52 protein-coding genes (2 of these 52 only partly in view) are annotated in these 56468 nt (G+C 73.1%); 21 read left to right on the top strand and 31 right to left on the bottom strand.

The window, feature by feature from the left end:
* Nucleotides 1-1065: the 3' portion of a S8 family serine peptidase gene (locus ACBJ32_RS30945; protein ID WP_375129704.1), read on the top strand. Its footprint begins 1635 nt before the window's first position; only the last 1065 of its 2700 coding nucleotides appear in the window; its start codon lies off the left edge, out of view; its stop codon occupies nt 1063-1065.
* 48 nt (nt 1066-1113) lie between these two features.
* On the opposite strand, the gene ACBJ32_RS30940 is transcribed toward ACBJ32_RS30945, so the two are convergent.
* Nucleotides 1114-1455 carry an STAS domain-containing protein gene (locus ACBJ32_RS30940; RefSeq protein WP_357879997.1) on the bottom strand — a complete coding sequence of 114 codons (342 nt, stop codon included), beginning with the start codon at nt 1453-1455 and terminating at the stop codon, nt 1114-1116.
* 179 nt (nt 1456-1634) lie between these two features.
* On the opposite strand from ACBJ32_RS30940, the gene ACBJ32_RS30935 reads away from it, so the two are divergent.
* Nucleotides 1635-2375, top strand: coding sequence for a phosphatase PAP2 family protein (locus ACBJ32_RS30935; protein ID WP_375129703.1), 741 nt, complete (start codon nt 1635-1637; stop codon nt 2373-2375).
* Nucleotides 2376-2386: 11 nt separating this feature from the next.
* Nucleotides 2387-3085, top strand: a complete 699-nt coding sequence (locus ACBJ32_RS30930) for a phosphatase PAP2 family protein (RefSeq protein ID WP_375129702.1) — start codon at nt 2387-2389, stop codon at nt 3083-3085.
* On the opposite strand, the gene ACBJ32_RS30925 is transcribed toward ACBJ32_RS30930, so the two are convergent.
* The 5 genes from ACBJ32_RS30925 to ACBJ32_RS30905 form a co-directional block, all read right to left on the bottom strand.
* Nucleotides 3042-4250 carry a cytochrome P450 gene (locus ACBJ32_RS30925; protein ID WP_375129701.1) on the bottom strand — a complete coding sequence of 403 codons (1209 nt, stop codon included), beginning with the start codon at nt 4248-4250 and terminating at the stop codon, nt 3042-3044. The two genes, ACBJ32_RS30930 and ACBJ32_RS30925, sit on opposite strands and share 44 nt — an antisense overlap.
* Nucleotides 4251-4383: 133 nt before the next feature.
* Nucleotides 4384-6564, bottom strand: coding sequence for a xanthine dehydrogenase family protein molybdopterin-binding subunit (locus ACBJ32_RS30920; protein ID WP_375129700.1), 2181 nt, complete (start codon nt 6562-6564; stop codon nt 4384-4386).
* 85 nt (nt 6565-6649) lie between these two features.
* The gene (locus ACBJ32_RS30915) at nt 6650-7654 is read right to left on the bottom strand and encodes an FAD binding domain-containing protein (protein WP_375129699.1); all 1005 of its coding nucleotides are present in this window, start codon (nt 7652-7654) and stop codon (nt 6650-6652) included.
* Between the two features lie 3 nt (nt 7655-7657).
* Nucleotides 7658-8137 carry a (2Fe-2S)-binding protein gene (locus tag ACBJ32_RS30910; protein ID WP_375129698.1) on the bottom strand — a complete coding sequence of 160 codons (480 nt, stop codon included), beginning with the start codon at nt 8135-8137 and terminating at the stop codon, nt 7658-7660.
* A gap of 85 nt (nt 8138-8222) precedes the next feature.
* Entirely contained in the window at nt 8223-8708 is a 486-nt protein-coding gene (locus tag ACBJ32_RS30905) for a hypothetical protein (RefSeq protein ID WP_375129697.1), read from the bottom strand.
* Between the two features lie 200 nt (nt 8709-8908).
* Here ACBJ32_RS30905 and ACBJ32_RS30900 point away from each other — a divergent pair, with 200 nt between their 5' ends.
* From ACBJ32_RS30900 to ACBJ32_RS30890, 3 genes are all read left to right on the top strand, one after another.
* Nucleotides 8909-10579 carry a fibronectin type III domain-containing protein gene (locus ACBJ32_RS30900; RefSeq protein ID WP_375129696.1) on the top strand — a complete coding sequence of 557 codons (1671 nt, stop codon included), beginning with the start codon at nt 8909-8911 and terminating at the stop codon, nt 10577-10579.
* Between the two features lie 164 nt (nt 10580-10743).
* The gene (locus ACBJ32_RS30895) at nt 10744-11397 is read left to right on the top strand and encodes a hypothetical protein (protein ID WP_375129695.1); all 654 of its coding nucleotides are present in this window, start codon (nt 10744-10746) and stop codon (nt 11395-11397) included.
* Nucleotides 11394-12164, top strand: a complete 771-nt coding sequence (locus ACBJ32_RS30890) for a nickel/cobalt transporter (RefSeq protein ID WP_375129694.1) — start codon at nt 11394-11396, stop codon at nt 12162-12164. Before ACBJ32_RS30895 ends, ACBJ32_RS30890 begins: the two co-directional genes overlap by 4 nt.
* Here ACBJ32_RS30890 and ACBJ32_RS30885 read toward each other — a convergent pair.
* Together ACBJ32_RS30885 and ACBJ32_RS30880 are read right to left on the bottom strand one after the other, a co-directional pair.
* Nucleotides 12145-13119 (bottom strand): NAD(P)-dependent alcohol dehydrogenase, encoded by a 975-nt coding sequence (locus ACBJ32_RS30885; protein WP_375129693.1) that lies wholly within the window; start codon nt 13117-13119, stop codon nt 12145-12147. The genes ACBJ32_RS30890 and ACBJ32_RS30885 overlap by 20 nt on opposite strands.
* Nucleotides 13120-13139: 20 nt before the next feature.
* On the bottom strand, nt 13140-14717 hold the full coding sequence (locus ACBJ32_RS30880; RefSeq protein ID WP_375129692.1) for an IclR family transcriptional regulator C-terminal domain-containing protein: 1578 nt from the start codon (nt 14715-14717) through the stop codon (nt 13140-13142).
* Nucleotides 14718-14863: 146 nt separating this feature from the next.
* On the opposite strand from ACBJ32_RS30880, the gene ACBJ32_RS30875 reads away from it, so the two are divergent.
* From ACBJ32_RS30875 to ACBJ32_RS30840, 8 genes are all read left to right on the top strand, one after another.
* Nucleotides 14864-15616, top strand: a complete 753-nt coding sequence (locus ACBJ32_RS30875) for a CoA transferase subunit A (RefSeq protein WP_375129691.1) — start codon at nt 14864-14866, stop codon at nt 15614-15616.
* Complete coding sequence (locus ACBJ32_RS30870; RefSeq protein ID WP_375129690.1) at nt 15613-16245, top strand: CoA transferase subunit B; 633 nt, start codon at nt 15613-15615, stop codon at nt 16243-16245. Before ACBJ32_RS30875 ends, ACBJ32_RS30870 begins: the two co-directional genes overlap by 4 nt.
* Nucleotides 16242-17390: a thiolase family protein gene (locus ACBJ32_RS30865; protein ID WP_375129689.1), complete on the top strand. Its 1149-nt coding sequence runs from the start codon at nt 16242-16244 to the stop codon at nt 17388-17390. Before ACBJ32_RS30870 ends, ACBJ32_RS30865 begins: the two co-directional genes overlap by 4 nt.
* A 4-nt stretch (nt 17391-17394) precedes the next feature.
* Complete coding sequence (pcaH, locus tag ACBJ32_RS30860) at nt 17395-18135, top strand: protocatechuate 3,4-dioxygenase subunit beta (RefSeq protein WP_375129688.1); 741 nt, start codon at nt 17395-17397, stop codon at nt 18133-18135.
* Nucleotides 18132-18656, top strand: coding sequence for a protocatechuate 3,4-dioxygenase subunit alpha (gene pcaG, locus ACBJ32_RS30855; protein WP_375129687.1), 525 nt, complete (start codon nt 18132-18134; stop codon nt 18654-18656). Before pcaH ends, pcaG begins: the two co-directional genes overlap by 4 nt.
* Nucleotides 18643-20040, top strand: coding sequence for a 3-carboxy-cis,cis-muconate cycloisomerase (pcaB, locus tag ACBJ32_RS30850; protein WP_375129686.1), 1398 nt, complete (start codon nt 18643-18645; stop codon nt 20038-20040). The genes pcaG and pcaB overlap by 14 nt, the downstream gene beginning before the upstream one ends.
* A complete protein-coding gene (gene pcaC / locus ACBJ32_RS30845) occupies nt 20040-21134 on the top strand; it encodes a 4-carboxymuconolactone decarboxylase (protein WP_375129685.1) in 1095 nt (364 codons plus the stop codon). Before pcaB ends, pcaC begins: the two co-directional genes overlap by 1 nt.
* A 174-nt stretch (nt 21135-21308) precedes the next feature.
* Nucleotides 21309-21968, top strand: coding sequence for a TetR family transcriptional regulator (locus ACBJ32_RS30840; RefSeq protein WP_375129684.1), 660 nt, complete (start codon nt 21309-21311; stop codon nt 21966-21968).
* Here ACBJ32_RS30840 and ACBJ32_RS30835 read toward each other — a convergent pair.
* The gene (locus ACBJ32_RS30835; RefSeq protein WP_375129683.1) at nt 21965-23080 is read right to left on the bottom strand and encodes an acyltransferase family protein; all 1116 of its coding nucleotides are present in this window, start codon (nt 23078-23080) and stop codon (nt 21965-21967) included. The two genes, ACBJ32_RS30840 and ACBJ32_RS30835, sit on opposite strands and share 4 nt — an antisense overlap.
* Nucleotides 23081-23215: 135 nt before the next feature.
* Nucleotides 23216-23788: a TetR family transcriptional regulator gene (locus ACBJ32_RS30830; RefSeq protein ID WP_375129682.1), complete on the bottom strand. Its 573-nt coding sequence runs from the start codon at nt 23786-23788 to the stop codon at nt 23216-23218.
* Nucleotides 23789-23839: 51 nt separating this feature from the next.
* Here ACBJ32_RS30830 and ACBJ32_RS30825 point away from each other — a divergent pair, with 51 nt between their 5' ends.
* The 4 genes from ACBJ32_RS30825 (at nt 23840) to ACBJ32_RS30810 (ending at nt 28283) form a co-directional block, all read left to right on the top strand.
* A complete protein-coding gene (locus ACBJ32_RS30825) occupies nt 23840-24745 on the top strand; it encodes an SDR family NAD(P)-dependent oxidoreductase (RefSeq protein WP_375129681.1) in 906 nt (301 codons plus the stop codon).
* Nucleotides 24746-24895: 150 nt separating this feature from the next.
* Nucleotides 24896-25441, top strand: coding sequence for a hypothetical protein (locus ACBJ32_RS30820; RefSeq protein WP_375129680.1), 546 nt, complete (start codon nt 24896-24898; stop codon nt 25439-25441).
* 268 nt (nt 25442-25709) lie between these two features.
* Complete coding sequence (locus tag ACBJ32_RS30815; protein ID WP_375129679.1) at nt 25710-26540, top strand: hypothetical protein; 831 nt, start codon at nt 25710-25712, stop codon at nt 26538-26540.
* Nucleotides 26541-26699: 159 nt separating this feature from the next.
* Nucleotides 26700-28283, top strand: coding sequence for an ABC-F family ATP-binding cassette domain-containing protein (locus ACBJ32_RS30810; RefSeq protein ID WP_375129678.1), 1584 nt, complete (start codon nt 26700-26702; stop codon nt 28281-28283).
* 18 nt (nt 28284-28301) lie between these two features.
* Here the strand turns inward: ACBJ32_RS30810 and ACBJ32_RS30805 are convergent, their stop codons facing one another.
* The 10 genes from ACBJ32_RS30805 to ACBJ32_RS30760 all read right to left on the bottom strand — a co-directional run bounded on the left by ACBJ32_RS30805 (nt 28302) and on the right by ACBJ32_RS30760 (nt 39340).
* Nucleotides 28302-29177, bottom strand: coding sequence for a carbohydrate ABC transporter permease (locus tag ACBJ32_RS30805; protein ID WP_375129677.1), 876 nt, complete (start codon nt 29175-29177; stop codon nt 28302-28304).
* Nucleotides 29174-30112, bottom strand: a complete 939-nt coding sequence (locus tag ACBJ32_RS30800; RefSeq protein ID WP_375129676.1) for a carbohydrate ABC transporter permease — start codon at nt 30110-30112, stop codon at nt 29174-29176. The genes ACBJ32_RS30805 and ACBJ32_RS30800 overlap by 4 nt, the downstream gene beginning before the upstream one ends.
* Nucleotides 30113-30128: 16 nt before the next feature.
* Nucleotides 30129-31436 (bottom strand): ABC transporter substrate-binding protein, encoded by a 1308-nt coding sequence (locus tag ACBJ32_RS30795; RefSeq protein ID WP_375129675.1) that lies wholly within the window; start codon nt 31434-31436, stop codon nt 30129-30131.
* Between the two features lie 31 nt (nt 31437-31467).
* Nucleotides 31468-33564, bottom strand: a complete 2097-nt coding sequence (locus tag ACBJ32_RS30790) for a glycoside hydrolase family 36 protein (RefSeq protein WP_375129674.1) — start codon at nt 33562-33564, stop codon at nt 31468-31470.
* Nucleotides 33565-33753: 189 nt separating this feature from the next.
* Nucleotides 33754-34815, bottom strand: coding sequence for a LacI family DNA-binding transcriptional regulator (locus ACBJ32_RS30785; protein WP_375129673.1), 1062 nt, complete (start codon nt 34813-34815; stop codon nt 33754-33756).
* Between the two features lie 93 nt (nt 34816-34908).
* Nucleotides 34909-35772, bottom strand: a complete 864-nt coding sequence (locus ACBJ32_RS30780) for an AMP-binding protein (RefSeq protein ID WP_375129671.1) — start codon at nt 35770-35772, stop codon at nt 34909-34911.
* An 11-nt stretch (nt 35773-35783) separates the two neighbouring features.
* A complete protein-coding gene (locus ACBJ32_RS30775; protein WP_375129670.1) occupies nt 35784-37091 on the bottom strand; it encodes an MFS transporter in 1308 nt (435 codons plus the stop codon).
* A gap of 34 nt (nt 37092-37125) precedes the next feature.
* Nucleotides 37126-37584: a MaoC family dehydratase gene (locus ACBJ32_RS30770; protein WP_375129669.1), complete on the bottom strand. Its 459-nt coding sequence runs from the start codon at nt 37582-37584 to the stop codon at nt 37126-37128.
* A complete protein-coding gene (locus ACBJ32_RS30765; RefSeq protein ID WP_375129668.1) occupies nt 37581-38459 on the bottom strand; it encodes an amidohydrolase family protein in 879 nt (292 codons plus the stop codon). The genes ACBJ32_RS30770 and ACBJ32_RS30765 overlap by 4 nt, the downstream gene beginning before the upstream one ends.
* On the bottom strand, nt 38456-39340 hold the full coding sequence (locus ACBJ32_RS30760; RefSeq protein ID WP_375129667.1) for an SDR family oxidoreductase: 885 nt from the start codon (nt 39338-39340) through the stop codon (nt 38456-38458). Before ACBJ32_RS30760 ends, ACBJ32_RS30765 begins: the two co-directional genes overlap by 4 nt.
* 108 nt (nt 39341-39448) lie before the next feature.
* Here ACBJ32_RS30760 and ACBJ32_RS30755 point away from each other — a divergent pair, with 108 nt between their 5' ends.
* Together ACBJ32_RS30755 and ACBJ32_RS30750 are read left to right on the top strand one after the other, a co-directional pair.
* Nucleotides 39449-40291, top strand: coding sequence for a PaaX family transcriptional regulator C-terminal domain-containing protein (locus ACBJ32_RS30755; RefSeq protein WP_375129666.1), 843 nt, complete (start codon nt 39449-39451; stop codon nt 40289-40291).
* 91 nt (nt 40292-40382) lie between these two features.
* Nucleotides 40383-40958, top strand: coding sequence for a proteasome activator (locus ACBJ32_RS30750; protein WP_375129665.1), 576 nt, complete (start codon nt 40383-40385; stop codon nt 40956-40958).
* Between the two features lie 29 nt (nt 40959-40987).
* Here ACBJ32_RS30750 and ACBJ32_RS30745 read toward each other — a convergent pair whose 3' ends face one another.
* The 6 genes from ACBJ32_RS30745 to ACBJ32_RS30720 form a co-directional block, all read right to left on the bottom strand.
* Complete coding sequence (locus ACBJ32_RS30745) at nt 40988-42160, bottom strand: serine hydrolase domain-containing protein (protein ID WP_375129663.1); 1173 nt, start codon at nt 42158-42160, stop codon at nt 40988-40990.
* A gap of 209 nt (nt 42161-42369) precedes the next feature.
* A complete protein-coding gene (locus tag ACBJ32_RS30740; protein WP_357880119.1) occupies nt 42370-42951 on the bottom strand; it encodes an ATP/GTP-binding protein in 582 nt (193 codons plus the stop codon).
* Nucleotides 42932-43282 carry a DUF742 domain-containing protein gene (locus tag ACBJ32_RS30735; RefSeq protein ID WP_357880122.1) on the bottom strand — a complete coding sequence of 117 codons (351 nt, stop codon included), beginning with the start codon at nt 43280-43282 and terminating at the stop codon, nt 42932-42934. The genes ACBJ32_RS30740 and ACBJ32_RS30735 overlap by 20 nt, the downstream gene beginning before the upstream one ends.
* Nucleotides 43279-43704, bottom strand: coding sequence for a roadblock/LC7 domain-containing protein (locus ACBJ32_RS30730; protein ID WP_080041457.1), 426 nt, complete (start codon nt 43702-43704; stop codon nt 43279-43281). Before ACBJ32_RS30730 ends, ACBJ32_RS30735 begins: the two co-directional genes overlap by 4 nt.
* On the bottom strand, nt 43697-46201 hold the full coding sequence (locus tag ACBJ32_RS30725) for a nitrate- and nitrite sensing domain-containing protein (RefSeq protein WP_375129662.1): 2505 nt from the start codon (nt 46199-46201) through the stop codon (nt 43697-43699). The genes ACBJ32_RS30730 and ACBJ32_RS30725 overlap by 8 nt, the downstream gene beginning before the upstream one ends.
* Nucleotides 46202-46429: 228 nt before the next feature.
* On the bottom strand, nt 46430-47605 hold the full coding sequence (locus ACBJ32_RS30720; RefSeq protein WP_375129661.1) for an acyl-CoA dehydrogenase family protein: 1176 nt from the start codon (nt 47603-47605) through the stop codon (nt 46430-46432).
* Nucleotides 47606-47718: 113 nt separating this feature from the next.
* On the opposite strand from ACBJ32_RS30720, the gene ACBJ32_RS30715 reads away from it, so the two are divergent.
* Nucleotides 47719-48921 (top strand): aminotransferase class I/II-fold pyridoxal phosphate-dependent enzyme, encoded by a 1203-nt coding sequence (locus ACBJ32_RS30715; RefSeq protein ID WP_375129660.1) that lies wholly within the window; start codon nt 47719-47721, stop codon nt 48919-48921.
* 4 nt (nt 48922-48925) lie between these two features.
* Here the strand turns inward: ACBJ32_RS30715 and ACBJ32_RS30710 are convergent, their stop codons facing one another.
* The 5 genes in view from ACBJ32_RS30710 to ACBJ32_RS30690 are tightly spaced (at most 2 nt apart) and all read right to left on the bottom strand, a layout consistent with a single transcriptional unit that may run on beyond the window.
* Nucleotides 48926-50500 (bottom strand): hypothetical protein, encoded by a 1575-nt coding sequence (locus ACBJ32_RS30710; RefSeq protein ID WP_375129659.1) that lies wholly within the window; start codon nt 50498-50500, stop codon nt 48926-48928.
* Entirely contained in the window at nt 50500-51504 is a 1005-nt protein-coding gene (locus ACBJ32_RS30705) for a hypothetical protein (protein WP_375129658.1), read from the bottom strand. The genes ACBJ32_RS30710 and ACBJ32_RS30705 overlap by 1 nt, the downstream gene beginning before the upstream one ends.
* On the bottom strand, nt 51501-52490 hold the full coding sequence (locus ACBJ32_RS30700; RefSeq protein WP_375129657.1) for a hypothetical protein: 990 nt from the start codon (nt 52488-52490) through the stop codon (nt 51501-51503). The genes ACBJ32_RS30705 and ACBJ32_RS30700 overlap by 4 nt, the downstream gene beginning before the upstream one ends.
* Nucleotides 52474-54309, bottom strand: coding sequence for a hypothetical protein (locus ACBJ32_RS30695; protein WP_375129656.1), 1836 nt, complete (start codon nt 54307-54309; stop codon nt 52474-52476). Before ACBJ32_RS30695 ends, ACBJ32_RS30700 begins: the two co-directional genes overlap by 17 nt.
* A 2-nt stretch (nt 54310-54311) precedes the next feature.
* On the bottom strand, nt 54312-56468 hold the 3' portion of the coding sequence (locus ACBJ32_RS30690; RefSeq protein ID WP_375129655.1) for a tubulin-like doman-containing protein. Its footprint extends 957 nt past the window's final position; the window shows 2157 of its 3114 coding nt (coding positions 958-3114); its start codon lies off the right edge, out of view; the stop codon is at nt 54312-54314.

Raw genomic sequence — 56468 nt, 5'->3', positions numbered from 1 at the left:
GAGGCGGGCGGCTGGCGGGTGGAGCGGCACCCGCGCTTCCTGGCGGACGTCACCGGCGACAGGCGGGCCGACGTCGTCGGGTTCGGTGACGGCGGCGTGTGGGTGTCGCGGAACAACGGCAACGGCATGTTCCAGGCGCCGCAGCTCGCGATCGCCAACTTCGGGTACGAGGCGGGCGGCTGGCGGGTGGAGCGGCACCCGCGCTTCCTGGCCGATCTGACCGGTGACGGCCGCGCGGACATCGTCGGGTTCGGTGACGGCGGTGTGTGGGTGTCGCTCAACAGCGGCAACGGCATGTTCCAGGCCCTGCAGCTCGTGGTGCGGAACTTCGGGTACGAGGCGGGTGGCTGGCGGGTGGAGCGGCACCCGCGCTTCCTGGCGGACCTCACCGGTGACGGCCGCGCCGACATCGTCGGCTTCGGTGACGGCGGCGTGTGGGTGTCGCGGAACAACGGCAACGGCACCTTCCAGGCGCCGCAACTCGTGGTGCAGAACTTCGGCCATGAGGCCGGCGGCTGGCGCGTCGAACGCCACCCCCGCTTCCTGGCGGACGTCACCGGCGACAGGCGGGCCGACATCGTCGGCTTCGGTGACGGCGGCGTGTGGGTGTCGCGGAACAACGGCAACGGCACCTTCCAGGCACCGCAGCTCGTGGTGCGGAACTTCGGCTACGAGGCGGGTGGCTGGCGGGTGGAGCGTCACCCGCGCTTCCTGGCGGACCTCACCGGTGACGGCCGCGCCGACATCGTCGGCTTCGGTGACGGCGGTGTGTGGGTGTCGCTCAACAGCGGCAACGGCACCTTCCAGGCCCCGCAGCTCGCGCTCGGCGGCTTCGGCCACGACGCCGGCGGCTGGCGCGTCGAGCGCCACCCCCGCTTCGTCGCCGACCTCACGGGCGACGCCCAGGCCGACATCATCGGCTTCGGTCACGCGGGCGCGTGGGTCTCGCTCAACAGCGGCAAGGGCGCGTTCGGGAACCCCGGCCTGAAGATCGCCGACCTCGGCTACGGCGCGGGCGGCTGGCGCGTGCACAAGCACCCGCGCCTCGTCGTCGGACCCCGCTGACCGGACGGCGCTTCGCGACGGGGCCGCGGGGCCCCGTCGCGACCTGCCTCACGACCCTGCCGGCGTGCGGCAGAACCGCTTGTCCAGGCCGGTCACATGCAGGAGCCGCGTGAGCCGCGGCTGCACCCCGCTCAGCCGGATCGAGCCGCCGGCGGCCTCGACGGTGTTGGCGGCCCAGATCAGGGTGTTGAGCCCCGAGGAGTCGCAGAAGGCGACCTCTTGCAGGTCGACGACCACGGAAGGCGGCCTGAGGCAGGACATCGCCTCGGTCAGCCCGTTGCGGAACTCCTCCTTCGAGGCCAGATCCAGGTCACCGACAGGACGCAGGACAGCCGCGTCGTCACTCTGGGTGACGACCCAGGAGAAGCCGGTGCGGTCAGCGCTTCTCATTCCACCCCTCCGCTTTGCAACGGTTCGCACATTTATCATTGCACAGTGCAATGGAACTCGGAAGTGACACTCAAGCGCCCTGGCCGAGGCCGTCACCAAGCTGAGGACCGAGCCGGCCGCGAGCGCCCTCACACCCGGTCGCAGGAATCAACGCGCCCTGATGGGGTAGCCGGGCGCGGATGCGCAACAAGGGAGAGCAGCGTGGCCGGCCCGGGGCCAGCGGCCTGGGGCCGCGGCTGACCCTGGCCGGCCTCGCGGCGTGGCTCATCCTGATCCCGTTCAGCCTCCTGCTCGTCGTGGCGAAGATGCCGCTCAACGACCTGGACGCGGAAGTCGCCGCCGAGCTGCACGCGTACGCTCTCGACAACCCCGGCGTGACCAGGGTGCTCATCGTGTGGACGGACGCGTTCGGCCCGTGGCCGTGGCGGATCGCCGTCATCGCCTGCGCCGGCTGGCTGCTCTACAAGGGGGCGGCCAGAGCGGCTGTCTGGGCCGTCACCACCGTGACCGTGGGAGGCCTGCTCGGGCTGGCGATCAAGGTGATCGTCGCCAGGGCCAGGCCCCACCTGCCGGACCCGGTCGCGCTGGCCCCCGGCGACAGCTTCCCGTCCGGCCACACGGTCAACGCGACGCTCGGCGCCGGCGTGATCGTCCTGCTCCTGCTGCCCGTGCTGCCCCGCTGGGGGCGGCGCGTGGCCTGGGCCGTGGCCGCGTTCCTGGCGCTGTCGGTCGGTTACACCAGGATCGCGCTCGGCGTGCACTGGGTGAGCGACGTGGTCGCGGGGCTGGTGCTGGGGGCGGCGGTGATCGCCGCGACGGCGGCGGCGTTCGAGACGTGGCGGCGGGACCAGGGCCGCAGGCCCGCCTCGCCGGTGGCCGAGGGAGTGGAGCCCGAGTCGGTGCGGGCGCTTCGCGAGTGAAGGAGTGCTGCGTGAGCAGAACCGAGAAGCTGAGATATTACGCGCTGACGCTCTTATCGCCGATGTTGCTGATGGCGGTGGCGACGTACGGCGCGGGCCAGGCGGTCCTGGCCTGGCCCAGCGGCGAGGCGGCGCTGAGCCGCGAGCTGGCCGCGGGCCGCGACCCGGCCTGGAACGCCGCGACCGACCTCGGCAGCAGCCTGTCCGACACCCCCTACATCGTGGCGCTGACCGCGGTGGCCGCGGTCGTCTTCAGGCTCTGGTTGCGGCGCTGGCGCGAGTCGGTCTTCCTCGTGGCGGCCGTGTGGAGCCAGTCGCTGATCTTCCTGGCCACCACCGAGGTCGTCGGACGGCACCGCCCGCCCGTGCAACACCTGGACCCGGCGCCGCCCACCTCCAGCTTCCCCTCCGGGCACGTCAGCGCCGCCGTCGCGTTCTACTGCGGAGTCGCGGTCGTCCTGGCCGCACGCGTCCGCGGCACGGTGGCGCGGGCGGTGATCTGGACACCCGCCGTCATCGCGCCCCTGGCCGTGGGCTTCTCCCGGCTCTATCGCGGCATGCACTTCCTCACCGACGTCGTCTGGGGCCTGCTCCTCGGCGCCGGCTGCGTCGTGATGGCCGCCTGGGCGATCCTGCGCCGCCCCCCGGCCCGCCGCTCGTCCTCTCCTAAGCCAGCAGTACGGGCAGGGCCTGGACATCGCTCCCCGTGAACGACGGCCGCGGCCGCAGCTCGCCCGGCTCCACCGCCGGCCGCATCCCCGGGAACCGGCCGAACAGCGCGGGCAACGCCACCGCGGCCTCGAGCCGGGCCAGCGGGGCGCCGAGGCAGAAGTGCATGCCGTACCCGAAGGCGAGGTGCTGGCGGTCGTGCCGGTCGATGTCGAACCTGGCGGGGTCGGGGTTGACCAGCGGGTCGCGGCCGTGGGCGCCGAACGCGATCAGGATGAGATCGCCCTTGGCGATCGTGACGCCGTCGCCGAGGTCGATGTCCGCGGTGGCGAAACGCAGCGGCAGGTGCATGACCGGCGAGTCGCGGCGCAACGACTCCTCGATCACGTCCGCCCAGCGCGCCGGGGTGCCGAGGACCGTGGCGAGCTGGGCGGGATGGGCCAGCATGGCGATGACCGCGTGGTCGATGAGCGACACCGCGGTCTCGCTGCCCGCCCCGATCATCAGGAGCAGGGTGCTGACCACCTCGTCCGGGCCGAGCCGGTCGCCGTCGGCCTCCTGCGCGGTCAGCAGCAGCGTCGTCATGTCGTCGCCCGGCTCGGCGCGCTTGGTCTCGATGAGCCGGTGCATCGCCGCGTACATGCCCTGCTGGACCGCCGTGGCCTGCTCAGCGGTGAGCGTGTTGTCCAGGACGGAGTCGATGGCCGCCAGCATGGCCGGGCGCTGGTCGCCGGGGACGCCGAACAGGTCGCAGATGACCCCGCTGGGGATGGGGTAGGCGTAGCGGGCGCGCAGGTCCACCGGCTCGCCCGGCGGGGCGGCGGCGAGCTCGTCCAGCAGCGTCGTGGCGATCCGCTCGACGGACGGGCGCATCGCCTCGACGCGGCGGGCCGTGAACGCCTTGCCGACCAGGCTCTTCAGCCGCTTGTGGTCGTCGCCGTCGGCGGTCAGCATGCTGACGACGTCCACCCAGGCGGTCAGCCAGGCGATCGCGAACGGGCGGTAGCCCGGCCACGACCTGCGGGCGTCCTTGGAGACGCCGGGGTGGGTCAGCAGGTGCCTGACCACGTCGCCGCGGGTGACCGACCAGGCGACGAGCCCGGCGGGCAGCCGTACGGGGACGGCGGGACCGGCCGCGCGCAGCCGGTCGACCTGGTCGTAGAGGTGGATCCCCGAGGTGTCGAGGATCGTCGGCGCGTCGGTCACGGGGACCTCCTGCGGGCGCGGTGGGGGAGTTCCGGCGGTAGGGGTCTACCCCGCGCGGGCACGCGCTACTGCAGGTCCTCGATGACGATCGGCGGGTGACTGCAGCAGGTTCTCGATGGCGATCGGCAGGCGGCTACAGCAGGTTCTCGATGAGGATCGGGAGGCGGCGCGGCCGGCGGCCCGTCGCGTGGAAGACGGCGTTGGCGATGGCCGGGGCGACGCCCACCAGGGCCACCTCGCCGAGGCTCTTCACGCCCATCGGGTTGAGCGTGAAGTCGGGCTCGTCGATGAAGTCCACCTCGATCGCGCCCACGTCGGCGTTGACCGGGATCACGTAGTCGGCCAGGTCGGCGTTGACGAAGCCGCCGTAGCGGGGATCGACCTCGCTGTGCTCGCTCAGCGCCGCGCCGATGCCCCACACCACCGCGCCGCGCACCTGGGCGTCCGCGGTGACCGGGCTGGCCACGCGGCCGCAGTCGGCCACGCTGACCACCCGCGAGACACGTACGCGCGGCGCGGCCGGCTCCACCCGCACCTCGACGAAGTGCGCGATGAAGCTGAACGCCACATGATCGGGATAATCGGGGCCCGCGGGGGCGACCAGTCCCGCGCGCATGCGGTCGATCGCCTCGGGCGGCTGGCCTGGCCCCTGGGTGACGGCCTCGGCCACCACCTCCTGCGCGCCGGTCGCCCGGACGGCGGCGGCCACGTCCACGGGGCCCTCCGGCGGCACGCCCAGGCGTTCGCGCAGCTCGCGCAGGGCGGCGTGGACCGCCAGCAGCGAGCTGTTGGTCCCCCACGCACCCGCCGTCAGGTGGTGGGGCACGGCCCGGGTGTCGCCGCAGACGGCGCGCACCGACTCCGTGCCGATCCCGAGATCACCGGCGACGGCACGGACGAGTGCGGTCGTGATCCCCTGGCCCATCTCGTGCCCGCCCACCTCGGCCAGCACCCCGCCGTCCGCGCCGGCCCGCAGGCGGGCGAGCACGGGCACCGTCATCGCCGGGTACGCCCCGGCCGCCACCCCCCAGCCCACCAGCGTGCCGTCCGGCCCGCGCATCGACCCGGGATCCGGCGAGCGGCCCGCCCAGCCGAACAGCTCCGCGCCCCGCCGCAGGCACGCCGCCAGGTGCCGGGAGGAGAACGGCTTGCCCGTGACCGGGTCCGCCCCGGCGTCGTTGGCCAGGCGCAGCTCGACCGGGTCCCGCCCGGCGGCGTGGGCGAGCTCGTCCACCGCCGACTCCAGCGCGAACGCGGCCGGATGCTCGAACGGCGCGCGCATGTAGCCCGGGGTCTGGGCGTCGGTCCTGACGTGGCGCTGGCGGCCGCGGAAGTTCCTGATGTCGTACAGGCGAGAGGTGATCTCCGTGTACGTGGCGGGCAGCAGGTCGTGACGGGAGGCCTGCTGGTCCACCTCGTGGATGGCGGCCAGCAGCCGGCCCGAGCGGTCGGCGCCCAGGCGGACGCGGTGCCGGCTCACCGGGCGGAAACTGGCCGCGTGGAACGTGTGGGCGCGCGGCAGTACCAGCTTGACCGGGCGGCCGAGCCGGCGGGCGGCCACCGCCAGCGGCGCGATGTGCGGCTGCAGCGAGTTCTTCTGGCCGAACCCGCCCCCCACGTACGGGGCGATGACCTCGACGTTCTCCGGGTCGATGCCGAGCTGGCGGGCCAGGCCGCCGCGCAGCGCGCCGACGCTCTGGGATCCCTCGTGGATGACGAGCGTGTCCCCGCGCCACTCGGCGACGCCGCCGATCAGCTCCATCGGCACCTGGTGCTGCGGGCCCGCCTCGTAGACCTCGTCCACGCGCAGGGGGCTGCGCTCGTACGCGCCGTCGGCGTCGCCCACGACCACGTCCGAGAGGAACGGCAGCGGCAGGGCCTCCTGCTGGAGCACGGTCTCGGTGCCGTCCGCGTCCAGCTCCACCGCGAACGGCTCCTCCTCGTACGCGGCCCGCACCAGCCCGGCGGCCTCGGTGGCGGCGACCAGCGTGTCGGCCACGACCAGCGCGATCGGCTGTCCCCGGTAGGCGACGCGGTCGTCCAGCAGCGGCTGCAGGCTCTGGAAGGCGTAGCCGTCGGCCATGATGTAGCCGGCCGGGGAGATGTCCAGGTCGTCCAGGTGCGACAGGATGAGCAGGACGCCGGGGACGGCGGCGGCCTCGGCGGTGTCGAGGCCGGTGATGCGGCCCTTGCCGACGGTCGAGACGACCGGCATGGCGTAGGCGACGCCGGGCGGCGTGTGATCGGCGCCGTAGCGGGCCGCTCCGGTGACCTTCTCCCGCGCTCCGACGCGCGGCGTCCCCGCGTTCGTCATCGCGCGGCCCGCTCTCGGGCGTGTGGCGCGGCCGGCTCCGGCCACCGCGCGGTGCGCTCTCCGGCGTGTGGTGTCCTTCGGTTCGTCATCGCATGGCCCGCTCTCCCGCGATCCGCAGCGCCTCGGCGACGGTGCGGATGCCCAGCTCGATCCGGAACGCGTTGTGCCTGCCCGGACGCGCGCCGTCGAACGCCGACTCCCCGGCCCGCCGCGCGCTGCGCCTGTCCAGCACCGCCCCCACCAGCTCCCGCTCGGCGGAGTGGCAGCGCCAGGGCCGGGTGGCGACGCCGCCCACCGCGACGCGGCACTCCTCCACCGTCCCGCCCTCGCCCAGCGTGACGGCCACCGCCGCCGAGGCCAGCGCGAACGCGTACGACTGCCGATCCCTGACCTTGTGATACGTCGATCCGCGGCCGGCGGCGGTGACCGGCACGCGGATGCGGGTGATGATCTCGTCCCAGGCCAGCGTGTGCTCCTGGTCCGGCCTGTCACCGGGCTCGACGTGCAGGCCGGCCAGGGGCAGCGTACGCGGGCCGCGCGGCCCCGCCACGTCCAGGGCGGCGTCGAACGCGATCAGCGCGACCGCCCAGTCGCCCGGGTAGGTGGCGATGCACGCGTCGCTGCCGCCGAGCAGGGCGTGCCCGCGATCCAGGCCGCCGATCGCCGCGCACCCGCTGCCCGGCTGCCGCTTGTTGCACGGGAACGCGAGACCGCCGCGGAAGTAGCCGCAGCGGGTGCGCTGCAGCAGGTTCCCGCCCACGGTGGCCATGTTGCGCAACTGCTGGGACGCCGCCTTGGCCAGGGACTCGGCCAGCGCCGGGTAGTCGCGCCGCAGCACCGGGTCCGCCGCCACGTCGGCCATCAGCGCGCCCGCGCCGAACGACAGCTCGCTCGATCCCGCCGTGTCGATGCCGGCCAGCTCGGGCAGCGCGCGGATGTCCACGACGGCGGGCGGGGTCTCGACGTCCAGCTTCATCAGGTCGTAGAGCGAGGTGCCGCCGGCCAGCAGCTTGGTGCCGGGGCCGGACTCCGACAGGGCGTGGACGGCCTCGTCGAGCGTGGCCGGGGCCGCGTAGGCGAACGGACGCACCCCTCAGCCCTCCCGCCGCCCGGCCGCTGCGCGGATCGCCGCCAGGATGCCCGTGTACGCCCCGCACCGGCACAGGTTCCCGCTCATGTGCTCGCGGATCTCGTCGTCGTCACCGGCGTTGCCCTCGGCGATGCAGCCCAGCCCGGACATCACCTGCCCGGGCGTGCAGTAGCCGCACTGCAGCGCGTCGTGATCCACGAACGCCTGCTGCAGCGGATGCAGACGCCCATCGGGGCCCGCCACGCCCTCGATGGTCCGTACCGACCGGTGGTTCGCCTGCACGGCGGGGAACAGGCAGGACACGACCCGGCGCCCGTCCACGTGGACCGTGCACGCGCCGCACTGCCCGTGGTCGCAGCCCTTCTTCGACCCGGTCAGGCCCAGCCGCTCGCGCAGGACGTCGAGCAGCGACTCCCGCGGGTCGAGGTCGAGGCGCACGTCCTGACCGTTGACCGTGAGTGCGGTCGCTACTTCCGAGGTCATACGCGCCACGCTAATGCCGGACGTCGCTTTTATCCCCACATGTCGGGGTAAGGACCGGTCAAGAATGGCCCCGTCCCGCCGGTGGTCAGGGCAGCACCGAGCCCGTGAGACGGCCGGTGCGGCGGTAGACGGCGCACATGATGTCGCGGTCCCCGTCCGCCCACGTCTCCGCCGTGGGCATGATCGGGTAGAAGGGCAGGTCCGCGCGCTCCCGCCCCCACAGCCCGGCGTGGCGCTCACCGCAGCTCCTCCAGGCGAACGCCGACAGCGCCGCCCGGTCGTACGGGCCGTCGGGGGCGTGGGTGAAGCCGTACGACTGGTTGTCGGCCCCGCCGTCGCACGGGGTGTAGAGCACGACCCGCTCGCCCGCCCCTGGCGAGTACGTCGGATCGCTGAAGCACTCACCGCCCTCGATCAGCAGGATCCCGGTCGTCTCCGCCGTGATGAACGCATCCGTCTTGGTCACCGGCTGCGCGGGCGGGACCACGAACAGCGTGCCGAGCGCGGCCACGGCGGGCAGCAGCGCCCAGCGGCGGGTCGCCGCCATCCCGTTCACCTCCCGCTCACGCACACGATCATCCGCGGCCGATCGTAGGCGGCGTCCGGAGAACGGCGGGCCAACGCCCGATGACGGCCACATTTCCGCTCCCGAATTCATCTCGCGGACAGTCTCGGGACAGGTGAGCGTCAGCGATGCCTGGGTGAATGCGCTGGCGCCCGTCCCGCGCTCGCGGATGGGCGGACACCGCTTCTCGATGGAGTGAACAAGAAGTGACTCAGCCCACGAAGCCGCGGGCCTTCGGCTCCCGGCAGACGAAGCTCGCCGCGGTCGGCACCGGCGTGCTGCTGGTCGGCGCGTTAGCGTTCGGCCCGGCGGCCGTCGGCGCGGCGGCGCCGCCCGTCTATCCGGCTGCCGAGGTGCACAAGCCCACCCCGATCCCCGACCGCGTCATCCTCATCCCCACCACCACGCCGGCCACCAGCCAGCGCGTGTCGTGGCGCGCCGAGGCCACCGCCGACACCGCGCAGGCCCAGATCCTGGAGGCGCCGCGCGCACTCGGCCAGGTGCAGCCCGCCGCCGGCGCCGTGGCCACCGTGCGGGCGCTGGCCAGCACTCCGGTCAACACCACGCTCGGGTACGCCTCCACGTACCACACCGCCGAGTTCACCGGCCTGAAGCCGGACACCCGCTACACCTACCGCGTCGGCGACGGCACCAACTGGAGCGCGTGGACCGATTTCACCACCACCGCCGAGGGCTTCGAGCCGTTCTCGTTCATCTACTACGGTGACGCGCAGAACTACCTCGACTCGGCCGTGCCGCGCGTGTTCCGCCAGGCGTTCGCCGACCGGCCGCAGGCCAAGGCGATCGTCAACGCCGGCGACCTGATCGACTCCGCCAACAGCGAGGAGCAGTGGGGCCAGTGGTTCAGGGCCGGCGGCTTCATCGACGGCCAGGTCAACAACATCTCGATCCCGGGCAACCACGAGTACAGCGGCGGCCTGTCGACCTTCTGGCGGCCCCAGTTCCCGTATCCGGACAACGGCCCCGGTAACGCCGAGCTCAAGCAGACGGCCTACACGCTCGACTACCAGGGCGTGCGGTTCATCGGCCTGGACACCAACCACCAGAGCAACGCCACCCTCATGGCCGCCCAGACGGCGTGGCTGGAGAACCTGCTCAAGAACAACCCGAACAAGTGGACCGTGGTGACCTTCCACCACCCCGTCTACTCGACCACGGGCACCCGCAACAACCCGAACGTCCGCGCCCAGTGGGCGCCGCTCTTCGAGAAGTACGGCGTGGACCTGGTGCTTCAGGGCCACGACCACTCGTACGGGCGCGGCAACCCGGTCTCGGCCCGCAAGTCGGCGACGGTGCACAACGGCGTCGCGTACGTCGTGTCGGTCTCGGGCGGCAAGATGTACGCGCTCAACGGCGGCGAGAACTGGACGGGCAACGGCGCCGAGGTGCGCAGCACCAGCCAGAACACGCAGCTCTACCAGCTCGTCGACGTGACCCGGGACACCGTCACGTTCGAGGCCCGCTACGCCAACGGCGAGCACCACGACGGGTTCGTGATCCGCAAGAACGACAAGGGCGAGCGCACCGTCAACGACCTGCGCACCCCCGAGAACACGGTCGGCGAGCAGGTCACCGTCGACAAGACCTCGGTCCGGCGGCTGGAGACCCTGAAGGTCTCGGCCTACGGGTACGACCCGGGGGAGAAGGTCGCCGTCTGGTGGCGCGAGAAGGACGACGACGCGGCGCGCCGGGGCCGCGACGGCACGCTGATCGGCTACGAGAAGGCCGATGAGCTGGGACGGGTCGAGGAGACCGTCCGGGTGCCCGCGCTGGTGAAGAGGGACGGGGTCTACGAGGTCTACCTGGACAGCCAGAACCAGAAGATCACCAGCCCCGCCATCACCGTGACCAAGTGATCCACCCTGGGCGGGGCCGCGGCCTGCGTGTGAGACGGGACGGTGTCCCGGTCATGTGCCGCCGTGTGGTCGGGCCATGCCCGGTCATGTGCAGCCGTGTCGTCGGGCCATGCCCGGTCATGCGGCCCCACCCAGGCCTTTCCCGTTCCCACAGGAGCTTTTCCTTGACGCTTCCGCTCATCGCACGCCGCCTGTGCGTGCTGCTCATCACCGCCGCCGCGGTCCTGGTGCCCGCGCACGCGGCCGCGGCGCACCCGTTCGGGCCGCCGTCCACGGCCCGCGTCGGCGCCGACGGCAACCGGGTGAGCCTCGCCTGGTTGCCCGCCGAGGACGATTGGGTGGCGCTCGGCCGCTCCGTCGGTGCGTTCGAGGACCCGGCCGCGGGCGCCGGCACCTCACTGACGGGGGAGCAGAAGCTGGCCCGCTCCGCCGCCGTCCGCGACTACCTGCTGGCCCACGTCGGCGTCACCCAGGCAGGCCGGCCCTGCGCGGCCGAGCTCGCCCCGCTGGAACGGCTGCTCGCCGAGGGCGCCCGGTTCAGCTTCGAGTGCCCGGAACGGGTCGTGGACGTGGACGTCCGGGTCGGCGCGCTGACCGACCTGCACGAGGCGTACCGCACGATGCTCACCGCCGAGACGCCGGCCGAGCCCGCCAAGGCGCTGCTCACGGCGGAGGCCGACACCCGCAGGCTGCGCTTCGACCCGTCGGCGACCGGCGGGGTGCCGCTCGTGGTGCCCGCCGTCGCGCTGGTGGCCGTGCTCGGCGTGCTGGTCGCCCTCCTCGTCCGCAGGCGGCGGCGCTCGGACGTGCGCGCATGAACGGCATCACCGGACCGGAGAACTACCTGATCGGGCTGTTCGACGGGGCGGGCGCGTTCTGGCTGGCCCTCGTCGTCGCGCTCGGCGTGGGCGCGCTGCACGCCGTCGCACCCGGCCACGGCAAGAGCGTGACGGCCGCGTATCTGATCGGCACGCATGGGCGATACCGCGACGCGCTGCGGCTGGGCGTGGTCGTGGCGCTGATGCACACGGTCTCGGTGCTCGCACTCGCGCTGGCCTGGGTCGGGCTGAGCAGCGCGGCCGCCGTCGGCACCGAGGCCGTCACCGCATGGCTGCAGGTGGTGGCGGGAGTGGTCGTGATCGGCGTCGGCGCCCACCTGACGTACCGCCATCTCCGCCACGGCACAGCGCACGGGCACGGGCACGGTCATGGGCACGGGCACGGTCATGGCCACGGGCATGGGGAGTTGGACGACCCGTGGTCGGCGCGCGGGCTCACCGCGCTCGCGCTGTCCGGCGGCCTGGTCCCCTCGCCGTCGGCGTTCATCGTGCTGGTCAGCGGCCTGCTCACGGGACGGTCGCTCGACGCGGTGGTGCTGGTGCTGGCGTTCGGCGTCGGGATGGCCGTCACGCTGACCGCCGTCGGGATCGTGACCGTGCGAGGGGCGGCGATGCTGAGCAGCCGTACGCCCCGCGTGCGCCTGCTGAGGACGGTGGCGGCGTGGACGCCGGCGCTGGCGGGCGTCGCCGTGGCGATCGGCGGCTGCCTCTACCTGGCCACCGCCGTCACGTCCCTGGCGTCGTGACCGTGATCACCACGTTCCCCGTCTTCTGGCCCGTCTCGACGTAACGATAGGCGTCGACGATCTCGTCCAGCGAGTAATGCCGGTCGACGACGGGCCGGAATTCGCCGGACTCGATCAACTCCTTGAGATGCCGCGCTATTCCGGCGTCATTCTTGGGGTACGGGAACCTGACCCGCCTGCCGCCGAACAGGGGAGTGACGATCGTCAGGGCCAGGTTCTGCCATAACGGCCCCACGTCGGAGGCGATGAAAATGCCGCGCGGCTTCAACAGCCGCTTGCACCGTCCGAACGTGCTCTTGCCCACCGCGTCGATGACGACGTCATATCTCTGGTCGTCGGCGGTGAAATCCGTGGCCGTGTAGTCGACGACCTTGTCCGCCCCCAACCGGCTGACCAGGTCGAGATGTTTCGTGCCGCAGACCGCGGTGACCTTCGCGCCGATGTTCCTCAGCAGTTGCACCGCCGCCGAGCCGATGGCCCCGGTGGCGCCGTACACGAGCACGTCCTGCCCGGCGCCGACCTTCGCCGAGCTGATCAGCGACAGCGCGTAGTGCGCGCCTTCCATGCCGGGAGCGGCCTCCTCGTACGACAGGCCCTGGGGGAGCGGCGCCAGCATGCCACCCTGCGGGATCACCATGTATTCCGCGTGCGCCCCGTACTGGGCGTCGTTGTAACCGAACACTTTGTCGCCTGGTTCGAACGCGGTGACGCCGCCGCCCACCTGCTCGACGTCCCCCGCGAATTCCGTGCCGAGAACGGGGACGCGCGGCCTGACGAGACCCGTGAAGAATCGCCAGAGAAAAGGCTTGGCGGCCCGCATCGCGCAGTCCGTGCGGTTGACGGTCGTCGCCCGTATCCGGACGAGCACGTCACCGTCCTTGACGACCGGTTTTTCGACGTCTGAAACGCTCACCACTTCCGGCGGGCCATATCTGGCGCGCACTGCGGCTTTCATGCTCGGATTCTAACCATGGATCACCCGTCGATCGCGGCGTGAACGTGAGCGAGATCGGCTTCCATGCGCGCCGCCGTCTCCCTGAGCGCGGGCAGGACATCGCGCAGGAGCGTGGCGTTGGAGGCGCGGCCGGCGTGCGTGGCCACGTTCACCGCCGCCACCGTACGCCCCGACCGGTCGCGGACCGGCACCGCTATGGACCGCACGCCCTCCTCCAGCTCCTGGTCGACCAGGGCGTACCCGTCCGCGGCGGCCTGGCGCACCAGGGCCCGCAGCTCGGCCGCCGAGGTGACGGTCCTGGGCGACAGGCGCCTCGGCACGATCGTGGCCAGCCGTTCGTCGGGCAGCTCGGCCAGCAGCACCCGGCCCATGGAGGTCGCGTACGCGGGGAACCTGGTGCCCACGGTGATGTTGATGCTCATCAGGCTGACCGTCTGCACCCTGGCCACGTACACCACGTCGTCGCCCGACAGCACCGCCACGGACGCCGACTCCCGTACGCGTGCCACCAGGTCGGCCAGGTGCGGCTGGACGACCTCCCCGAACGTCAGCCCGGACAGGCGGGCGTACCCGAGCTCCAGCACCCGGGGCAGCAGCACGAACCGGGCCCCGTCCGTGCTCGCGTAGCCGAGCCGCTCCAGCGTCTGTACGGCCCGCCGCACCGTCGCCCTGGGCAGGCCCGTGACCTTGGCGCAGTCGGCGAGGGTCAGGCCGCCCCGCGCCGTGCCGAGCGCGACCAGGACGGCCAGCCCGCGCGCCAGCGACTGCAGGAACCCCATCCCCAGCTCCTGCTTGGCGCCGCGCGACCGATCGACCCCGGCGACGCCCGCCACCGCCGGCCCCGCCCCGCCAACGGCGCTCGCCTCTTTGTAAGCGCTCGCCTCTCCGGCCGCGCCCGCCTCTCCAGCGGCGCTCGCATCGCCAGTGGCGTTCGCTTCCTCCGTGGTGGACGGTTCGCCGGTGGCCAGCGTCGCTTCCATCTCGCCCACCGTCTTGCGCAACGCGCCCGCGCAGTGATCACGCAGCTCGGCCACGGTATGCCTGCTGGTGTGGCTGACCACGCTGACCGCGCAGACGGCCCGCCCCTCCCCGTCCCGCACGGGCATCGCCACCGCGATCAATCCAGGCTCGATGAGCTGATCGTCCTCCGCCCACGGTGCCGACGGGTCGAGCAGGGCCAGTCCGGCCGCGCACCGGTCCACGGGCAGCAGGTCGCCGACCCGGAAGGTGACCGACATGGTGCGCCGCCGGGTGCACTGCACGATGAACCGCACCCCGTCCCCATCGCGCACGGCCAAGGACACGGACTCGTCCAGCTCGTCCGCCAGCCGCCCCGCCAGCGGCGCGAGCGTGTCGCGCAGCCCGCCGCCCGCCAGGTACGCCTCGCCCAGCTCCATCAGGCGCGGCGCCGGCAGCACGTCGCGGCCCTCGGCCCGTACGTAGCCGAGGTGCGCGAGCGTCCCGAGCACCCGGTCCACGGTGGACCTGGCCAGGCCGGTCGCGCGCACCAGGTCCGTCGCCCGGACGGGCCACCGGGGGTCGGTGGCCAGCGCGCGCAGCACGGCGAGCCCGCGCTCCAGGGTTCCGGCCGCTTCCATCGGCTCCTCCTCCAGGCGGTGAGGCGACGGGCGGGCGCCCATGGCCTTCAAGGGGGACCTTTGACAGCCCCGCCCCCGATCCACATACTGAAAACACATAATAGTGAACTAAAGTTCGCAGAGCGAACACGTACGAACGGAGCGTCGTGCGCAAGGACAAGGTGGTCGCCACGCCCGAAGAGGCGCTGGCCGGCGTGCGCGACGGCGCGTCGTTCGCCGTCGGCGGCTTCGGCCTCAGCGGCATCCCCAACGTGCTGATCAAGGCCCTCTACGACACCGGCGCGAGCGGCCTCGGCGTCGTGTCCAACAACTGCGGCGTCGACGGCGGCGGCCTGGGCATCCTGCTGGCCGCCGGGCGCATCGCCCACGTCACCGCCTCCTACATCGGCGACAACAAGGAGTTCGCCCGCCAGTACCTGGCCGGCGAGCTGGAGGTCGAGCTGACGCCGCAGGGCAGCCTGGCCGAGCGGCTGCGCGCGGGCGGCAGCGGCATCCCCGCCTTCTACACCCCCGCCGGTGTCGGCACGCCCATCGCCGACGGCGGCCTGCCGCTGCGCCACCACCCCGACGGCTCGATCGCGGTCGCCTCGCCGCCGAAGGAGGTGCGGGAGTTCGACGGCCGCCCGTACGTGCTCGAACGCGGCATCCGTACGGACTTCGCGCTGGTCCGCGCGGCCAAGGGCGACCGCCACGGCAACCTGGTCTTCAACAAGGCCTCCAGGAACTTCAACCCGCTGGCCGCCATGGCCGGGCGCGTCACGGTCGCGGAGGTCGAGGAGCTGGCCGAGCTGGACCCCGACGAGGTCCACCTGCCCGGCGTCTTCGTCCAGCGCGTGCTCGTCCTGACCCCCGAGCAGGCCGCCGACAAGGGGATAGAGAAGAGGACGATCACCGAATGAGCTGGACCCGTGACGAGATGGTCGCGCGGGCGGCGGCCGAGCTGCGCGACGGCGACTACGTCAACCTGGGCATCGGCCTGCCCACCCGCATCCCCTCCTTCCTGCCGCAGGGCGTGGACGTGGTCCTGCACTCGGAGAACGGCGTCCTCGGCGTCGGCCCGTACCCGAAGGCCGAGGACGTCGACCCCGACCTGATCAACGCCGGCAAGGAGACGGTCACCGTCCTGCCGGGCGCGTCGTTCTTCGACTCCTCGCTGTCGTTCGGCATGATCCGCGGCGGTCACATCGACGTGGCGGTGCTCGGCGCGATGCAGGTCTCGGCCCGCGGCGACCTGGCCAACTGGATGGTGCCCGGCAAGCTGGTCAAGGGCATGGGCGGCGCCATGGACCTGGTGCACGGCGCCCGCAAGGTCATCGTGATCATGGATCACAACGCCAAGGACGGCTCCCCGAAGCTCGTCGAGGTGTGCTCGCTGCCGCTGACCGGCAAGGAGTGCGTGCACCGGATCATCACCGACCTCGGCGTCTTCGACGTCACCGAGCAGGGGTTCGCGCTGGTGGAGCGCGCACCGGAAGTGACCCTGGACGTGGTGCGCGAGCGCACCGGCGCGGAGGTGATCGCGGCATGAAGGACGTCTACATCGTCGATGCCGTACGCACCCCGTTCGGCCGCTACGGCGGAGCCCTGTCCAGGATCCGCCCCGACGACCTGGCCGCGCACGTCGTCAGGGCGCTGGCCGAGCGCAACGGCCTGGAGGCCGCCGACGAGGTCGTGCTCGGCAACGCCAACGGCGCGGGCGAGGAGAACCGCAACGTCGCCCGCATGGCCGCACTCCTCGCCGGCCTGCCCGTCACCACGCCGGGCGTCACGGTCAACCGCCTGTGCGGCTCCGGCATGGAGGCCGTCATCCACGCCTACCGCGCGATCGCCGTCGGCGACGCCTCCACCGTGATCGCGGGCGGCGTCGAGTCGATGACCCGCGCCCCCTGGGTGCTGCCCAAGCCGGAGAAGGCGTTCCCGGCGGGCGGGCAGGAGCTGGTCTCCACCACGCTCGGCTGGCGGCTGGTCAACCCGGACATGCCCGCCGAGCACACCGTCGCGCTCGGCGAGGGGGCGGAGCTGATCGCCGACAAGCACCGGATCGCGCGCGCGGAGCAGGACGCGTTCGCGCTGGCCAGCCACCAGAAGGCGGCGAAGGCGTCGTTCGAGCGCGAGATCGTGCCGATCGCCGGCGTGAGCCGGGACGAGGGCATCCGCCACGACACCTCCCTGGAGGCGCTGGCCAAGCTCAAGCCCGCCTTCCGCAAGGACGGCGGCACCGTCACCGCCGGCAACTCCTCCCCGCTGAACGACGGAGCCGCGGCCCTGCTGCTGACCGACGAGGCGGGCCTGCGCGGGCGCGAGCCCCTGGCCAGGATCGTGGCGAGCGGCGTCAGCGCGCTGGAGCCCCGCTACTTCGGGCTCGGCCCGGTCGAGGCGGCGGGCAAGGCGCTGGCCAGGGCGGGCAAGCGGTTCGAGGACCTCGACACCGCCGAGCTGAACGAGGCGTTCGCCGCCCAGGTGCTGGGCTGCCTGGCCGAGCTGCCCGGCCTCGACCCCGCGATCGTCAACCCCGACGGCGGCGCGATCGCCATCGGCCACCCGCTCGGAGCCTCGGGCGCCCGCGTCACCGGCGCGGTGGCCCACCGGCTGGCCGCCGCCGGCTCCGGCACCGGTCTCGCCTGTCTCTGCATCGGCGTCGGCCAAGGGCTGGCCGTCGTACTCGAAAGGTAGCGTGATGTCCGAACCTCTCAAGCAGGCCGACATCGATCAGGAGATCGCGGCCCGCGCCGGCGAGCAGGGCGATCATCCCGCCCGCGACTACGCCCCCTACCGCAGCACCCTGCTCCGCCACCCCAAGCAGCCGCTGGTCGCGATCAAGGATCCGGAGGCGGCGGAGCTGGCGGGGCCGGTGTTCGGCGCCAGCGACGTGACGCCGTTCGACAACGACCTCACCAAGCAGCACCTGGGGGAGCCGCTGGGCGAGCGGATCACGGTGCGCGGGCGCGTGCTCGACCGCCAGGGCCGCCCCGTGCGCGGGCAGCTGGTCGAGGTCTGGCAGGCCAACTCCTCCGGACGCTACCTGCACCAGCGTGACGACCACCCCGCGCCGCTCGACCCCAACTTCTCCGGCGTGGGCCGCTGCCTGACCGACGACGACGGCAACTACCTCTTCACCACGATCAAGCCCGGCCCGTACCCGTGGCGCAACCACCTCAACGCCTGGCGCCCGGCGCACATCCACTTCTCGCTCTTCGGCACGGCCTTCACGCAACGGCTGGTCACCCAGATGTACTTCCCGGGCGACCCGCTGTTCCCGTACGACCCGATCATGCAGTCGGTCACCGACGAGCGCGCCAGGCAGCGGCTGGTCGCCGACTACGTGCACGACCTGTCCGAGCCGGAGTTCTCGCTCGGCTACCGGTGGGACATCGTGCTCGACGGGCCCACCGCGACCTGGATGGAGGAAGGCCGTTGAACCCCACCCCTTCGCAGACCGTCGGCCCGTTCTACGGGTACGCGTTGCCGTTCCCCGGGGGCGGCGACCTGGCGTCCGGCGGGATCGCCGTCCACGGGTACGTCTACGACGGCGCCGGTGACCCCGTGCCGGACGCGCTGCTGGAGTTCTGGCAGGCCGACGAGCACGGCTCCCTGGCCGGGGCGCCCGGCACGATGCGCCGCGACCCCACGAACGGCGCCATCCTCGGGCGCGACGGCGTGCGCTTCACCGGCTTCGGGCGCGTGGCCACCGACCTGGACGGGCACTGGGCGTTGCGCACGGTCGTGCCGGGGAACGGGTACATCAGCGTGTGCGTCTTCGCCCGCGGCCTGCTGCACCACCTGTACACGCGCATCTACCTCGGGCAGGACGCCTTCCTCGACTCGCTCCCGCCGGAGCGGCGGCAGACGCTGGTGGCGGCCGAGGAGCGCGACGGGGTTCACCGGTTCGACATCCATCTGCAGGGCGAGAAGGAGACGGTCTTCCTTGACTTCGGCTGATCCCGAGCCGCAGTCCGACAGCACGGCTGCCACGAGCGGCACGGCGAACGCCGGCGGGGCACCGGCTGCGGGTGTGGCGCCCGCCGGTGGGCCGCCGTCCCCGCAGGCCGATCTGGGGTTGTTGTCCCCGATGCGGGGCGCCGCCGAGGCCACCGGTGACGTCGCCGTGCTGCAGGCCATGCTGGACGCCGAGGCCGCCCTGACCCGCGCCCAGGCGGCCCTCGGCCTGGTACCGGCCGAGGCGGCGGAGGCGGTGTCGGCCGCCGCCCGCGCGGACGCGTTCAGCCTGCCGGACCTCGTGGCGCGGGCCCGCTCCGGCGGGAACCCGGTCATCCCGCTGGTACGGGACCTGCGCGAGGCGGCCGGACCCCATGGCGAGCACGTCCACCGGGGCGCGACCAGCCAGGACATCGTCGACACCGCCCTCATGCTCGTCGCCCGGCGCACGCTGGGCCCGGTCCTCGCCGACCTCGGCCGGGTGATCGGCGGGCTCACCGCGCTGGCGGCGACGCACCGTGACACCCCGATGGCCGCCAGGACGCTCACGCAGCAGGCCGTGCCTACGACGTTCGGGCTCAAGGCGGCGGGCTGGCGCGAGCTGGCCGCCGCCGCCCGCACCCGCCTCGCCGCCGCCCGCGAAGCGCTCCCGGCCCAGCTCGGCGGCGCGGCCGGAACCTTGGCCGCCTTCCAACCGGCCCCGGCTCGCGGCGCAGAGGAGGCAGCCCCTGCCGGCGACGCGCCGGGGGAGGCCACTGCCGGCGGTGGAGCGGTCGAGGAGGCGGTTGCGGTGGCGCTGCGCCTGCCCGGGCGGTTCGCCGCCGAGCTGGGGCTGGCCGAGCCGGTGCTGCCCTGGCACGTCCTGCGCACGCCCGTCGCCGACCTGGCCGGGGCGCTGGCGTTCACCGCCGGGGCGCTGGGCAAGGTGGCGGCCGACGTGCTGGTGCTGTCGCGTACCGAGATCGGGGAGCTGTCCGAGGGCGTCGGCGGCGGGTCGTCGTCGATGCCGCACAAGCACAACCCGGTCCGGGCCACGATGATCGCCGCCGCCGCCCGCCAGGTGCCGCCGCTCGCAGCCATCCTGTACGGCTCGCTCGCCGCGGAGGACGAGCGCCCGTCCGGCGCCTGGCACGCCGAATGGCAGCCGTTGCGCGAGGCCCTGCGCCTGGTGGCGGGCGCCGCCCGCGACGCCGCCGAGCTGATCACGGACCTGCGCGTGCACCCGGACCGCATGCGCGCCAACCTGTCCGTCCCCGGCGCTCCCGGCCCCGCCCCGGCCCTCGTGGACCGCGCCCTCGATCACCGCCAGGACGCGGACCGTCCCCTCGATCACCGCGAGGACGCGGACCGCGCCCTCGGCCATCACCAAGACAAGGCACCGCACTGATGCTGCTGCACTACCGGCTGGACGGCCCCGAGCAGGGGCAGCCGCTCATCCTCGCCCCCTCACTCGGCACCTCCACCCGCCTGTGGGACCCCCAGATCCCCGCCCTGGCCCGCACGTTCAGGGTGCTCAGGTTCGACCTGCCCGGCCACGGCCACTCGCCCACGCTCCGGGCGAAAACCCTGGACGACCTGGCCGCCCTGGTCCTGGACGTGGCGAACGCCGAGGGCCTGGACACCTTCCACTACGCGGGCGTCTCGATCGGCGGCGCCATCGGTGCCACCCTGGCGGCCCGCCACCCCGGACGGCTGCGCTCCCTGGCCATGATCTGCTCCAGCGCCAGGTTCGGCGACCCGGAGCCGTGGCACGAGAGGGCGAAGCTGGTCCGCGAGCAGGGCACCGCGCCACTGCTGGAGGCCACCGCCCGCCGCTGGTTCGCGCAGACCCCCGACCAGGCGCTGCTGGACGACCTGGCCGCCACCGACCCGGCCGGGTACGCCGCCTGCTGCGACGCCCTGGCGGCCTACGACCTGCGCGCCGGCCTCGCGAACATCACCGTCCCCACCCTCGTCGTGGCCGGACGTGAGGACCCGGCGACACCTCCGGCCCACGCCAGGCAGCTGGCCGACGGCATCCCGGGCGCCACGCTCGTCGAGCTGCCCGGCGCCGCGCACCTGGCCCCCGCCGACCAGCCGGAGCGCGTCACCCAGGCCCTGCTGGCCCACCTGCCGGCCCTGCCCGGCATGCAGGTGCGGCGCGAGGTGCTCGGTGACGCCCACGTGGACCGCGCCGTGGCCCGTACCACGCCCTTCACCAGGGACTTCCAGGACCTCATCACGCGCTACGCCTGGGGCGAGATCTGGACCCGTCCCGGCCTCGACCGCCGCACCCGCAGCTGCATCACGCTCACCGCGCTCGTCGCCCGCGGGCACCTCGACGAGCTGGCCATGCACGTACGCGCCGCGCTCCGCAACGGGCTCACCCCGGACGAGATCGGCGAGGTCCTGCTGCAGAGCGCCGTCTACTGCGGGGTCCCCGCGGCCAACGCCGCGTTCGCCGTGGCCCAGCGCGTCCTCACCGAGGAGAACCACTCGTGACCATCGCCCGCGACGCGGACCTGTAGCGCGTCCGGGGCGCTGTGCGCGGGGCGGCCCGGCGGGCGATGGAGGCGTTCACCGACATCCGCTGGATCACGCTCGCCACCCAGCAGGCGCACCATCCCTTCTGAGCGCCGTCGCCGTACAGCTGGCGGGCCAGCCTATGATGAGCCAATGACCTCGCCCCCCGCCACCACCGAACGCCAGCGGGACGCCGACCGTACCAGAGCGGAGATCCTCGAGGTCGCCCAGCGCGAGTTCGCCCGCTACGGCTACGCGGGGGCGCGCGTGGACGAGATCGCGGCCCGCATGCGCACGACCAAGCGCATGATCTACTACTACTTCGGCAGCAAGGAGCGGCTCTACATCGCCGTGCTGGAGAAGGCGTACGCCGAGGTGCGCGAGGTCGAGCGGACGGTCGACGTCGAGCACCTCGCGCCGGTCGAGGCCATCCGCACGCTGGCCGAGCTGACCTTCGACCACCACGACGCGCACCGCGAGTTCATCCAGCTCGTCGCGATCGAGAACATCCACCAGGCCGAGCACATCCGCAAGTCCGAGGTCCTGGGCAATCTCGGCACGCCGGTGCTCGACCTGATCTCCCGCATCCTCGACGCGGGGCAGGAGTCGGGCGACTTCGTCACCGAGGCCGACGCCATCGACGTGCACATGATGATCAGCGCGTTCTGCTTCTTCCGGGTGGCGAACCAGCACACGTTCGGGGCGTTGTTCGGGCGCGACATGACCGCGGCCGAGCACCGGGACCGGCAGCGGCGGATGGTCGGGGAGATGATCGTCGGATACCTGTGCGGCAGGGGCGCGCCCCGCCCCTAGCCTGCCCTTCCGATCAGGCGCTTGCCCAGCCGCTGGCCCGGCAGCTCGATCAGGCGGTAGGTCAGGGCGCTGAGCGGGATCAGGGCGAGGAAGAACAGCGGCAGATCCGGCAGCACGTGCAGCAGGATCGGGTGCAGCAGGTAGACGGAGAAGCTGATCAGCCCGAGCCACGGCAGCCAGCGCGGGAACGACCGGCCGCGCAGCGCGTACGCCAGCCCGAACGCCGCGAACGCCAGCACGATCGCCGGCGCCCAGGCGGGATCGTCCTTGGCCGGGATCCCACAGCCCAGCACGACCGCCAGCGTGACCCCCGCGGCCCGCCACGAGATCGTCCCCTGCTCGGCCCGGTACACCGCCGTCCCGGCGAACATCGTGGCCAGGATGATCATCCCCTGCCAGGTGCCGCCCCGGCTGCCCAGCACCACCAGCGCCAGGCCGAGCAGCCCGCCCGCGATCGCCGCCACCGTGCGCGCCCTCTCGGACGCCAGCACGCTCACCGCGATCGCCGCGACCACCGCCAGCCCGAGCAGCGCGGCGACCAGGTCGGCCCGGCCGCCGATCGTCGCCTTGGGCAGCAGCAGGCCCAGCGGCACGGCCGCCGGCGCCAGGCTGAGCGCGATCCCCGCCGACCTGTGTGCCTGCCGCACCGCGAACAGGGCCACGCTCATCAGGTAGAACGCCATCTCGTACGAGAGCGTCCAGGTCACGTTGATCAGCGCGGGGAGGTTGAGCAGCTCCTGGAGCATCGTCACGTTCCCGAGCGCGACCACCGGCCACGGGCGCTCGCCGAGCCCCGGCGGTAAGGGCAGCGGGCCTGCCGCGGCGAGGAGCAGCGCCAGGCAGCAGGCGGCCAGGAGCAGCGGGAGGAGGCGGAAGGCGCGGCCGGTCCAGAAGGCGCGCAGGTCGCCGCGCCGTTCCAGGGAGGCGGGGATGATGTAGCCGCTGACCAGGAAGAACACGAACACGCCCCACGAGCCGAGATCGATGCGGCGATCGACCTCGGCCCAGACGCCCGGGACGAACGTCCAGCCGGCGTGGTGCATGGTGACGGCCAGCGCTGCCGGTCCCCGCAGGGCGTCCAGCCAGGCCAGCCGGGCGGGGGCCGGGAACATCTGCCGCAGTCTAGGCCATAAGGGACAAAAGCCAATTCGTCCCTGCCCAACCCGAGCGGCACCCGCTCACCTGCCCGCCCTGACGCCTGCCTGTCCACCCGCCCGGCCGGCGCGTCCGTTGGCGGGATGAGGTGGTCAGGTGCCGGCGCAGGACGGGCGGAGGCGGGTGAAGGCCGTGTCGACGAGTCGCATGTGGTCGCCGTCCGAGCCCGTCCGGAGCCACTCGCGGGAGGCGCAGTCGACGGCGGCGCCCGCAGCGGCGGTCAGGAGATCGACGGTGAAGGGGTCCAGGCCGGTGCGGGCCGCCAGGGACTCGGCGATGCGCGAGCGTACCTCCTCGCGCTTGTGCTGGAAGCGGGCCCGCAGCGAGGGCGTCCGCTCGATCAGCCGCAGCGTGGCCCGGCTCTCGGCGTCGATGCGCGCGACCCACTCCCGCAGCACCGCGTGCAGCGAGTCCCAGGGGCGCTCGTCCGCCGGCCGGGCGGCGAGCTGCTCGGCGATGTCGTCGCCCATCACCTGGACGCCGCCGAACACGGCGTCCTCCTTCGCCGGGAAGTAACGGAAGAAGCTGCGCTTGGACACCCCGGCGGCGCGGGCGATGTCGTCGACCGTGACCTCGTCGAAGCCCCGCTCCGTGAACAGCTCCAGCGCCACCGCGGCGAGCTCGGCCTGTACGGCCCGCCGCGCCCGCTCTCTCAACCCAGCCATGCGTCCGAGTGTATCGCTAGGCATATAGTGTCGTTCATGGCATCTAATGACATGAATGGCAGAGTGGCGCTCATCACCGGCAGCACGGGCGGGATCGGCATGGAGACCGCCCGCGGCCTGGCCGGGCGCGGAGCCTCGGTGATCCTCGTCGGGCTCGACCCGGCGCGGGGCCTGCGGGCCGCGCGGGACATCAGGAGCAGCGCCGGGCACGACCGGGTCCACGCCGTCTCCGCCGACGTCACGCGGCTCGACGGCCTGCGCCGCCTGGCCGCGGCGGTCGGCGAGCGCCACGACCGCCTCGACGTGCTGGTCAACAACGTCGGCGTGAACCTGCCGGCCCGCGAGCTGACCGCCGACGGCGTGGAGAAGATGTTCGCCGCGCACGTGCTGGCCCCGTTCACGCTCACCCACCTCCTCCTGCCGCAGCTGCGACGCGCCCCCGCCGCCCGCGTGGTCAACCTCACCGGCGGCATCCCCGGCGGCCCCATCGACCGCGGCGACCTCCAGGGCGAACGCCGCTACATCGGGTGGACGTTCAGCCACTACAACCACACCAAGACCATGACGATGGCGATGACCCACCGCCTGGCCGAGCGGCTGCGCGGCTCCGGCGTGACGGCGAACGTGGTCTACCCGGGGCACGGCTACACGCCGATGAACCGGTCCACACCGATCAGGGCGTTCCCGATCGTCTACCGGCCGATCGCGCCGCTGGTGCTGAAGGTCGTCGCGCCGCTGTTCCTGTCCGATCTCGCCAGGTCCGCCCGATCCAGCGTGTACGCGGCCACGAGCGCCGAGCTGGAAGGCGTGAGCGGCGCGTACGTCGACGACAAGTGCCGCAGGAAGCCGCTGCCCGCCTCGGCGCTCGACCCCGGCAACCAGGAGGCGGTCTGGGAACTGTGCGTCAGGCTGAGCGCGCCCGTGCTGCAGGCGGCGGGAGAGTCGTCCTCGGCCTGACGCGCCGGCAGGAGCTCCGCCAGGCGGGCCGGCGCCGCGCGGTACCCGCCGGTCGCCCGCCCCTGGCCCGGCGCATCACCAATCCGGTATCGGATCAGAGCCTCTTTAATCTATCTTTACCGTGACCATGCGTCACGAAGGAGATGTTCTGTGAAGAGGCTTCTCGAAGGAACCGCCATGCGCGCCGGTGTCGTGGCCGCGGTCGCGCTGGCGGGCGGGCTGCTGACCTCGTCCCCGGCCGGCGCCACCACCGTGACCGGTGGCAGCGTCGCCACGACGGTGACGCTCACGGCCGACTCGGCCGCGCTGGCCCGCCCGCGCAACGGCACGATCCTCTACGACCGCATCAGCGGCGGCCAGGGGAGGCTGAAGATCAAGAACGGCCTCTCGCAGGACGGCGTCGTCGCCCTGGTCAGGGGCAAGACCAAGGCGATCAGCATCTACGTGCGCGCCAAGTCCACGGCCACCATCAACGACGTCAGGGACGGCACGTACCGGATCTACTTCACCACCGGCACCCGCTTCAGCAAGTCGAAGGGCAGGTTCACGCGGAACGCCGTCTACCAGCGCTTCAACGAGAAGCTGACGTACCGGACCACCGCCACCCGGATCCCCGGCTGGTCGCTGACCCTCAACCCGGTCAGGGGCGGCAACGCCAGGACGACCTCGGTCAACCCGAAGGACTTCCCGGCCTGATCCGCTGAGGTGCCCCGGCCGGGCGGCTACGCGCGGTCGCGGTCCTGCATCACCGTCGGCGACGGCGTCCGCGACGCCGTCGCCGACGCGGGGCACCAGGCCGGCGTTCGTCGCCACGCCGCCCAGCGTGCGGCTCAGGCCCGGCGGGATGTCGCGGCGGACCTGCGGGGCGGGCCGGTCGTGCGGCCTGATGGCCGGTCCGGCTTGACGGACGATCTTAGATGCACCAGATTGTTCGCGTCTTTCCGGACCGTTCCCAAGGAAACCAATGAAGCGAACCATCGTCGGTGTCGCCGTGGTCGCGGGCATGGCGCAGCTCACCGCCGTGCCGGCGCAGGCCGCCTCCGCCTCCGACCCGGTCAAGGCGCTCCAGGCCGAGTTAGCGCCCGGCAGAGCCGTCAACCTGCGGGCGACCGCCAAGATCACCTACCCGGGCGACCGGGTCGTCACCTCCACCGTGGACGGCACGGTCGGGCTCGGCTCGCGCGGCCCGGTGGCCTCCGACCTGGGCCAGACCGTCCAGTACAGCGACAAGCTGCTGCGCGAGATGAGAAGGACCAGCCCCAAGGAGACCGAGGGCCTGCAGGCGGGCCCCGTCCGGCTGATCTCCTCGGGCAGCGTGAGCTACGTCTCCGGCCCGGTGGTCGAGCAGGCGCTGATGATCGCGGACGCGAGCCACGTGCGCTACGGCGGCGTCAAGCAGCCGCCGAGCAACCTGCTCGTCGAGGTCCTCGACCCGGCCACGCTCAAGGCCCTCGTGGCCGCCCGTACCTCCTGGAAGGACGGGATACTCAAGGGCGCCATCAAGCCCGCCAAGCTCGCCGCCGCCTCCGCCCCGTTCGCCTCGCGGTACGGCACGCGGTTCAAGAGCGGCAAGATCTCCTACGCGCTGTACTTCGGTGAGAAGGGCCTGGTGCGGCGGGTCGCGGTCAAGGCGACCCTGCCCGTGTCCAAGACCACGGTCCAGGTCGAGTCGGACACCCGCTTCACCGACTGGGGCCGCGAGGTCAGCGTGAACCTGCCGCTGCGGGGCGACGTGATCGACCGCGCGGAGGTCAAGGACGAGGTGCCCGCCGGCGTTCCCGGGATCTGGAACTAGCCGCCCAGCACGGCATCCCGCGCCGGCCTGATTAATCGGTGGCAGGCCGGCGCGACGCCCTCCTACACTGGGCCCCATGTCTACGCCCCGGACTTCTTAGCCAGGACACCAGCTTCCACGCCACCCTTGTGTCCTTGAGCTGTTCCGGAGCGTATTTCCATGCTTACCTTTCGTGGTGTCGAGCTGCGTGCCGGCGCCCGTCTCCTGATGTCCGGCGTCACCGCCCACGTCGCCCCCGGCGACCGCGTCGGCCTGGTCGGCCGTAACGGCGCCGGCAAGACCACCCTCATGAAGGCCCTCGCCGGCGGGCTCCAGCCCGCCGCCGGCGACATCGTGCGCAGCGGCCCCGTCGGCTACCTGCCGCAGGACCCGTCCGCCGCCGACCCCGGCCTCTCCGTCCTCGACCGCGTCCTGTCCGCCCGCGGCCTGGACCGGGCGCTGCGCGACCTGCGGGCCGCGGAGACGGCGCTCGCCGAGTCGGGCGACGAGCGGTCGATGAACCGCTACGCCAGGGCCGAGGCCGAGTTCCAGGCCCGCGGCGGGTACGCGGCCGAGGCGGAGGCCGCCCGCGTCGCCGCCGGGCTCGGCCTGCCCGACCGGGCGCTCGACCAGCCGCTCGGCACCCTGTCCGGCGGGCAGCGGCGGCGCGTCGAGCTGGCCAGGGTGCTGTTCGCCGAGCCGGGCGTCATGCTGCTCGACGAGCCGACCAACCACCTGGACGGCGACTCCGTCGCCTGGCTGCGCTCGTTCCTGCTCGGGTACTCCGGCGGCCTCGTCGTGATCAGCCATGACACCGAGCTGCTCGCGGACGTGGTCAACCGCGTCTGGCACGTGGCGGACGGCACGCTGGAGGTGCACAACACCGGCTGGCGCACCTACCTGGCCGACCGCGAGTCCGACGACCGGCGCAGGGCCCGGCTGCGCGCCGCCGCGGAGCGCAAGGCCGCCGCGCTGCACGCCCAGGCCGACCGCATGCGCTACAGGTCCGCCACCGCCGTCCGCGCCCGGGACATGGCCCGGCGGGCCGACCGCATGCTCGCCGAGACCCGCCCGGTCCGCCGCGCGGGCAAGGTGGCGCGCATCCGGCTGCCCGAGCCGGCGCCCAGCGGGCGCACGCCGCTCGGCGCGATCAGCCTGACCAAGTCGTACGGCGGCCTGCCCGTGCTGACCGGCGTGGACCTGGCCATCGACCGGGGCAGCAGGCTCGTGGTGCTCGGGCTCAACGGCGCGGGCAAGACCACGCTGCTGCGGTTGCTGGCCGGGCACGAGCGGCCCGACTCGGGGCGCGTCGTGGCCGGGCACGGGCTGCGGCTCGGCTACTTCGCCCAGGAGCACGACACCCTCGACCCGGCCACCACCGTCGGCGGCCACCTGGCCTCAGCCGCCCCGCAGCTCACCGACGGCGAGGCCAGGGCGGTGCTCGGGTCGTTCCTGTTCGGCGGGGACGACGTGGACAAACCGGTCGGCGTGCTGTCGGGCGGGGAGAAGACCAGGCTGGCGCTGGCCGGGCTGGTCAGCTCCCGGGCCAACGTGCTGCTGCTCGACGAGCCGACCAACAACCTCGACCCCGCCTCCAAGGCGGAGGTGCTGGCGGCCGTGGAGGCGTACCAGGGGGCGATGGTCATGGTCACGCACGACCAGGAGGCCGTGGAGGCGCTGCGGCCCGAGCGGGTGCTGCTGCTGCCCGACGGGGCCGAGGACCTGTGGCACGACGGCTACGCCGACCTGGTCACCCTCGCCTGAGCGGCTCGCCGGCGGCGCCTACTTCACGGCGCCGCCGGTGATGCCGGAGATGATCCTGCGCTGCGCGACGGCGAAGACGACCAGCAGCGGCAGGCTCATCAGGATGATGTAGGCGAAGATCAGGTGCCAGTTGTTGAGGTACAGCCCGGCGTTGGCCACCTGGAACAGGTTCAGCGGCAACGTGTCCAGCCGCCCCCCGACCACGAAGAACGCGTAGAAGACGTCGTTCCAGACGTACAGGCAGATGAGGATGGTCGCGGTGGCCAGCACCGGCCGCAGCAGCGGCAGGATCACCGAGAAGAACACCCGCACGGGCCCGGCGCCGTCCATGCGGGCCGCCTCCTCCAGCGACAGCGGCACCGTACGCACGAAGCCCGTCACGAAGAAGATCACCGTGGACAGGTAGATGCCGACGTAGACCCCGATCATGCCGGCGGGGCTGCCCGCCAGGCCGAGCTGCCGCAGCAGGAGCACGATGGTGACCACGGCGGGCGGCAGCACGATCCCGCTGATGGCCAGCGCGTACAGCACCGCGTTCAGCCGCGACGCGCGGCGGGCCAGGATCCACGACGCCATCGAGCCGAACGTGAGCACCAGCACCACCGACGGCGCGACCACCAGCAGGCTGCCCAGGAACGCCATGGGCACCTCGCCCTGCTGCCACACCTGCGCCAGGTTCTCCCACAACCGCCACTCGGCGGGCGGCGACAGGTTCGGCGACAGGGCCTCGCCCTGCGACTTGGCGGCCGTGACGACGACCAGCCACAACGGCACCCCCATGACGGGGACGACCAGCGCGACCACCGCGAACGGGCGCAGCCGGGCGGCCAGACCCCGCGCCACCGGAGACGGGGCACGGCGGCGGGCGGTGGAACCGAAGGCGGGGACCGTCACAGGATCTCCTCCCTTCTGCGCAGCACGCGGATGACGGGGAAGGCCAGCAGCGCGACCATGAGGAACAACACCAGGCTCATGGCCGTGGCCTGGGCGAACAGGCCCTGGCCGAAGGTGCGGTAGATGAAGATGTTCAGGATCTCGGTGCTGCGGGCGGGGCCGCCGCCGGTCAGCGCCTGCACGATGTCGAAACCGTTCATCGAGCCGAGCAGCGCCGTGGCCACGTTGAAGGTGACGGCCGGGGCCAGCAGCGGGAACCGGATCGCCCAGAACGCCTGCCACGGCGTGGCGCCGTCGATGCGGGCGGCCTCGGTCACGTCCTCGGGGACCGTCTTGAGCCCCGCCAGGTAGATGAGCATCGACAGGCCCATCCACTTCCAGGCGTGGATGACCGCGGCCAGCACCAGCGTCCACGTCGTGCTGCCCAGCCAGGCGACGTCCACCTGCTGCCCGGACAGCGCCGAGAGCAGGTCGTTGAGGCTGCCGTCCGGCTTGAGCAGGGCCTGGAAGACGTAGCCGACGGCCAGCGCCGACATCAGCACCGGGACGAGGAAGGCCAGGCGGGCGGCGCGGTTGAGCCAGGTGTCCTTCTCCAGCAGCACGGCCAGGCCGAAGCCGAACAGGTTCTGGAACAGCGCCACCAGCGCGGCGTAGATCACCGTGATGCGCAGCGCGCTGAAGAGCGTGCCGTCCGACAGCAGGTTGGCGAAGTTGTCGAAGCCCGCGGGACGGATCTCGCTCTTGAAGCTGGACCAGTCGGTGAAGGCGTAGACGAAGTTGAACACGGTCGGCAGGAAGAAGAAGACGAACAGGATCGCGAACGCCGGCAGGAGGAACCACATGGGGTGCGTCCGGCCGCGCGCGACGGTGCTTGCCGGCTTGGCCGCCGGCGCCCGCCGGGCGGCTCTGCCGGGGCGGGCGAGCGTCTGCTGCACGGGTGACTCCTCGGCGTCAGAAGCCGGTGGCGCCGGCGGCCTTGGCGAGCTGGGCGAACTGCTTCTGCGTGGCGGCCGCCACCTGCTCGGGGGTCAGGCTGCCGGTGATCATGTCGGCCAGGTTCAGGTACAGGTCGGGGTTGGCCACGGCCAGCGCCTGCATCGACCCGACCGACCCGCCGAGCGAGGCGTGCACGTCCTTCAGCGCCTGCGGCACGCCGTCCGGGGCCGGCACGTCCGTACGCAGCGACACGGTCTTGCGGTCGGCCACGAAACCGGCGTAACCCGGTCCCATCCAGTACGCCAGGAGCTGCCGCGCGGCCTGCTCCCGCTTGGCGTCGCCGGTGCGGAAGGCCACCAGCGCGTTCGACTGGTCGGGGATGAACGTGCCCACGTTCCCCGACGGCGAGATCGGGAAGAAGCCGATCTTCTCGTCCAGCTCGGCGGTGTCCGCCTTGGCCTGGAGCTGGCCGAAGAACGAGTTCACCTGCATCACCATGGCCGCCTTGCCGGACAGCAGCGCCTCGCCCTGGTCCTCGAACGTCGCGGTCTTGATGTCGGCGTTGAACAGCCCCTCGTCGATCAGCGCCCGGTACTTCTTGATCGCGTCCAGGATCGTCCTGTCCTCGAACGTCTCCTTGCCCGTGTTGACCCGCTCCCACAGGCCGTCCTTGGCGGCGTCGGCGAGCTGGACCTGCACCCACCACTGGGTGGCCCACTTGTCGCCGCCCATCTCGAAGAACGGGGTGACCCCCTTGCCCTTGAGCGCGCGCGCCACCTCGACCAGCTCGTCGAAGTTCTTCGGCGGCTGCTTGACGTGCTGCTTGTTGTAGTAGACGCCCTGGACCGCCGGGCTCGTGACGAGCGCGGCGTAGCGGGTGCCGTCCAGCAGGCCCGTGATGTCGCGCAGCTCGGGGGAGAGCGTGGACAGCCAGGGGGCGCCGTCGAGCGGCTGGAGGTTGGCGCGGGCGTTGAGCGCGGTGAGCATGGACGCCGTCGGCTGCCAGAACGCCAGGTCGGGCTTGTCCCCGGTCGCCACCTTGGTCTGCACGCCCTGTTCGTACGGGTCGGGGATGGTGACGACCTCCACCTTGGCCCCGGTCGCCTGGGTGAAGGCGTCGGTCACGGCCTTGGGCACGGTGTTGCTGTTCTGGGCGGCCCAGATGGTGAGCGTCACCCCGTCCAGGCGGGCGGTCGGCGAGGGCCAGGCGGCCGGCGAGCCGCCGGTGGCGGGGGCCGCGGCGGGACCCGCCGAGGGGTCGCTGCAGGCCGTGACGGCCAGGACGAGGGCCGACGCGGCGGCGACACGCTGTGCGAGCTTCACGGTTCGGCTTCCTTCGGTTCGGAGGGGGCGTTCAGAGGGGGCGGAGGTGCAGGATGCGGGCGGTGGGCGCGGGGACGGTGGCGGTGACGGTGAGCTCGGCGGCCCGCGGGTCCCAGGAGCAGGCCCAGCCGTCCGCCGCCGGGTAGGCGATCTCGGCGGTGAGATGGCGTCCGGCCAGGTGGGGCAGGTGCAGCACGGTGGCCGCCGGGGCTCCGGGACGGCGCCAGATGCCCAGGTGGGTCACGTCCTCGGTGCGCAGGCCGAGGGCGAGCCAGGGGTCGTCCCAGCCGGGCAGGCCGAGCGGCCAGCACGGGGTGGCGCGCAGCAGGTCGGCGCGCAGGCTCTGGTGCAGCCGCACGCCCCGCTCGACCGAATCGAACTGCTCCGGCGTCATCCGGTGCAGGTTGCCCGACAGGTAGAGGCGGCCGAGGATGCCGGTGACCATGGTGAAGGCGATCTCCTCGCCGGTCATGTCAGGCTGGGGGTAGGCCCAGTTGGCGGCCTGCTCGGGCAGCATCGACAGCGGCGCGGCGACCGCGATCGGCGGGTAGCGCAGGAAGTCCTGCTGGTCGCTGGTGGACTGCAACTGCAGGCGCGAGAGCATCGCGTAGTCCATGCGCATCGCGCCCGAGCCGCAGTTCTCCAGCACCAGGTGGGGATGGCGGTCCAGCACGCCCTCCAGCCAGGCCAGGTGGGCCCGGTTGTGGGCGAGCAGTCCCGCGCCGACGCTGGTGGCGTCCCTGTCGGTGCCGGCGCCCGGGTCGATGTTGTAGTCGAGCTTGAAGTAGCCGACGCCCAGCTCCTCGACCAGGCGGTCCACCACCTGGTCCAGGTGCGCGACCGCGGCGGGGTGGCGCAGGTCGAGGTGGTGGCGGCCGTGCTCGGCCAGCCGCACGCCGCCGCGCTGCAGGAACGCCTCCGCGGGCAGCTTGCCGGCCATCGGGCTGCGCACGCCGATCACCTCGGGCTCCAGCCACAGGCCGGGTGTCATGCCGTGGCCGGCGATGCGGGCCAGGACCTCCTCCAGGCCGCGGGGGAAGCGGGTCTGTGAGGGCTGCCACTCGCCGACGCTGTCCCACCAGTCGCCGCCGTCGTCGTACCAGCCGGCGTCCACGCAGAACACCTGCGCGCCCGCCGCGGCGGCGGCGTCGATCAGGGGAAGGAGCTTGTCCGTCGTGGGGTCGCCCATCAGCGTGTTCATGTAGTCGTTGAACACGACGGGGAGCGCGGCCCGGTCGGGGTGCGGGCGCACCAGCGCGCGGCGATAGGCCGTCAGCGCCGCCGCCGCACCCTCCACCCCGTCGCCGGAGGCGGCGATCGCGACCGGCACGGTGGTGAACGACTCGCCCGGGGCGAGCAGCTCGCTCCACTGGTGGTCGAGGTCGGTCGGGCCGGACAGGGCGACGTACGCGCCGTCCAGCCGCTCGCCCGTCTCCCAGCGCCACGGGCCGTTGTGCTCGATCTGCCACAGCCACGTACGGCCGGTGCCGCGGTCGGTCAGGCCGCCCATGGGCACGTGCCGGCCGCTCGACCAGGTGCCCTGGCTGGTCAGGGCGAACGTGCCCTTGCCGTGCTGGCCGTGCTCGGGCAGGCCGAGGCCGGGGACGTGCTCGGTGAGCGGGCGCCTGGTCCAGCGGTTCTCGCCGAGCCACTCGCTGTCGGCGTACAGGACGTCGAGGCCGTTCATCCCGTTCGCGGGGAAGACCGCGGCGAACGAGGTGACCGCCAGCAGGGGCACCGGGCCCTGGCCGGTGTTGGTCACCCGGACCCGCGCCTGCACCGCGGGCACGCCGTCGGGTGAACGCATGATCAGCTCGGCGGCCAGGCCCGAGACCTCGTCCCGCATCCGGATCCGCAGCTCGTGCCAGCCGCCGTCGCTCGACTGCTCGGCGCCCGCGTACCGCAGCCGGCAGCCCACCGACGTCTCCGACAGCCGCTGGGACGCCCTGGCCCGGCCCTCGCCGGGCACCAGCACCTCCACCAGCGGCTGGGACGCGCGGGCCGCCGTGGCGGGTGGCGCTCCGGCCGACAGCTCGCGCAGGGCGACCGGGCGATCCGGGTGGATCTCCACGACGGCGGTGAGGCCGGTGTGCCCCCAGCGCACGGTCTCGACGACGTCAGCAGGCATCAATGAACTCGCTTTCCCGAGGCATGTGACCGGTCACATGCTTGAGCCTCAGTGTGAGCGGTCACATGCCGGCGGGGGAACCCTCTTTGCTGGATCGTTACACGCGCGTTTCAGGAGATCGCGTGCCTGCCGCGCCCCTGGTGAGCGAGGGCCGGCCCCGGGCGGAACACCGCCTGCCGCGCAGCCGGATCAGCGGCGCTGGGGCGGCGGAGCGGTGGACTCGCGCAGCACGAGCGCCGGCGGGGTGAGAGCGGGCTCCGGCTGCGGGCCGCCGGTCAGCTCGGCCACCGCCGCGTGGAAGCAGGCCCGGCCCAGGCCCGCGAAGTCCATGCGCACGGTGGTCAGCGCCGGCGTCCAGTACGCCGACCCCGGGATGTCGTCGAAGCCCACGATGCTGACGTCACCCGGCACGTCCTTGCCCGCGTCGTACAGCGCCCTGCGCACCCCCTGGGCGATGTCGTCGTTGCCGCACAGGATCGCGGTGACGTCCGGCGAGGCGGCCAGCCGCTGCCCGGCCGCGTACGCCGAGCGGATGTCCCACCCGCACCCGATCAGCTCGGGGATCCCGGCCCCCGCCGCCCGCAACGCGTCCCGCCACCCGGCCAGCCGCCCGCCGGGCACGGCGCCCTCCCCCTCGGACGGGATGGCGACGTGGTGGACGGTGCGATGGCCGAGGTCCAGCAGGTGCTGGGTGGCGTCGGCGGCGGCGCGGCGCTCGTCGAGCGCGATGGCGACGCGCCCCCGGTCGGGCGCGGCCGGCTCGGCGGCGGCCACGGCCGGGACGTGCTCGGGCAGCGCCTCCAGGACCGCGACGCCGAGCCGGTCGAACGCGATCACCACCACCCCGCCCGCGCTGGCGTCGGCGACGTGGTCGACGGTCTGCTTCACCTCGGCGGGCTCGGCCGACTCCACGACCCTGATGCCCATGGCCATGCCCTCGGCCCTGGCGGCCTCCTCCAGGCCCTGCAGCGTGGCCGCGTAGCCGTACAGGATGGTGTTGGAGGTGACCACGGTGATGCCGCGGGCGCGGCCCAGGCTCAGGGCGCGCGCCGTCCGGCTGGGGCGGAAGCCGAGGCTCTCGATCGCCGCCAGCACCGCCGTGCGGGTCTCCGGCCGCACGCGCGGCGACTCGTTCAGCACGCGCGAGACGGTCTGGTACGACACTCCCGCGGCGGCGGCGACATCCCGGATGCTGGGTGCGGCTGCGCCGCGAGCGGCGGTGCGGGGCGCGCGTCGAGGAGTCGGAGTCACGATCACATCGTAGGGCGGGCGGCGGGCCGCGCCGGTCCTCACCGGCCGGCCACGCCGTCGGCGAGCTGCGGGCCGGCGCCGCGTACGTGCTCGCTAGCGGGCCGCCCGGGCGCGCAGCTCCGGTTTGCGGATCTTGCCGGAGCCGGTGCGCGGCAGATCGTCCACCACGTCGAAGTAGCGGGGGATCTTGTACTTGGCCAGCCGGTCGAGCAGGAAGCCGCGCAGCCCGTCGGCGGTGACGCGCGCGCCGGGCCGGGGGATGACGAAGGCGTGCCCGACCTCGCCCCAGGTGCCGTCCGGCACGCCGACCACGGCCGCCTCCGCCACGCCGGGATGCTCGGCCAGCACGCCCTCGACCTCGGCCGGGTACACGTTCTCGCCGCCGGAGATGAACATGTCCTTGGCCCGGTCCACGATGTGGAGGTGGCCGTCGGCGTCCCGGGTGGCGATGTCGCCGGAGCGGAACCAGCCGCCGTCGGCGAACGCGGCCCGGGTGGCGGAGGGGTTGTTCCAGTAGCCGGGGGTGACGTTCGGGCCCTGGACGAGGACCTCGCCCGGCTCGCCGGGAGCGGTGTCGGTGAGGTCGGGGCGGACCACGCGCACGTTGGCGAAGAAGACCGGCACGCCCGCCGAGCCGGCCTTGCGGGCGCTCTGGCTCGGCTCCAGGAACGTGGCGCCCGGAGCGGTCTCGGTGAGGCCGTACCCCTGGCAGAACACCAGCCCGCGCTCCTGGTACGTGCGGATCAGCGCCGGCGGCACGGGTGCGCCCCCGGCCATCAGCGTGCGCACCGAGGACAGGTCGGCGCCGGCCCAGCGCGGCGAGCGGGCGAGCGCCGCGAACATCGTGGTGACGCCGAACATCCAGGTGACGCGGCGCTCGCCGAGGACGAACGCCGTGCGGTCCGGGGTCATCAGGGCGCGGCGGGCGGGCCAGCCGCCCAGTCCGGCGTTGCGCATGGGGGTTGCTCCTAGCGGGATACGCCGCTGTGGTCGGCGGAGGACACCAGGTCGGTACGGCTCGTCTCCCGCAGCGCCGCCGTGCACACCACGGTCAGCAGGCAGAACCCGGCGATGACGGCGGAGATCAGCCCCGTGCCGCCGCCCCCGGTCGAGGCCTGGATCTGGGCGAACAGCAGCGGGGCCAGCCCCGCGCCGAGGCCGGCGATCTGGTAGCCGAGCGAGGCGCCGGTGTAGCGGCTGCGGGTGGCGAACAACTCGGCGTACAGCGCGGCGAGCGGCCCGTACATCATGGGATGGATGATCGACTGCCCGAGCACGAGCGCGAGCGTGAGCAGCCCGACGCTGCCGGAGTCGGCCAGCGGGAAGATCGCGAACGCGAACGCGGCGGCGGCCACCGCGCCGGCCAGCACGATCGGGCGGCGGCCCACCCGGTCCGACAGCGCGGACCAGCCGATGATGCCGAGGACCGCGAGCCCCGACGTCAGGGTGAGCGCGCTGAGCACCTGCTGCCTGGCGAACCCGGCCTGCACCCCGTACGAGACGAGGAACGTGGTCAGCGTGCCCTGCAGCACGAACGGCGACAGCCCGACCCCGATGCCGAGCAGCAACGCCCTGGGGTGGTGGCGCAGCACGTCCAGCAGCGGCGCCGAGCGCCGCGCCGGGCCCGACGAGGCGGCCGAGGCGAAGACGGGCGTCTCCGCCACCCTGGCCCGCACGAACAGGCCGATCGCCAGCAGCACGATGCTCAGCAGGAACGGGATGCGCCAGCCCCAGCTCAGGAACGCCTGCTCGTCCATCATCGCGGCGCTGCCGTTGAGCGCCGCCGTGGACAGCAGCATGCCGAACGGCGCTCCGGCGTTGGTGAAGCTGGCCCACAGGCCGCGGCGGCCGGTCGCGTGCTCGGCCGACATGAGCACCGCGCCGCCCCACTCGCCGCCGACCGCGACGCCCTGCGCCACGCGCAGCAGCACGAGCGCGACGGGAGCGAGGGTGCCGATCTGCTCGTACGTCGGCAGCACGCCGATGAGGGTGCTGGCCACGCCCATGAGCGTCATGGTCAGCACCAGCATGCGCTTGCGGCCGAGCCGGTCGCCGAAGTGGCCGAAGATGACGCCGCCGAGCGGCCGCGCCAGGTAGCCGGTCGCGAACGTGCCGAGGCTGGCGACCGTGGCGGCCAGCGGGCTCAGGTCGGAGAAGAAGACCTTGCCGAACACCAGGGCGGAGGCGGTGGCGTAGAGGAGGAAGTCGTAGTACTCGATGACGCTGCCGAGGAAGCTGGAGGCCACGGCGCGGCGTAGCTGGGTGGGGTTGGACATGCGTGATCCCGTTCGTGGGGGGCGTGGCGGGAAGTCAGGCGTAGTGGCGGTAGATGGCGCGGGCGACGCAGGCGGGCTTGGGCTCGCCGTCGATCTCGATGGTGAAGTCCACGTGCATCTGGACGCCGTCGCCGGGCACGTCCTCGGCCTCGGCGACCCGGCCGGCCAGGCGGATCCTGGCGCCGACCTTGACCGGGGCGGGGAAACGCACCTTGTCCAGGCCGTAGTTGATGCTCATCCTGACGCCCCTGATCTCCAGCAGCTCGGTGAAGAGCGGGATGACCAGGGCGAGCGTGAGGTAGCCGTGCGCGATCGTGCCGCCGAACGGGCCGGCCTTCGCCCTCTCCTGGTCGGTGTGGATCCACTGGTGGTCGTCGGTGGCGTCGGCGAAGGTGTTCACCCGGTCCTGGCCGATCTCCAGCCAGCCGGTGTGGCCGAGGTCCTTGCCGGCCAGGGCCTTGATCTCTGCCAGGCCGTCGGCGGTGGTGGTCATCCCTGGGTCTCCTTCGATGCGAGGCCGAGCAGGCGGGCGGCGTTGTCCTTGAGGATCTTGGGGCGGACCTCGGGCTTGATGTCGAGGGCGGCGAAGTCCTTGAGCCAGCGGTCCGGGGTGATGACGGGGTAGTCGGAGCCGAACAGCACCTTGTCCTTGAGCAGGGTGTTGGCGTAGCGGACGAGCTGGGGCGGGAAGTACTTGGGCGACCAGCCGGACAGGTCGATGTGCACGCCCGGTTTGTGGGTGGCGACGGCCAGGGCCTCGTCCTGCCAGGGGAACGACGGATGGGCCAGGATGATCTTCAGGTGGGGGAAGTCCACGGCCACGTCGTCGACCAGCATCGGGTTGGAGTGCCTGAGCCGCACCCCGGCCCCGCCGGGCACGCCCGCGCCGATGCCGGTCTGGCCGGTGTGGAACAGCGCGATCGCGCCCAGCTCCTCGATGACCTCGTACAGCGGGTAGGCGAGCCGGTCGTTCGGGTCGAAGCCCTGGATGCTGGGGTGGAACTTGAACCCGCGCACCCCGTGCTCCTCGACGAGCCGGCGGGCCTCGCGGGCGCCCGCCCGGCCCTTGTGCGGGTCGACGCTGCCGAACGGGATCAGCACGTCGGCGTGCGCGGCGCAGCTCTCGGCGATCTCCTCGTTGGAGATGCGCGGGTGACCGGTGGCGTGCTCGGCGTCGACGGTGAACACCACCGCCGCCATCCGCCGTTCCCGGTAGTAGGCGGCCATCCGGTCGATCGTCGGCCGCTCGTGCGAGCCGAAGTACTCCGCGGAGGCGCCGAACAGCTCGGGGCTGAGCGAGGTGTGGCCGTCCCTGGAGATCTCGGCGTGGGTGTGCACGTCGATGGCGGTGAGCTCGTCGAGGTTCATGGGGCCGGCACCTTGGGCGCGGGGATGCCGTACGTCTCGGGCTCGAAGTCGCCCCAGGCGGCCGCGATCGCGTCGGCGCTCCAGCCGCCGTCGGCGTAGGCCACCGCCTTCTCGGCCGGGTGCGACCAGAGGGCGAGCCTGTCGCCGCCGATCCCGATCGCCTGCCCGGTCACCTCCCCGGACGCGTCGGAGGCGAGGTAGACGATCAGCCCGGCCACGTCCTGGACCGTGCCCATGCCCTCGTCCCTGCGCAGCCAGGCGGGCAGCGGCGCGCCGGTGCGCTCGGCCTCCTCCAGGTGAGGGGCGAAGGCGGGGATGGTCCTGGTCATCTCGGTGGCGGCCACCGGCACCACCGCGTTGACCGTGATGTTCGCCCTGGCCAGCTCCATCGCCCAGGTGCGGGCCATGGCGACGATGCCGGCCTTGGCCGCGGCGTAGTTCGTCTGGCCGAAGTTGCCGCGCTGCCCGGCGGGGGAGGAGATGAGGATCAGCCGCCCGCCCTCGCCCTGCTCGCGCATCCTGGTGGCCGCCGCCCTGGCGCAGCTGAACGTGCCGCGCAGGTGGACGTCGATGACGGTGTCGAAGTCGTCGTCGGACATCTTCCACAACACCCGGTCGCGCAGCACGCCGGCGTTGGTCACCAGCACGTCCAGCCGGCCGAACTCCGCCACCGCCGTGGCCACCAGGCTCTCGGCCACCTCCGTGCCGCCGACCGCTCCGGGCGCGGCCACCGCCCGGCCGCCCGCCTCCCGGATCGCCGCGGCCGCCTCACCGGCGGTTCCCGCGTCCACGTCGTTGACCACCACGGCCGCACCGGCTGCGGCCAGCGCCTCGGCGTACGCGCAGCCGAGCCCCCGGCCGGCGCCCGTGACCACAGCCACTTTTCCTGACAAATCCATACACGTCACCTCATGTCTGCAAACGTGGGGCAAACTTGCGACCTGCGTCAAAGTTTTGCCCAATATCTCGGATCCGTCTACCCTCGGCTTGTGACTTTTCGCGAGGGAGACGACCTGCCTCAGGCCCCGTCCACGCGCCCCCAGTCGCTGATGTTCAGCTTCCTCGGCGTCTACGTGCTGGGCCGCGACGTCGCGGTCTACTCCGGCAGCGTCATCGACGTGTTCGCCCGCCTCGGCGTGACGGAGGAGGCGGTGCGCTCGACGCTGACCCGCATGGTCAAGCGGGGGTTGCTGGCGCGGCACCGTTCGGGGCGCAAGACGTACTTCGGGCTCACCGCGCACGCCACGGCCGTCCTGGAGGACGGGCGGCGGCGCATGTGGGAGACCGGCGCCGTCAACCGGGGCTGGGACGGCGCCTGGACCCTGGTCGGCTTCTCGCTGCCCGACGACCGCCGCGCCACCCGCCACGACCTGCGCTCCCAGCTCATCTGGGCGGGGTTCGGGCTGCTGCAGAGCGGCATGTGGATCGCTCCCGGCGTCAAGGACGTCCGCGCCATCGTGGCAGACCTCGGCCTGCGCGACCACGTCACCGTGCTGACCGCCAGCGCCGCCGAGCCGACGGAGTCGGCCGACCTCGTGCGCAAGGCGTTCGACACCGGGCAGATCGCCGCCCGCTACCACGCCTTCCTCGACCGCTGGGACACCCCCGACCCCCAGGCCGCGCTGCCCGACGACCTGGCGCGCCAGCTTCTGCTGCACACCGACTGGCTGCAACTCGTCCGCCAGGACCCGCACCTGCCCGCCGAGCACCTGCCGCCCGACTGGCCCGCCATCCGGGCCGAGCAGGTCACCCGCACCCTCGCCCGCGCCTACGAGCAGCCCGCCCGCGAGCTGGCCGCCAAGGTCCTGGACGAGCTGCCGCTGCGGGCCTGATCGCGTGCCGGGGGGCGTGAGCAGCGCGAACGTGGGCAGGGTGCGTCATGACCGCGCTTTCGAGCGATCCGCGACCTCTCAGGACGCCGACATGACACCACCAACCGGCCCGCACCCGCCGGACGGGCCCTCGGGTCCGCGCCCCACGTACGGGCCTTCCGGCCCGCGCTCATCGGACGCGCGTTCCTCGGCCGGTCCGCCGGGACCGCGCTCGCCGGACGGCGCCGCGCGCCCGCCCGACGGGCTGCCCGGCGACGGCGGCCCGTCCGCGGAGTCGGCCGCGGAGGTCGAGATCGGACGGGTCAAGGAACCCGCCCGGCTGCTGCGCGTGAGCACCATGGCGCGGTCGCTGCTCGACGAGGCCCGCGGGCTGACCCTGGACGAGCACGCCCGCGACACGTTGCAGCACATCCACACGCGGGTCGTCGAGGAGATCGGGGACTCCGTGGCGCCCGAGCTGCGCGACGAGCTGCGGCGGTTGCTGCCCGCCTCCTCCGAGACGCTCACCCAGTCCGAGATCCGGATCGCGCAGAGCCAGCTCGTCGGGTGGCTGGAAGGCGTCTTCCAAGGCATCAGGGTCGGGCTCACCCTCCAGCAGGCCGCCCGCCCCGACCTCCCCCGCCCGCCCGGCCCCGCATCCGGCCCGGGCGCAGGTCCCTACCTCTGACCGGCCTGATCGGGGCGGTCAGGGGGCGGTCAGGCGCAGGCGGAGCGGTGGGTGGCCTCGATGAGGGGCCTGACCCGGTCGTCACCGCCCTCGATGAGCTCGGTCATGCGGTTGGGCACGTAGGCGAAGCCGAGCTCGTGATCCGGGTCGGCGTAGGCGAAGACGCCGGTGACGCCCGGGTGGCCGAAGGCCGTGGGGGAGCAGTCGCCCGGCCACATCGGCCCGCCGGGGAGCAGGAAGCCCCGCCCGTACGAGGTGTGGCAGCGCAGCACCAGATCCATGCCGCACGCCTCGACGGTGCGGGCCCGGTCGGCGGTCTCCGGGCGTAGCAGGCGGATGCCGTCGACCTCGCCGACGAGGGCGGCGTACATGCGGGCGAGCCCCGAGGCGTTGCCCGCACCGCCGCAGGACGGGATCTCGGCCTGGGGCGCGCCGACGGCGGCCAGGGGGTTGCCCGCCAGCGAGATGCTGCCGAACGTCGAGCGGTGGAACAGGGACGCGGGATCGCAGATGGCCCGGTTCAGCCCCGCGAGTTCGGGGTTGGCACGCCCCTGGAGGAGCTGCTCCCCGGTGGGCGGCACGAGGCCCGCCAGCCGCCGTCCCCACGCGCCGGACAGGCCGACGTGCAGGTCGAGGCCCAGCGGACCGGCGATCTCCTGGGCGAAGAAGCGCTGCACCGACAGCCCCGTGACCCGCCGGACGACCTCGCCGACCAGCCATCCCATGGTCAGGCAGTGATACCCGTGCGCCCGGCCCGGCTCCCACGCGGGTACGGCGGCCGCCAGGGCCTCGCCCACCGCCGTGCCCCCTTCGAGGTCCACCATGGTCAGCGGCGGATCGACGGTCACCACCCCCGACCGGTGCCCCAGCACCCACCGCAGCGGGATGTCGGCCTTGCCCCCCGCCCCGAACTCCGGCCAGTACTCCGCGATCGGCGTGTCGAGGTCGAGCAGGCCGCGATCGACCAGCAGCATCGCGGCCGTGGCGACCAGCCCCTTGGTGGCCGAGGCCAGGAGCGTGATCGTGTCCTGCCGCCAGGCCTCGTCCCGGCCCGCCTGCCCGCCCCACAGGTCGACGACGGCCCGCCCGCGCTGGTAGACGGCCACCGAGGCGCCCAGCTCCCGCCCCTCGGCGAAGTTGCGCGCGAACGCCTCCCGCACCGCGCGGAACCTGGGCTCGCACATGCCGTGGATCTCGCTCAATGCCCCCTCCTCACGACCCTCGCCGGCTGCTCCGGGCGCCGGGGGTCGCCGAGGGGTTGGTGGCACGGGGCCGCCGATGTGTGCGCCTCCCGACTACCCGGCTGACCAGGCACGAAACAGGAGGCCGAGCCTTCGCCCGGCACCGGCGCCGCGCGAGGCCGCGCCGGCACCGGGACAGCAGGTCACGCCGGATCGAGCGCCGGCGCCGGTCACACCCCCTTGACCGCGTACGTGACGAGCGTGGTGAGCACTTCCTTCACCGACACGCGCCGCCGCACGTCGCACAGCACGATCGGGATGTGGTTGCCCAGCCCGAGCGCCCGCCGCACCTTCTCCGGCTCGTACCGGCGGGCGCCGTCGAAGCAGTTCACCCCCACCACGAACGGGATCCCGCGCTGCTCGAAGTAGTCCACCGCCGGGAAGCAGTCCTGCAGGCGCCGCGTGTCGGCGAGCACGACGGCCCCGAGCGCGCCCAGGGCCAGCTCGTCCCACATGAACCAGAACCGGTCCTGCCCGGGCGTGCCGAACAGGTACAGCCACAACCCGTCGCGGATGGTGATGCGGCCGAAGTCCAGCGCCACGGTCGTGGTGGTCTTGGACTCCACGCCCGAGGTGTCGTCCACCCCGATGCCCCGATCGCTCAGCAGCTCCTCGGTGTGCAGCGGCCGGATCTCGCTGATCGTGCCGACCATGGTCGTCTTGCCGACCCCGAAGCCGCCCGCGATGAGAATCTTGATGGCCAGGGCCGAGGGAGCCCTGGTCGTACCAGGGTCAGAGACTGCGTAGCCCATCCAGCACTTCCCTGTAGATACGTTCGTCGATCGTCTGCGCGACGGGGCGCGGGCGCTCGATGCTGACCAGGCCGTCCCGCCGCAGATCGCCGAGGATCACGCGGGTGATGTTGATCGGCAGCCTGAGGTGGGCCGCGACGTCCGCCACGGGGGTGGGCCTGCGGCACAGCGAGAGCACGGCGCGATGCTCGGGGATCAGGTCCCCGGGCTGGGGGGAGTCGCCGACCGTGATGACGATGGCCATCAGGTCGAACGACTCGCCCTGCGGACGCGCCCGGCCGCCGGTCAGCCCGTACAGCCGGATCAGCGGGCCGGGATCCTCCCCTGTCACGGTCTCGCGCCGTTCCAGGCGGGTGCCGGTGCCGCTCCCCTCGGATGCGCGGACAGGTGCTCGCCGACCCGCTTGACCATCAGCGCCATCTCGTACGTGACCATGCCCAGCTCGGCGTCGGCCGTGGCCAGCACGGCCAGCCGCGCCCCCTGCCCCGCGGCGGTGACGAAGAGGAAGCCCTCCTCCATCTCGATGATCGTCTGCCGTACGCCGCCCAGTCCGAAGTGCCGGCCCGCTCCCATGGCGAGGCTGTGGCTGCCGGCGGAGATGGCGGACAGGTGCTCGGCGTCCTCCCTGGTCAAGCCGCGGGAGCTGCCCATGGACAGCCCGTCGGCGGACAGCACGATGGCATGCCGGATGCCGGGCACGCGCTGGATGAGGTCGTCGAGCAGCCAGCTCAGTTCGCTTCTGGGGTCAGGCATCGGGTTGGTCGTCCTTTCGATTCCACATGCCGGGCTCCTGCTCCGCGTGCTGGCGACCTTCCTGCCAGCCGCGTTGCATGGACGACATGAGCTTTGCGAGCTCTTCGGGCGAGCGCCCGCCTGGCCCGCGCCGCTCCGGCCGCGCGTCGACGCGCAGCTGGGGAGCGAGGCTGGCCTGCGGGATCCGCATCGGCAGCCCGTCGAGATCCTCGTCCGCCTCCTGGGGCGGCACGGTGACGCTCCAGCCCGCGGGCGGGCCGGAGGTCGTGGCGGGGCCGGGCACGGCCCCACCGGCGAGATCGTTCCCGAACCCGATCAGCTGCTCGAGGTCCGGGTGACCGCTCAGCGGCGATCCGGACACCGGCGCCGGGCCGCCTTCCTGCGGAAGCGCCCGCGGGGGCTCGGGCGCGGGATCGGTCCTGTTCTGCATGGGGCCGGGCTCGAACCAGGTGCCGCGTACGGGCCGGGTCGCGCGGCCGTTGACGGCATCGTGGCCGGCGGTCCGGCCGGGGGTGTTCCCGGCGGCGTGCCCAGGGGCGTTCCCGGCGGCGTGCCCGGGGGAGCTCCCGGAGGTGTGAGCGGCGGCGGCCGGTCCCGCGGTGAGGGCCAGCGGCTGGGCCTCGGCGAGCAGCCCGGCGGGCAGCAGCACGATCGCGGTGGTCCCGTCGTACGGCGACCGCCGCAGCACGATCTTGATCCCGTGCCGCGCCGCGAGCCGCGCCACCACGAACAGCCCGAGCCGGTCGCTGTCGGCCAGGTCGAACTCGGGCACGTCGGACAGCCGGTCGTTGAGGTCGCGCAGGGTGGCGTCGTTCAGGCCCAGACCGCGGTCCTCGACCTCCAGCGCCATCCCGTTGGCCGCCGTCACGCCGCGTACCTGCACGGTCGTGTTGGGCGGGGAGAACACGGTGGCGTTCTCCACCAGCTCGGCGACCAGGTGGATCACGTCGGTGACCGCGGCGCCGACCAGCAGCGGGGCGTCGGGCATCGGCGCGACCGTCACGCGGGTGTAGTCCTCGACCTCCAGCACCGCCGCCCGTACCACGTCGAACAGCGGCACCGGGTCGCGCCAGCGGCGCGCGGGGGAGGAGCCGGACAGGATGATCAGGTTCTCGGCGTGCCGGCGCATGCGGGTGGTCAGGTGGTCGAGCTTGAACAGGTCCTCCAGGACCTCGGGCTCGTCCACGCGCCGCTCCATGGTGTCCAGCAGCGCGAGCTGGCGGTGCAGCAGCGCCTGGTTGCGCCGGGCCAGGTTGAGGAAGACCTGGCCGACGCCCTTGCGCAGGGCCGCCTGGCCGACGGCGGCCTCGACCGCGGTGCGGCGTACCGCGGAGAAGGCGTGCACCACGCGGTCCACCTCGGCGGTCTCGGCCGGGTCGAGGCCGGGCGCCTCGGTGGCCGGGTCCACGTCGTCGCCGCGGCGCAGCCGCTCGACCAGCCGGGGCAGCCGCTGCTCGGCCAGCTCCACCGCCGAGCCCTGCAGCCGCCGCAGCTCGACGACCAGCGACCGGCCGAACCGGTACGACAGCCACACCGAAAGGATCACCATGGCCAGGCCGAGCAGCAGCACGACGCCGATCCGCCAGTACGCCGCGGTCTTCTGCGCCTCGCCCGACGCCGCCGCGCGGATCAGCTCGGCCTGCGTGTCACGGTTGATCTGGGCCAGCACGGCCTCGGCGTCGCCGCGCCACTCGCCGGCCGACACCGGGGGCGGCCCTCCGGTGTCGTACGAGAACAGCTCGTCCTCGACCGACACCACCCGCTTGTAGGGGGCGCTGCCCACGAGCTGGTCGTAGGCCGCGCGCAGCTCCGGCGAGGCGTCACGCTCGGCGTTGGCCAGGGCCAGCCGCCGGGCGGTCATGGCGGCGACGAACGCCGCGCGGTCGGTCGGGGTCATGTTGCGGCGCACCAGCGTGGTGGTGAGCACGGCGTGCTCACGCCACAGGTACTCCGCCGAGGTGCTGTAGGCCGTCATGCCGCGCACCGACTGGTAGGCCGAGGCGTCGCTCATCGCGTCGCGGTCGGTGAACTGCTGGTTGGCGACGGCGATCAGGTTGTTGTACGCCTCGATGATCGTCAGCGTGGGCGCCAGCACGCCGCCGTCGGCGGAGGCGCGCAGCGACTGCAGCCCGTCGAGGGCCTGCACCATCGCCTGCACCTGGGCCGGGGTCTCGCCGACCGCGTCGGCGTCGAGGGTCGCGATGACCTCCCGCAGCCGCTTGACCTGGTTGTCGGTGACCTTCCGCTGGTCGGTCAGCGGCTTGTACGCGGCGGTGCTGCCCGGCGCCTCCGCCGAAAGCTGCCGCTCCTTCTGTAACTCCACGATGAGCTGGAGCACCGGCGCGCCGATGGACTCCCACCGGCTCTGGATCTGCGAGACCGTCGCGATCTCGGCCACGCTCGAGTAGGCGATGAACCCCCAGAGGGCCACCATGGAGACCAGCGGAAGCAGGAGGATCCTGAGCAGCTTGCTGCGAAGAGGCGGGGGCGAGCTCATCCGTCAATGTCCAATTCCGCGCGTGGGGGGCGTGCGCCGGGCAGTCGTGACCTTGCTACCGCCCCCGAGGTTGCCCGCCACGACTGGGTGCGCCTGTGGTCCGTCCACTATGCCGATGGGGCAGATGGACTTCAAGGTACGGATGCGAAGAAACCTCCCGAAAGTAATGTTGACTCTTTGTCAGCACACGGTTCGTGACCGTGATCGCGGGGAGTTCACGGTGGGTAGTCAGACAAAGGCACTCATCCCGGTCACCGCGCGGCCGACGATGAGCGTGTTGATCTCCCGGGTGCCCTCGTAGGAGTAGATCGCCTCGGCGTCGGCGACGAACCGGGCGATGTCGTAGTCGAGGATGATCCCGTTCCCGGCGAGCAGCTCGCGGGCCCAGCCGACGACCTCCCGCATCCGGCTCGTGCAGTACGCCTTGGCCAGCGCCGAGTGCTCGTCGCGGAAGACGTCGTCGTCCTGCAACTGCGCCAGGCGCACCACCATGCCCAGGCAGGCGGTGGCGTTCCCGAGCATCCTGACCAGCAGGTCCTGCACGAGCTGGAACTTGGCGATGGGCCGGCCGAACTGCTCGCGCTCCTTGGCGTAGCGCAGCGCGATCTCGTACGCGGCGAGCATGATGCCGACCGCCTGCCAGGCCACCCCGCTGCGGGTCCTGCGCAGGATCCTGGCCGTGTCGCGGAACGAGCCCGCGTTCCGCAGCCGGTTCTCCTCGGGGACGCGGCAGCCGGACAGCGTGATGTCGGCGTTCTGCACCGTGCGCAGCGCCATCTTGTTCTCGATCTTCGTCGCGGTGAAGCCAGGCGTGCCCTGCTCCACCACGAACCCCTTGACGTGCCCGTCCTCCACGTCCCTGGCCCAGACGACGATCAGGTCGGCGAACGTGCCGTTGCCGATCCAGCGCTTGGCCCCGTCGAGCACCCACTCCCCGCCCTCGCGCCTGGCCGTGGTCCGCATCCCGCCCGAGACGTCGGAACCGCCGGCCGGCTCGGTGAGCGCGAACGCCCCGATCTGCTCCATCCTGCTCATCCCCGGCAACCACCGCTCCCGCTGCTCCGCCGACCCGCAGGCGGCGATGCTGCCCATGGCCAGGCCGGTGTGCACGCCGAAGAACGTGGCCATCGACGGGTCGGCGCGGGCCATCTCCAGCGCCAGGAAGCCGCTGAGCAGGCCGCTCGGCTTGGGCCCGGGGCACTCGGGATAGGCCAGGCCGGCGATGCCCAGCTCGGCGTACTCCTTCACCAGGTCAACGGGGAACTCCGCGCGCGCCCAGCACTCGTTCGCGATGGGCACGACCTTCTCCGCGAGGAACTCGCGCACGCGCAGCAACGTCGCGCGCTCCTCGCCGGCGAGCAGGCTCTCGAACGCGTACAGGTCCCCGGTCAGCAGCTCGGACATGGCGGGACAGCTACCCGTGGCGGATGCGATGACACGAAGCGCGGTACGGACCGCACCGGTCACGGCAGACTTTCGCCTCACACGTCGCCTCCGAGAAGGGCAGTGAAACGCCGATGCTCGACGCGTTCGACAGATGCCGCCTCCACGACGACTTCCAGCCGGTGACCGAGCTGGGCGCCTACCCCTACTACCGCCCGGTCGAGGAGCGGCTGGCCACCGGCGAGGTGGTCGTCGGCGGGCGCGTGCTGGTGGCGGCCGGCTCCAACGACTACCTCGGCCTGTCGGCGGACCCGCGGCTGAAGGAGGCTGCCTGCCGGGCCATCCGGGCGCTGGGCACCGGCACCTCAGGATCGCGCCTCGTCAACGGGTCGCTCGCGCTGCACGAAAGGCTCGAAGGCCGGCTCGCCGCGTTCCTCGGCCAGGAGGCGGCCATGGTGACGCCTACGGGCTTCCTCGCCAACCTCGCGCTCAGCGCCCTGGTGGGGCCGCGCGACACCGTGCTGGCCGACCAGCTCATCCACGCCTCCCTGATCGACGCGGTCCGCCTCTCGCGCGCCCGCCTGCGCCGGTACCGCCACAACGACCTCGGCCACCTGGAGCGGCTGCTGGCCGGGTGCGACCCCGCCGGGGCCGGGCTGATCATCACCGAGGGCATGTTCTCCACCACCGGCACGCTCTGCGACCTGCCGGGCACCGCCGCCCTGGCCCGCCGCCACGGCGCCCGCCTGGTCCTGGACGGCGCCCACGACATCGGCCTGCTCGGGCCGGGCGGCCGCGGGGCCGCCGAGCACCACGGGCTGTTGCCGGCGGTGGACCTGCACACGATGGCCTTCTCCAAGTGCTTCGGCACGACCGGCGGCGCCGTGGCCGGGCCCGAGCAGATCATGGTCTACCTGCGGCACCACGCCCGGTCGATGGTGTTCTCCGCGGCGCTGTCGCCGTCGAGCACCGCGGCGGCGCTGGCCGCGCTGGACATCGTCGAGGCCGAGCCGGAGCGCCGCCACCGGGCGCTGGCCGCCGCCGCCCGGCTCCGGGCCGACCTGGCGGGGCTGGGGTTCGGCACGGGCGCCTCGCAGACCACGATCATCCCCGTGCACGTGGGGGACGTCGTGCTGTGCTGCCGGCTGTGGCGGGAGCTGTTCGAGGAGGGGGTCTTCGCCACCGCGATGGTGCCGCCCAGCGTGCCGGACGGGCAGGCGCTGATCCGCGTCAGCACCACGGCCCTGCACACCGACGCGCAGCTCGACCGCATCGCCTCCGCCTTCGCCGCCGCGGGCCGCCGGCTCGGGCTGATCCCCCGGACCGGAAGGAGCTGATCCCTCAGACCAGGACGAACAGGGTCACGGCCACGAGGATCACCAGGAGGGCCAGCATCGCGACGATGACGAGCCACTTGGGGTCGAGCCAGTTCGGCCTCGGCGCGTGGGCCTGGGCGTCCGGGTCGAGGAGGCCGCGCAGGACCGGGTTGATCCGGCCCTCCGGCAGGCGCCGCTCCAGGACGGGGATCAGGCGTGGCAGGCGCGAGCGCACCTCGGCCGGTTGCCGCCTGGCCGCCCAGGCGCGCATCTCCTGCAGGATGGTGGTGACCTCCTTGGCGGAGGTCGCCTGGAGCAGGTCGGTGCAGAGCATCTCGAACGCGTCCTGCTCCGCATACTGCTGCACGACCGCCGGACCGCCCGGCACACCCCCGGCCTGCGCGTCCGGTGCGGGGCGCGGCTCGGCGGTGTGCGCCTCGCCCGCCATCCCGGCGTCGGCGTGCCGCTGGCCCGCCGCCCGCGGACGCTGCGACTCCGCGGTCTGTCCCGCTGCTTGCGAGGACGGCTCGTGCGCGAGCGGTGCCTGCGGATGCGGTGCCTGTGCGGGCGGCGCCTGCGGGGGTGGTGCCTGTGCGGGGGGTGCCTGCGGGGGTGGTGCCTGCGGGGGCGGCGCGGCCTGGTACGGCGGCTCGCCCTGGGTCGAGGCCCGCGCGGCGGGCTGGGAGCGCGCGGGAGGCTGCGGCGACCAGACCAGCTCGTCCCCGCTCTCCTCCACCGCCGCGGGCCGGGCCACGAGCGCGGTCGAGTCGCCCGTGACGGACGCGAGCCGCCGCAGCCGCTCCTCCAGCGGCGTCTTGTCGCTGATCCGCAGCCGCTTGACCAGCCCCACGAGCTGATCCCGCGCGTACGCGTCCACCAGCATCGAGGCGATCTCGGCGCACCTGTCCCCCTGATCGGGAGAGCGCGGGTCCACGCGCGTCCGGTACGAGCTCTGCGACGACGGCCCCGGCCACTGCCGCAGGAAGATGATCTCGGCCCCCTGCTTGAGATCGTCGCTCTCGTAGGTGGAGAACGTCTCCGGATAGTGCCCCAGCGCCAGGTCCAGGATGTCCACCAGCCCCCAGAGCTGCACGATCGGGTTCCCGCCCGAGGCGACCGACAGCGGCGCCCCCGGCCGCCGCAGGCACTCGGAGACGACCGGCGCGAGCGCCGCCGCCACCGCCCGCGACTCCCGGTCCAGCGCGGCCCGCGCGCCGTCGTACGAGCTGATCAGCTTGCCCAGGTCGAGCGGCTCGTTCCCGTCGGGCAGCCGGGCGGCCCAGCCGGCGGCCAGGGCGAGCGTCTGCCGCACGTTCGGCATGGCCATCGGCTGGGAGGCGGAGCCGCCCAGGTACGCCTGGACCCGGATGGTGCGCCGGCTGTCGGCGCCGCCGGTCCGCATCCTGGCGAGCACCACCACCCGCCCCTCCACCAGCAACCGGCAGAGGCTGACCCCCGGCTCGGGCCCCGGATCCAGCCAGGGCCCGAGCTGGTGGTACCAGCCGCCGGTCCGCTCCAGCGAGGTGCGCACGGGACCGAGACCGGTGCGCTGCTCGTCCCATTCGAACTGGATCCAGTCGACGCTGGCGTAACGTCCCATCAGAGCCCCACCTCCGGGTAGCCGCGCAGGACGCCGGTCATGGCGAAGAGCGAGATCAGGGGTTCGAGCACGCGCCGGGGCCGGACGCCCCGCCGGTAGCGCCCCTCGGTGGCGGCGGCGCCGGTCGCCGAGACGAAGTGCAGGGTGCACTTGCGGCACTTGTCGTACGGGCTCAGCCACGCCTGCGCCCCGCGCCGGTGCAGGTAGGCGTAGACGTCGCGGCTCTCCCGCAGGACCGCCGCCGGGTCCAGCCCGTCGGGCTCGGCGTACAGCCACGTGTCGACCGGCGCCTGGAAGCGCACCGCGTCGCTCTTGGTGACCGCGATGGCGGCCGGGATGTCCAGCCGCCCGCCGGTCTTGGGCAGCCGGTCCAGCACGGCACGGAACGACTCGTCGCCCATCCTGGCCGACCTGGTGGCGGCGTCGATCACGAACAGCAGCCCGCCGATGGCCGGCACGAACCTGGTGGCCTCGTGGGTGGCGCTGCGCAGCAGCTCGCCGGCGATGTCGAAGAAGGCCACCGCGGTGGTGTGCCGGCCGTCGTTGACGAGCAGCGCGTCCACGGGCTCGGCGGTGGCCCGGTGCGTGGTGCGGTTCAGCGCGGCCCGCTCGACCAGCAGCGGACGCACGTACGAGTTGACGTACTCGGCGTGCCGCTCGATGTCCACCGCGTCGGTGGTCAGCCCGTACGGCCGCAGCCCGCCCTGCTCGATGGCGCCGATCATGGCGGCCAGCAGGTGCGTCTTGCCCGTCTCCGGCCCGCCGACCAGGCCGATCACCAGGGGGCGGCCGTGCCGCACGTAGGTGTAGGGCAGGTGGTGTTCGAGGCCGGGGTCCGACACCGGGGCGGGGCAGCGGACGTGCGCGGCCCGCAGGAGGTCCTCGCGGCGGGGCCCGGTCACGTGCCCCAGGGACAGCGGCTGGTACTGGCCGGCGGGGGTGCGCTCGAAGAGCTCGTCCTCGCTCCAGGCGAACTCGTGCAGGCAGATGGGGCAGAGGATCACCGGGTCACCACCCAGAGGACGATCAGCAGGGCGAGCAGGACGGCCAGCGGCAGCCACCGGGCCCACCAGGGCAGCCGCCTGCCCTCCTCCTCTTCGGGAACGGGCTGGATCCGGGTGACGTGCTCCTCGGCGGCCACCGGGTCGCGCCTGGCCTCGCGGGCCCGGTCGAAGGCGGCACGGCCCTCCTCCAGCCCCAGGTCCTGCTCGACGGCGACGCTCTGCATCGGGTCGGGCATGCGCAGCCGGGCCAGCACCTCCTGCGCCGAGGGGGGCGAGCCGGAGAAGACGTCCTTGAGCGGTTGCAGGGCGGGGGTGGCCGACAGGTCGGGCAGGTCGGCGATCTCGCGGCCGGTGACCGTACGGCAGATCACCATGCCCGCGCTCCAGAGGTCGTCGGCCGTGGCGGCCAGGCCCTCGCCGGCGCGCTGGGCGGGGGAGGCGTAGGGCGCCTCGCCGATCCGCAGCCGTCGGGTGCCGATCAGCGTGGCGTGGCTGAGGTCGGTGAGCTGCACGGTGGCGCCGTCCCAGCGCACGGTGGCGGGCTCGATGCGCCGGTGCACGATGTCGCAGGCCGACAGGATGCGCACGGCGCGGAAGAGGCTCGCCTGCAGGGTGCGCTGCTCGCTGATCAGCAGCGCGCCGAAGTAGCGGCTGACGGGCTCGCCCCGGTAGTCGTAGAGCAGCACGAACGGCTCCTCCTCGTCGAGGCTGTAGCCGATCAGCCGGGGCAGCTCGGGCGGGTAGGCGCGGCGCAGCCGGGAGAGCAGCCTGGCGCCCATGCGGGCCTCGTTCTCCAGCAGGTCGTAGAGGTACTCGCGGTCGCGGCCCTCCGCGCGCGGCACCCGCCGCTGCACGAGCTTGGTGCCCGAGGCGAGGTGGGTGACCCGGCGCTCGAACGGGTTCTGCCACGGCTCCGCCTCCACCTCCCAGCTCACCGGGTCGCCTTCCGGGGAGTCGAAGTCCAGCGGCTCAGGCTCCATCACCACTCCAGTTCTCCTCCACCGTCCCCGGACGCAGCGGCACCAGGCGAAGGGTGCCGGCGTACTGGCCCGACCGGGTCCACACGACTCCGGGCGGGTTGCCCTGGCCCCGTACGGCCCTGGGCGCGAACCGCACCGCGTACGCCTGCCGCAGCAGCAGCGACAGGTCACGATCACCGCAGAGCTGCAACATCTGCCCGCCGGGCGGGGCCTGCAGGGCCCGCACGACCTGCTGCGACTGCCGCCACACGGCGTCCACCAGCTCCTGGCGGCCCGCGTCGGCGGTGCCGAAGTCGGGTTTCTCCTGCACGCCCCGGTGCGCCAGGTGGTAGCGGTACTGCCGGAGCGTCTCGTCGACCCGCCGATCGAGGCCCGTCCGGACGTCGCGGAAGTCGCCGTGCTCCAGCGCCGGCCAGCCGGGCTCCAGCCAGCCCGTCACCGCGTCGAGCAGGTCGCCGGTGATGACCTCGCGGAGCTGGCCGCCGCGGTCGCGCAGGCGGACGGTGACCTCCTCGTCCAGGGCCTCGCCGGCGGTGGCCTGCCCGGCCTCGGCCATGCTCCAGTCGGACAGCGTCGCCGACACCTGCGCGCAGGTCTCGGCCAGCACCGCCGCGATCGTGCGGGCCGCGTCGGAGGTGTGCATGCGGGCCTCGCCGAGCGTCCACTCGCTGGCGGCGACCCGTTCGAGCAGCGAGCGCAGCTCGTCGAGCGCGGTCCTGGCCGGGCCGAGCGCGAGCTGCTCGCGCCACCAGTCGCGCGAGTGCCGCCAGAGCACGAAGCGGTTCACCAGCCCCCGGGGGAACTCGGCGGGCGCGTGCAGGACGTTGAGCAGCTCGTCGGGGCACCTGCGCCGGCAGCCGGGGACGAAGGCGGCGCTGCCGATGGGCGCGCTCTGGTCGGCCAGCGCGCGCAGCCGCGACACCAGCCGCATCAGGCTCCTGCGCTCGGCCAGGGCCGACTCCACGTCGGCGCGCAGCTCGGCGACGATCTCGGCGTGCCCCATGCCGGCCGGGGTGGCGAACTTGACGCCGTTGGCGGCCAGCACGTCGGGAGCGTCCTCGTCGCCGTGGTCGACCTCGGCGAACAGCCGCTCGACCGCGTCGCGGAACTCGGCCAGCGCCCGCCCGGCGGCGATCACCTCGTCCACGATCGCCGCCCTGGCCGGGGCGGTGCTGAAGTAGCCGAGGTCGTCCAGAGCCCGGGTGGCGCGGTCGAGCCGGTCGCGGGCCTGCCGGTGGAGCCGGTCCATCCGGCCGTCGGGGACGAGCGCGTCGAGGAGGTCGGCGGGCAGGTCCGCGGTGCCGCTGAGCACCGGCAGGGCGGTGGCCAGCGGCGAGCCGAAGACGCCGGTGTCCTGCTGCACCGGCCCGGCGAACCGGTCCGCCACGTCGGTGAAGGCCTGCGCGAGCACCTCGGGGTCGATGCGGCCCGCCACGATGCGCCAGCCGGGCGAGGCGGTGCCGTACGGGATCTCGCCCAGCTCGCCCACCACCTGGTCGAACACCTCGGGCTGGGACAGCAGGTCGATCAGGATGGCCTCCGAGCTGACCTCCGGCCCGTGCGCCGCCTCGCCGGTGTCGGCGTTCCAGAGGATGCCGCAGGGGTCGCCCACCCACAGCACCCGGCGGCTCTCGCCGCTCAGCGCGGGAGGCAGGCGCGGCTCCGGACCCAGCGCCACCACCAGCACCGACCTGACCAGGCGCGAGCTGAACACCTCCTGCAGCGCCTGCTGCCCGGCGGCCAGCCGCTCGGTGTCGGTCACCACCAGGACCCGGGAGCCGAGCCTGGCCACCTCCTCCTTGCGGAGGTCGAGCACCACGACCATGCTCACTCCCCGGCGAGCGCGTCCAGGTCGCGCAGGTTGTAGGCGACGGCCTCGGCGACCCGTTCGAACGGCAGGTCCAGCGCGGCGGGCAGGGTGTTCGCCCAGAACGCGACGAGCTGGTCGGCCCGGTTGCGGGCGCCGGACGGCAGCTTCGGCATCATGATCTCCAGCAGGCCGAGCTGGTCGGCGGCCATGCCGGTGACCTGCTGGTAGAGCGGATGGGGGACGCTGAGCGTGCCCGCCAGGCCCTTCGGCAGGGCGTTCATGAGCTGCTCGCTCACCAGCCCGCGGAACTCCTCGTCGCCGCCGATCACCCACTGCTCGTAGGCCCGCAGGATGCTCGGCCACGAGGACGCCTTGCCGTAGCCGGTCAGCGGCAGCGTCATCGAGCCGCCCTCGACGTCGATCCTGATCCGCGACGGCGAGTGCGGCTCGCCCTCGACCACGCTGACCTGCCCGTTCCAGAGCAGGCAGAGCAGCCGGTGCAGGATGCGGACCCGGTGCTCCTCGGTGGTGGCCAGGTAGCCGAAGTCGTAGCCGAGCCGCTGGCGCCACTTCAGGTGGTCCTGCGGCCGCTCGTGCTGCAGGGCGTCGGCCCAGCTGTGCAGCACCTCGCGCAGCTCGCGCACCTGGGTGACGCTCATCGAGGTACGGACCTGCACGACCGTCACCGAGTCGGCGTCGATGTTGCGGAAGTCGGGCACGCCGGGCAGGTCGATCCGCTCCTTCAGGAAGCGTTCGAGCTCGGTGTCCTTGGCCGGAGCCGGGTAGGAGACGAGCACTTTCAGGTCGCCGGTGCCGTCGGGGGTGAAGCCGCCCGGCACCAGGTCGGCCAGCTTGAGCTGGAACTGCCGCACGTGCGGGTCGTCGCCGCCGCCCTTCGCGGCCTGGGCGAGGATGTCGGCCAGGGAGGGCAGCAGCGGCTGCTCGCCCAGCATGGCGGCCTCGTCGCGGTCCTTGAAGAGCTTCTTGACCTCCAGCTTGAGCCGCTCCCGCACCCAGGCCAGCGCGTCGGCCGGCTTGCCCGTGCGCCAGGCCATGTCGTAGGCGTGCCGCCAGCCCTCCGGCCCGATCAGCGCGTTGACCACGCCGGCCTCGCCGTCGGTGGGCCGCAGGAGCTGCCGGGCCACGAAGACGTCCACGAAGCGGCGCACGACCGCGTCGTAGAAGGACTCGGCGCCCGCGGGCGGCAGCAGGTGGTAGACGCCGACGCGGTTCTCGTACAGCTCGCCGGCGCGGCGCGCGAACCGCTCGGGGTCGGCGTCGGCGTGCTCGGCGAACACCTCGGTGAAGTCGCGGACCTCGCGGATGAGCTGCTTGCGCAGCGGCTCCCAGCGCGGCATCTGGTCGGCCCACGCCCGGTGCCACAGCGCCTGGCTGCGCCACAGGTACCAGGCGTCCTGGTCGTGCAGCGACGCCTGCACCTCCGGGTCGCTCCACTGCACCTTGCGCAGCAGCCGGTCACGCATCGGCCGCGGCTGCGGCGGCGCCTCCGTCATGTTCTCGTACGGCTTGCGCGGCTGCGCCCTGCGCTGGTCGAGCAGCCCGGCGAAGCCCAGCTTGTCGGCCTCGTGCACGTCGCCGGGCAGGCCCGTCACCACCCGACGCAGCCGGAACGGATCGACGTGGCCGAGCCCCTCGATGGCGCCGCGCCGCACGTCCATGTCCTTGGCCATGGCCGGCACGGCGCGGCTGAGCTGCCGCTCCAGCGAGGCCAGGTTGTCCTCCATCGCGCGCATCCGGTTGGCCAGCGACTTCTGGATCTCCGCCGCGCCGGTAGCGGTGCGGGCCTCGGGCAGCGGCAGCGGCTCGCGGGTGTTGAGCGGCTCCAGGTTGGTGGTGGTGAACAGGCGCCGGATCTCCTCCACGTTGCTCTCGGCCGCGCCCGGTGGCACGGCTTCGAGCTGCGTCACCGCGCGGGCCAGCAGCCGCGAGCTGACCAGGTCGGCCAGCTCCTCGACCGGCACGGTCATCGAGGAGACGAACGCCGTGGACACGCCCCGGTTGCCGATGCCGGAGGCGGCCGGGACCTCGCGCTCCACGGCCCGGTTGATGAAGTCGTCGGCGAAGGTGGACTCGCCGCGGTCCTCCATGCCGCCGGCGGCCTCGCCCGCGGTGCTCGGCCGGGTGCCGGCCAGGGACACGATCAGCGAGGCGAT

Origin of the sequence: Nonomuraea sp. GTA35, from assembly GCF_041950525.1 — a bacterium.
Taxonomy (GTDB): domain Bacteria; phylum Actinomycetota; class Actinomycetes; order Streptosporangiales; family Streptosporangiaceae; genus Nonomuraea.
Note: the sequence above shows the minus strand (reverse complement) of the source record. Positions and strands in the feature narration are given on the sequence as shown.

What these genes read in the sequence shown, in the direction of transcription:
- ACBJ32_RS30940 (WP_357879997.1), bottom strand. Translation starts at nt 1,455, where the DNA reads ATGAGAAGCGCTGACCGCACCGGCTTCTCCTGGGTCGTCACCCAGAGT.
- ACBJ32_RS30935 (WP_375129703.1), top strand. Translation starts at nt 1,635, where the DNA reads ATGCGCAACAAGGGAGAGCAGCGTGGCCGGCCCGGGGCCAGCGGCCTG.
- ACBJ32_RS30920 (WP_375129700.1), bottom strand. Translation starts at nt 6,564, where the DNA reads ATGACGAACGCGGGGACGCCGCGCGTCGGAGCGCGGGAGAAGGTCACC.
- ACBJ32_RS30910 (WP_375129698.1), bottom strand. Translation starts at nt 8,137, where the DNA reads ATGACCTCGGAAGTAGCGACCGCACTCACGGTCAACGGTCAGGACGTG.
- ACBJ32_RS30890 (WP_375129694.1), top strand. Translation starts at nt 11,394, where the DNA reads ATGAACGGCATCACCGGACCGGAGAACTACCTGATCGGGCTGTTCGAC.
- ACBJ32_RS30885 (WP_375129693.1), bottom strand. Translation starts at nt 13,119, where the DNA reads ATGAAAGCCGCAGTGCGCGCCAGATATGGCCCGCCGGAAGTGGTGAGC.
- ACBJ32_RS30880 (WP_375129692.1), bottom strand. Translation starts at nt 14,717, where the DNA reads ATGGAAGCGGCCGGAACCCTGGAGCGCGGGCTCGCCGTGCTGCGCGCG.
- ACBJ32_RS30870 (WP_375129690.1), top strand. Translation starts at nt 15,613, where the DNA reads ATGAGCTGGACCCGTGACGAGATGGTCGCGCGGGCGGCGGCCGAGCTG.
- ACBJ32_RS30865 (WP_375129689.1), top strand. Translation starts at nt 16,242, where the DNA reads ATGAAGGACGTCTACATCGTCGATGCCGTACGCACCCCGTTCGGCCGC.
- pcaH (WP_375129688.1), top strand. Translation starts at nt 17,395, where the DNA reads ATGTCCGAACCTCTCAAGCAGGCCGACATCGATCAGGAGATCGCGGCC.
- pcaC (WP_375129685.1), top strand. Translation starts at nt 20,040, where the DNA reads ATGCTGCTGCACTACCGGCTGGACGGCCCCGAGCAGGGGCAGCCGCTC.
- ACBJ32_RS30840 (WP_375129684.1), top strand. Translation starts at nt 21,309, where the DNA reads ATGACCTCGCCCCCCGCCACCACCGAACGCCAGCGGGACGCCGACCGT.
- ACBJ32_RS30835 (WP_375129683.1), bottom strand. Translation starts at nt 23,080, where the DNA reads ATGTTCCCGGCCCCCGCCCGGCTGGCCTGGCTGGACGCCCTGCGGGGA.
- ACBJ32_RS30830 (WP_375129682.1), bottom strand. Translation starts at nt 23,788, where the DNA reads ATGGCTGGGTTGAGAGAGCGGGCGCGGCGGGCCGTACAGGCCGAGCTC.
- ACBJ32_RS30825 (WP_375129681.1), top strand. Translation starts at nt 23,840, where the DNA reads ATGAATGGCAGAGTGGCGCTCATCACCGGCAGCACGGGCGGGATCGGC.
- ACBJ32_RS30815 (WP_375129679.1), top strand. Translation starts at nt 25,710, where the DNA reads ATGAAGCGAACCATCGTCGGTGTCGCCGTGGTCGCGGGCATGGCGCAG.
- ACBJ32_RS30810 (WP_375129678.1), top strand. Translation starts at nt 26,700, where the DNA reads ATGCTTACCTTTCGTGGTGTCGAGCTGCGTGCCGGCGCCCGTCTCCTG.
- ACBJ32_RS30790 (WP_375129674.1), bottom strand. Translation starts at nt 33,564, where the DNA reads ATGCCTGCTGACGTCGTCGAGACCGTGCGCTGGGGGCACACCGGCCTC.
- ACBJ32_RS30780 (WP_375129671.1), bottom strand. Translation starts at nt 35,772, where the DNA reads ATGCGCAACGCCGGACTGGGCGGCTGGCCCGCCCGCCGCGCCCTGATG.
- ACBJ32_RS30775 (WP_375129670.1), bottom strand. Translation starts at nt 37,091, where the DNA reads ATGTCCAACCCCACCCAGCTACGCCGCGCCGTGGCCTCCAGCTTCCTC.
- ACBJ32_RS30770 (WP_375129669.1), bottom strand. Translation starts at nt 37,584, where the DNA reads ATGACCACCACCGCCGACGGCCTGGCAGAGATCAAGGCCCTGGCCGGC.
- ACBJ32_RS30765 (WP_375129668.1), bottom strand. Translation starts at nt 38,459, where the DNA reads ATGAACCTCGACGAGCTCACCGCCATCGACGTGCACACCCACGCCGAG.
- ACBJ32_RS30750 (WP_375129665.1), top strand. Translation starts at nt 40,383, where the DNA reads ATGACACCACCAACCGGCCCGCACCCGCCGGACGGGCCCTCGGGTCCG.
- ACBJ32_RS30740 (WP_357880119.1), bottom strand. Translation starts at nt 42,951, where the DNA reads ATGGGCTACGCAGTCTCTGACCCTGGTACGACCAGGGCTCCCTCGGCC.
- ACBJ32_RS30730 (WP_080041457.1), bottom strand. Translation starts at nt 43,704, where the DNA reads ATGCCTGACCCCAGAAGCGAACTGAGCTGGCTGCTCGACGACCTCATC.
- ACBJ32_RS30725 (WP_375129662.1), bottom strand. Translation starts at nt 46,201, where the DNA reads ATGAGCTCGCCCCCGCCTCTTCGCAGCAAGCTGCTCAGGATCCTCCTG.
- ACBJ32_RS30720 (WP_375129661.1), bottom strand. Translation starts at nt 47,605, where the DNA reads ATGTCCGAGCTGCTGACCGGGGACCTGTACGCGTTCGAGAGCCTGCTC.
- ACBJ32_RS30715 (WP_375129660.1), top strand. Translation starts at nt 47,719, where the DNA reads ATGCTCGACGCGTTCGACAGATGCCGCCTCCACGACGACTTCCAGCCG.
- ACBJ32_RS30710 (WP_375129659.1), bottom strand. Translation starts at nt 50,500, where the DNA reads ATGGGACGTTACGCCAGCGTCGACTGGATCCAGTTCGAATGGGACGAG.
- ACBJ32_RS30695 (WP_375129656.1), bottom strand. Translation starts at nt 54,309, where the DNA reads ATGGTCGTGGTGCTCGACCTCCGCAAGGAGGAGGTGGCCAGGCTCGGC.